The sequence below is a fragment of the Mucilaginibacter sp. UR6-1 genome, assembly GCF_020880975.1.
Classification (GTDB): Bacteria; Bacteroidota; Bacteroidia; order Sphingobacteriales; family Sphingobacteriaceae; genus Mucilaginibacter.
Genome location: NZ_JAJIWP010000007.1, coordinates 1 through 57,671, shown reverse-complemented (window position 1 = coordinate 57,671; position 57,671 = coordinate 1). Strand labels below are relative to the sequence as shown.

The 57,671-nt window shown below is 45.0% G+C and carries 46 protein-coding genes (1 of these 46 running past the window's edge); 15 read left to right on the top strand and 31 right to left on the bottom strand.

All coding sequences use genetic code 11. The features are described 5' to 3' along the window. The 3 genes in view from LJ707_RS19310 to LJ707_RS19300 are tightly spaced (at most 3 nt apart) and all read right to left on the bottom strand, a layout consistent with a single transcriptional unit that may run on beyond the window. Window positions 1-183, bottom strand: the beginning of a protein-coding gene (locus tag LJ707_RS19310) for a TerD family protein (protein WP_228954203.1). Its footprint begins 372 nt before the window's first position; the window shows 183 of its 555 coding nt (coding positions 1-183); it begins with the start codon at window positions 181-183; its stop codon lies beyond the left edge, outside the window. Between the two features lie 3 nt (window positions 184-186). Further along, window positions 187-1,020, bottom strand: a complete 834-nt coding sequence (locus LJ707_RS19305) for a phosphoribosyltransferase family protein (protein ID WP_228954201.1) — start codon at window positions 1,018-1,020, stop codon at window positions 187-189. Beyond that, on the bottom strand, window positions 995-1,711 hold the full coding sequence (locus tag LJ707_RS19300; protein WP_228954199.1) for an HAD family hydrolase: 717 nt from the start codon (window positions 1,709-1,711) through the stop codon (window positions 995-997). Before LJ707_RS19300 ends, LJ707_RS19305 begins: the two co-directional genes overlap by 26 nt. Window positions 1,712-2,006: 295 nt before the next feature. Between LJ707_RS19300 and LJ707_RS19295 the strand changes: the two genes are divergently transcribed. Together LJ707_RS19295 and LJ707_RS19290 are read left to right on the top strand one after the other, a co-directional pair. Next, complete coding sequence (locus LJ707_RS19295; protein WP_228954197.1) at window positions 2,007-2,282, top strand: hypothetical protein; 276 nt, start codon at window positions 2,007-2,009, stop codon at window positions 2,280-2,282. Window positions 2,283-2,369: 87 nt separating this feature from the next. Then, window positions 2,370-2,798: a tail fiber domain-containing protein gene (locus LJ707_RS19290; RefSeq protein ID WP_228954194.1), complete on the top strand. Its 429-nt coding sequence runs from the start codon at window positions 2,370-2,372 to the stop codon at window positions 2,796-2,798. A 66-nt stretch (window positions 2,799-2,864) separates the two neighbouring features. Here the strand turns inward: LJ707_RS19290 and LJ707_RS19285 are convergent, their stop codons facing one another. The 10 genes from LJ707_RS19285 to LJ707_RS19240 all read right to left on the bottom strand — a co-directional run bounded on the left by LJ707_RS19285 (window position 2,865) and on the right by LJ707_RS19240 (window position 22,709). Next, entirely contained in the window at window positions 2,865-3,995 is a 1,131-nt protein-coding gene (locus LJ707_RS19285; RefSeq protein ID WP_228954192.1) for a hypothetical protein, read from the bottom strand. A gap of 121 nt (window positions 3,996-4,116) precedes the next feature. Continuing rightward, window positions 4,117-5,997, bottom strand: a complete 1,881-nt coding sequence (locus LJ707_RS19280; RefSeq protein WP_228954190.1) for an alpha-amylase family glycosyl hydrolase — start codon at window positions 5,995-5,997, stop codon at window positions 4,117-4,119. 18 nt (window positions 5,998-6,015) lie between these two features. After that, the gene (locus tag LJ707_RS19275; protein WP_228954188.1) at window positions 6,016-8,469 is read right to left on the bottom strand and encodes a TIM-barrel domain-containing protein; all 2,454 of its coding nucleotides are present in this window, start codon (window positions 8,467-8,469) and stop codon (window positions 6,016-6,018) included. 91 nt (window positions 8,470-8,560) lie between these two features. Next, window positions 8,561-9,652: a SusE domain-containing protein gene (locus LJ707_RS19270; protein ID WP_228954186.1), complete on the bottom strand. Its 1,092-nt coding sequence runs from the start codon at window positions 9,650-9,652 to the stop codon at window positions 8,561-8,563. A 25-nt stretch (window positions 9,653-9,677) separates the two neighbouring features. Next, the gene (locus LJ707_RS19265; RefSeq protein WP_228954184.1) at window positions 9,678-11,252 is read right to left on the bottom strand and encodes a RagB/SusD family nutrient uptake outer membrane protein; all 1,575 of its coding nucleotides are present in this window, start codon (window positions 11,250-11,252) and stop codon (window positions 9,678-9,680) included. 22 nt (window positions 11,253-11,274) lie between these two features. Further along, window positions 11,275-14,241 carry a SusC/RagA family TonB-linked outer membrane protein gene (locus LJ707_RS19260; protein ID WP_228954181.1) on the bottom strand — a complete coding sequence of 989 codons (2,967 nt, stop codon included), beginning with the start codon at window positions 14,239-14,241 and terminating at the stop codon, window positions 11,275-11,277. Between the two features lie 151 nt (window positions 14,242-14,392). Beyond that, window positions 14,393-16,252 carry a glycoside hydrolase family 13 protein gene (locus tag LJ707_RS19255; protein WP_228954175.1) on the bottom strand — a complete coding sequence of 620 codons (1,860 nt, stop codon included), beginning with the start codon at window positions 16,250-16,252 and terminating at the stop codon, window positions 14,393-14,395. A gap of 308 nt (window positions 16,253-16,560) precedes the next feature. Continuing rightward, window positions 16,561-18,201 (bottom strand): DUF6377 domain-containing protein, encoded by a 1,641-nt coding sequence (locus tag LJ707_RS19250; RefSeq protein ID WP_228954173.1) that lies wholly within the window; start codon window positions 18,199-18,201, stop codon window positions 16,561-16,563. A gap of 166 nt (window positions 18,202-18,367) precedes the next feature. Continuing rightward, entirely contained in the window at window positions 18,368-19,906 is a 1,539-nt protein-coding gene (locus LJ707_RS19245) for a sugar MFS transporter (RefSeq protein WP_228954171.1), read from the bottom strand. Between the two features lie 292 nt (window positions 19,907-20,198). Further along, window positions 20,199-22,709 carry a M14 metallopeptidase family protein gene (locus tag LJ707_RS19240; protein ID WP_228954164.1) on the bottom strand — a complete coding sequence of 837 codons (2,511 nt, stop codon included), beginning with the start codon at window positions 22,707-22,709 and terminating at the stop codon, window positions 20,199-20,201. Between the two features lie 162 nt (window positions 22,710-22,871). Between LJ707_RS19240 and recQ the strand changes: the two genes are divergently transcribed. From recQ to LJ707_RS19220, 4 genes are all read left to right on the top strand, one after another. Next, the gene (recQ, locus tag LJ707_RS19235; RefSeq protein ID WP_228954161.1) at window positions 22,872-25,007 is read left to right on the top strand and encodes a DNA helicase RecQ; all 2,136 of its coding nucleotides are present in this window, start codon (window positions 22,872-22,874) and stop codon (window positions 25,005-25,007) included. 144 nt (window positions 25,008-25,151) lie between these two features. Then, window positions 25,152-26,576 (top strand): glycogen synthase, encoded by a 1,425-nt coding sequence (locus LJ707_RS19230; RefSeq protein ID WP_228954158.1) that lies wholly within the window; start codon window positions 25,152-25,154, stop codon window positions 26,574-26,576. Beyond that, on the top strand, window positions 26,573-27,838 hold the full coding sequence (locus LJ707_RS19225) for a glucose-1-phosphate adenylyltransferase (RefSeq protein ID WP_228954156.1): 1,266 nt from the start codon (window positions 26,573-26,575) through the stop codon (window positions 27,836-27,838). The genes LJ707_RS19230 and LJ707_RS19225 overlap by 4 nt, the downstream gene beginning before the upstream one ends. A gap of 166 nt (window positions 27,839-28,004) precedes the next feature. Then, the gene (locus tag LJ707_RS19220; RefSeq protein WP_228954154.1) at window positions 28,005-28,193 is read left to right on the top strand and encodes a hypothetical protein; all 189 of its coding nucleotides are present in this window, start codon (window positions 28,005-28,007) and stop codon (window positions 28,191-28,193) included. A gap of 60 nt (window positions 28,194-28,253) precedes the next feature. Here LJ707_RS19220 and LJ707_RS19215 read toward each other — a convergent pair whose 3' ends face one another. From LJ707_RS19215 to fumC, 4 genes are all read right to left on the bottom strand, one after another. Then, on the bottom strand, window positions 28,254-28,706 hold the full coding sequence (locus LJ707_RS19215) for a low molecular weight protein-tyrosine-phosphatase (protein ID WP_228954152.1): 453 nt from the start codon (window positions 28,704-28,706) through the stop codon (window positions 28,254-28,256). Between the two features lie 136 nt (window positions 28,707-28,842). Beyond that, the gene (locus LJ707_RS19210; protein ID WP_228954150.1) at window positions 28,843-29,637 is read right to left on the bottom strand and encodes a S1/P1 nuclease; all 795 of its coding nucleotides are present in this window, start codon (window positions 29,635-29,637) and stop codon (window positions 28,843-28,845) included. A gap of 69 nt (window positions 29,638-29,706) precedes the next feature. Further along, on the bottom strand, window positions 29,707-30,222 hold the full coding sequence (locus LJ707_RS19205) for a fumarate hydratase (RefSeq protein WP_228954148.1): 516 nt from the start codon (window positions 30,220-30,222) through the stop codon (window positions 29,707-29,709). Between the two features lie 66 nt (window positions 30,223-30,288). Then, window positions 30,289-31,686: a class II fumarate hydratase gene (gene fumC, locus LJ707_RS19200; protein WP_228954144.1), complete on the bottom strand. Its 1,398-nt coding sequence runs from the start codon at window positions 31,684-31,686 to the stop codon at window positions 30,289-30,291. A 164-nt stretch (window positions 31,687-31,850) separates the two neighbouring features. On the opposite strand from fumC, the gene LJ707_RS19195 reads away from it, so the two are divergent. Next, complete coding sequence (locus LJ707_RS19195) at window positions 31,851-32,450, top strand: hypothetical protein (RefSeq protein ID WP_228954142.1); 600 nt, start codon at window positions 31,851-31,853, stop codon at window positions 32,448-32,450. 2 nt (window positions 32,451-32,452) lie between these two features. Here LJ707_RS19195 and LJ707_RS19190 read toward each other — a convergent pair whose 3' ends face one another. Further along, on the bottom strand, window positions 32,453-33,388 hold the full coding sequence (locus LJ707_RS19190) for a hypothetical protein (protein WP_228954140.1): 936 nt from the start codon (window positions 33,386-33,388) through the stop codon (window positions 32,453-32,455). A gap of 191 nt (window positions 33,389-33,579) precedes the next feature. On the opposite strand from LJ707_RS19190, the gene LJ707_RS19185 reads away from it, so the two are divergent. From LJ707_RS19185 to LJ707_RS19175, 3 genes are all read left to right on the top strand, one after another. After that, window positions 33,580-34,788, top strand: coding sequence for a serine hydrolase (locus LJ707_RS19185; RefSeq protein ID WP_228954138.1), 1,209 nt, complete (start codon window positions 33,580-33,582; stop codon window positions 34,786-34,788). Window positions 34,789-35,194: 406 nt separating this feature from the next. Beyond that, window positions 35,195-35,500 carry a YbaB/EbfC family nucleoid-associated protein gene (locus LJ707_RS19180; RefSeq protein WP_228954136.1) on the top strand — a complete coding sequence of 102 codons (306 nt, stop codon included), beginning with the start codon at window positions 35,195-35,197 and terminating at the stop codon, window positions 35,498-35,500. Between the two features lie 35 nt (window positions 35,501-35,535). After that, entirely contained in the window at window positions 35,536-35,889 is a 354-nt protein-coding gene (locus LJ707_RS19175) for a DUF2200 domain-containing protein (RefSeq protein ID WP_228954133.1), read from the top strand. A 90-nt stretch (window positions 35,890-35,979) separates the two neighbouring features. On the opposite strand, the gene LJ707_RS19170 is transcribed toward LJ707_RS19175, so the two are convergent. The 6 genes from LJ707_RS19170 to LJ707_RS19145 all read right to left on the bottom strand — a co-directional run bounded on the left by LJ707_RS19170 (window position 35,980) and on the right by LJ707_RS19145 (window position 45,455). After that, a complete protein-coding gene (locus tag LJ707_RS19170) occupies window positions 35,980-36,894 on the bottom strand; it encodes a DUF6607 family protein (RefSeq protein WP_228954131.1) in 915 nt (304 codons plus the stop codon). A 46-nt stretch (window positions 36,895-36,940) separates the two neighbouring features. Further along, window positions 36,941-37,966 (bottom strand): phosphotransferase enzyme family protein, encoded by a 1,026-nt coding sequence (locus tag LJ707_RS19165; protein WP_228954128.1) that lies wholly within the window; start codon window positions 37,964-37,966, stop codon window positions 36,941-36,943. Between the two features lie 45 nt (window positions 37,967-38,011). Further along, window positions 38,012-40,240 (bottom strand): putative Ig domain-containing protein, encoded by a 2,229-nt coding sequence (locus LJ707_RS19160; RefSeq protein ID WP_228954126.1) that lies wholly within the window; start codon window positions 40,238-40,240, stop codon window positions 38,012-38,014. An 85-nt stretch (window positions 40,241-40,325) separates the two neighbouring features. After that, window positions 40,326-41,633, bottom strand: coding sequence for a UDP-N-acetylmuramoyl-tripeptide--D-alanyl-D-alanine ligase (gene murF, locus LJ707_RS19155; protein ID WP_228954124.1), 1,308 nt, complete (start codon window positions 41,631-41,633; stop codon window positions 40,326-40,328). 254 nt (window positions 41,634-41,887) lie between these two features. Continuing rightward, on the bottom strand, window positions 41,888-44,698 hold the full coding sequence (gene polA / locus LJ707_RS19150; RefSeq protein ID WP_228954121.1) for a DNA polymerase I: 2,811 nt from the start codon (window positions 44,696-44,698) through the stop codon (window positions 41,888-41,890). Between the two features lie 199 nt (window positions 44,699-44,897). Beyond that, complete coding sequence (locus LJ707_RS19145; RefSeq protein WP_228954118.1) at window positions 44,898-45,455, bottom strand: DNA-3-methyladenine glycosylase I; 558 nt, start codon at window positions 45,453-45,455, stop codon at window positions 44,898-44,900. Between the two features lie 101 nt (window positions 45,456-45,556). Between LJ707_RS19145 and LJ707_RS19140 the strand changes: the two genes are divergently transcribed. Continuing rightward, complete coding sequence (locus LJ707_RS19140; protein ID WP_228954116.1) at window positions 45,557-45,988, top strand: hypothetical protein; 432 nt, start codon at window positions 45,557-45,559, stop codon at window positions 45,986-45,988. A gap of 2 nt (window positions 45,989-45,990) precedes the next feature. Here the strand turns inward: LJ707_RS19140 and LJ707_RS19135 are convergent, their stop codons facing one another. From LJ707_RS19135 to LJ707_RS19120, 4 genes are all read right to left on the bottom strand, one after another. Beyond that, window positions 45,991-46,356: a glyoxalase gene (locus tag LJ707_RS19135; RefSeq protein ID WP_228954114.1), complete on the bottom strand. Its 366-nt coding sequence runs from the start codon at window positions 46,354-46,356 to the stop codon at window positions 45,991-45,993. A 21-nt stretch (window positions 46,357-46,377) separates the two neighbouring features. Continuing rightward, window positions 46,378-47,499 carry a glycosyltransferase gene (locus LJ707_RS19130; protein ID WP_228954112.1) on the bottom strand — a complete coding sequence of 374 codons (1,122 nt, stop codon included), beginning with the start codon at window positions 47,497-47,499 and terminating at the stop codon, window positions 46,378-46,380. Further along, window positions 47,492-48,475, bottom strand: a complete 984-nt coding sequence (locus LJ707_RS19125; RefSeq protein WP_228954110.1) for a lysylphosphatidylglycerol synthase domain-containing protein — start codon at window positions 48,473-48,475, stop codon at window positions 47,492-47,494. Before LJ707_RS19125 ends, LJ707_RS19130 begins: the two co-directional genes overlap by 8 nt. 216 nt (window positions 48,476-48,691) lie before the next feature. Next, the gene (locus LJ707_RS19120) at window positions 48,692-51,637 is read right to left on the bottom strand and encodes a TonB-dependent receptor (RefSeq protein ID WP_228954108.1); all 2,946 of its coding nucleotides are present in this window, start codon (window positions 51,635-51,637) and stop codon (window positions 48,692-48,694) included. Between the two features lie 292 nt (window positions 51,638-51,929). Here LJ707_RS19120 and lepB point away from each other — a divergent pair, with 292 nt between their 5' ends. Then, the gene (gene lepB, locus LJ707_RS19115; RefSeq protein ID WP_228954106.1) at window positions 51,930-53,027 is read left to right on the top strand and encodes a signal peptidase I; all 1,098 of its coding nucleotides are present in this window, start codon (window positions 51,930-51,932) and stop codon (window positions 53,025-53,027) included. Window positions 53,028-53,085: 58 nt separating this feature from the next. Here the strand turns inward: lepB and xth are convergent, their stop codons facing one another. After that, window positions 53,086-53,862, bottom strand: coding sequence for an exodeoxyribonuclease III (gene xth / locus LJ707_RS19110; RefSeq protein WP_228954104.1), 777 nt, complete (start codon window positions 53,860-53,862; stop codon window positions 53,086-53,088). A gap of 101 nt (window positions 53,863-53,963) precedes the next feature. Here xth and LJ707_RS19105 point away from each other — a divergent pair, with 101 nt between their 5' ends. From LJ707_RS19105 to LJ707_RS19095, 3 genes are all read left to right on the top strand, one after another. Next, window positions 53,964-54,617, top strand: coding sequence for a DUF1349 domain-containing protein (locus tag LJ707_RS19105; RefSeq protein ID WP_228954102.1), 654 nt, complete (start codon window positions 53,964-53,966; stop codon window positions 54,615-54,617). Beyond that, complete coding sequence (locus LJ707_RS19100) at window positions 54,618-55,001, top strand: hypothetical protein (protein WP_228954100.1); 384 nt, start codon at window positions 54,618-54,620, stop codon at window positions 54,999-55,001. A gap of 81 nt (window positions 55,002-55,082) precedes the next feature. Further along, window positions 55,083-55,970 (top strand): dienelactone hydrolase family protein, encoded by an 888-nt coding sequence (locus LJ707_RS19095; protein ID WP_228954098.1) that lies wholly within the window; start codon window positions 55,083-55,085, stop codon window positions 55,968-55,970. Here LJ707_RS19095 and LJ707_RS19090 read toward each other — a convergent pair whose 3' ends face one another. Both LJ707_RS19090 and LJ707_RS19085 read right to left on the bottom strand, forming a co-directional pair. Further along, window positions 55,971-57,134, bottom strand: a complete 1,164-nt coding sequence (locus tag LJ707_RS19090; protein WP_228954097.1) for an NAD(P)/FAD-dependent oxidoreductase — start codon at window positions 57,132-57,134, stop codon at window positions 55,971-55,973. It abuts the gene before it with no gap. Window positions 57,135-57,283: 149 nt separating this feature from the next. After that, on the bottom strand, window positions 57,284-57,671 hold a 388-nt coding region (locus LJ707_RS19085; protein ID WP_228953161.1), incomplete at its 5' end, for a glycosyl hydrolase family protein.

Genomic DNA, 57,671 nt, shown 5'->3' with positions numbered 1-57,671 from the left:
GTTGTTATAAAATACAAAGTACTCGTCGGCCAGCAGTTTTTTGTTATCGCCCATGATGAATACGGATGCATCAAGATCAAATGCCGAACCGGTTGATGAGGTGTTGGTATCCCATCCTAAGCCGATGGTGAACTTTGGGGCGGAGATAGCTTCGCGCTGCCCTTTTTGAAGATTAATAGCCATGTTTTATGCTAAGTTTTTGTTGAACGTTGATAATTGCTTTTTGATATGGTTAAGGTTAGGCTGATAACATTCCATGGTATGATAACCGTTACCCAGTGCCATATCGTATAAACTGTTTATAAAATCGTCGGGCTTGTTCTGCAAAAATATACAGAAGCTGTCATGATCGTAATTTAAGATATACTTCACGATGCGTGTATTGATGCTGAACTTACCACTCAGAATTATACTATCCAGATCAAAAATAGTTTGTACCTGATAATAATTCAAATAATTTTCGATGCTCGGATGTATGCTCCTGTTAATAAGCTCGGCAAAGTAGAGCATAAATATATTGTTATCCAACCCGTAAGCCTCAACCATTTTCATGATCATGTGTTCGTGGCTGCCGGTTATCTTAATATCATCCAAAAAAAGCAGCGTTTTGCCCTTGATGAAATCCTTATCAATATGGAACGAGTCGTTCCCGATCAGCCGCAGGCGCTGCTCGGCATCCAGCTCTCCGTAATCTTCTTTATAAGTTATGGTACGGTGTACCTTAGCTTCCTGCACTACAGGCAAATGGTTATTGGCCAGCCAGCGGTTTAGCGCCGATACAAAGTAATTTTTTAAGGTATACGTGGCCGTTGGGATAAATGAGTACGGGCTTGATATTACTACCAGTTGACTGGTTATCGGCTCGCCCTTGAGGTGCTCCTCAATAAAACCCTGTGCAAGCGCGGTACCAAAACTGCGTGCAACTTCGGCATCGCCATATTTAAAACGACTGTAATCGGCCGCGCTGAACCCGAACTGTTCAGGTTCAGTTATTTTATGTAATGAGTACGTTAGGTGCATTATCTGTAAGGTTTTTTATGGTTTGTTGGGTAGAATTAATTAATAAGCTATTAAACCCGCATGCCTGCGCGCCTGCAACATCGGCCAGTTTATTATCGCCAATGTGTATAATATCCGCCTGGGTAATGCCCGGATGCAGCTTTTGCGCCCCCTCAAACATCAGCTTAAAAAATTCGGGGTGCGGTTTTGAGTATCCGGCCTCGTCTGAATACAATTGGAAAGAGAAAAACTCATCAAGGCCTAATTGCCTGAGCACCTTGCGCAGGGTAACGCCTTTTATAAAACCTGTATTGCTGAGTATATTGGCTGTACTGTTACCGCCCGATGTTAGCTGCGCCAGCACATCCATAGTTTGCGGGCTGTACACTACCGGTAAATAATTAAACAGCAGCTCCTCCATCCGGTTATAAAGCTCCTCCACATCAATATCGGCAATGCACTCGTGGGTATCATTTATCATGCTGATCACCATCAGGTACATCTCATCGGCATCAATGTTTTTCCCGGTTTTTTCGTTGATGTGGTTTACCATCAGGTCAACCTGACGGAATATGCGCAGCACCTCATCCAACGGTTTATTGTTAAAATTAAGATGCTCAAAAAAATATTGGGAACGCCGGGCCTTAAACTCGGGGTTTGAGCGGATAAGGGTTAACCATAGGTCGAACGAATAATGCTGGTAAAGGGGCATTAAGGGTCTGTTTTGTTTTAAAAATACCTGTTAAAGTAAAGCATATTTATTAACGGCGCAAATTATACTTTTATAATAACATGTTATTAAGTTTCAGTTAAAGTATATAAATTCATCGGCCTTTATACTCCGCCTATCTGTTTAACTAATGTAATTTATTATAAACAAGATGCGATAACACCTGTTTATATTGCGTACATCATACAAAACTACTATGTTTGCATAGTAACTCCTTTTAAGAATGAGAGCGGGCTTTTTAAGATATCTATTGATTACGCTTCTTATTTTTTCCGTTATGGAAAAAACAGGTATCTCCATGCTTTCATTGATCAGCACACAAGGCAGAGAGCTTTCAGAAACGCTTTACAACGACGAGGAAGAAACTTCATCACGTACAGAAAGCAAAGAAAAAGTTGTAAGCGAGTTTTGGTTGAGCCACCCGGTATGGCTATTGCCTGACCCGGCCTTTAAAGCTGAGCCATTTACTTACGCCCGTACCGACAGCGATGAGCACCTGGCCTACTTCCCATCGGTGCCAACCCCGCCCCCCAATACCAATATACCTGCCTGAAAAATTTTTTTATTACTACCCCTTTAACTAAACGCCTTGTGGCAGCGCTTTGCCCAAACGTTTGTTTACTTTATATCTTTTTAAAAAATGACTATCAATAAAATTGGTGTTGCCTTAGCAACCATTGCCGGTGTATTTGCATTAAATACCGCATCAGCACAAACCGTGAGCGATAAACAATTGAAAAAAAACAGCGAGCCTGTTAAAAACTCGCTTACCTACATCAATCAGCTTGAACCTTTAAAATTTGAGTTTGATAAAGATAAATACAAGCAATTGAATTTGCCGTCAGGCACGCAATATGGCTTTTCGGCCGATGACGTGAAACTGGTATTGCCTGAGCTGGTAACCAAAGATTATAAATGGTATACCGCAGGCAAAAACAACCAGCGCACCGTAACTACAGGTGCTGTTGATTATGAAAAACTGATACCCCTGCTGGTAGGCGCCATTAAAGAGCAGCAAGCCGAAATAAACGAGCTGCGCGCCCACATACAGCAGCTAAAAAGCAAGTAACAGTTGAGTTTAATATATAGTGAGAGCGCCTTCGGCTAAAGCCGGGGCGCTTTTTTGTTATATAAACTATTCTTCTTCACCATTGTCCTCTTTTACATCATTAGATGACAATAGTTTAGTAATATCCAATCCTGTTCTACCAATTGATTTGACTAAATCCATCGATTTTTGAACAACTTCGATTTTCTTTAGCATCAAATTATATGGGACCTTTTTGATTGCATCGTTATCATCTGAGCCTTTACCATCATCATTTTTTTTGTATTCTTCCTCATCTATTTCAGGAGGGGTAACTTCGATAACAATTCCATTATCTATACATTTAATAATATATATAATGTGACCTTTCAAAGCGACTTTAAGTTCGTTCAATCGCCCTGACTCTATACCTTTTAGAGCATAATCTTTAATAATATCTGCTACGACTTTATCTATTTCCTTATTGTATAACTCTTTTTCTTGCTTCTCAATATTTTTTTGTTCAGAAGCAGCAATACCAAGCTCTTTCAACCTTTCCCTTGCCTCCCTGATTTCAATTATTGTCTTATATATTTTTACGACACGTTCAACTATAACAATTAAACATACCGCTACATGATGGCTATTTTCAATAAAGAATTGCAACGATCCATTACTAACCAACGTCAGTTCAGTATCTTCCACTGTTCCTTCCGTTATCTCTTTAATGGTTTTCAAAACTTTATCCCATTTATTTAGCTCTTTAGTTACATTTATAACTTTGTTTTCAGTTAAACTTTCTGGCAACAATAATCCTATTTCAAAAGTAGCATCTGAATAATAATGAGCATCTACATTTAAAGACTTTAAACTTTTATGAGCATCGTTAATATTATTCATAAATAAAGCACGATCCTCGCTGTATTTCTGTAAGTCAGAAATAGTTTTTTGCACATTGTAACTACTATTGTATAATATGTCCTGCAAATTATCAATAGCATTATTACCAACAAATCTGGCACCTCCTATTTCTTCGAGAATTTTTATATTACTTGGAGAATAGTTATTTACCACGCTTACCGATAATTTCTTTTTTAGTGATTCAAAACTGTCGGTGATTGCGGTATCATTTCCTACGCTTATGTTGGAAATTAACTCATTTAAAGCATCTGCAATATTTTTATTATTGCTATCAAAGTTTAAATCGCTAAGGATATTGAAGAGTTTAGAAGCATCCATGATGTTTAGGTTTTAAAAGCTAAAATAAGCTTATATTTCATAATAGCAAAAAAGCCGCTCCCTTTCGGAGCGGCTTTCCTAACTAAATTAAACCAGCAACATATAATACAAATGCTGTTATCTATTGTAATTGTGCTGAGCTGTATATGTGGTACTCGCCCGGTTGCAGGGTGAGGCTCATGGTGGTACCGGTTACGTTAAGGGTGCTGCCGGTAACATAATCATACCAGGTACCTGTTTTGGTGAACTGTATATTCGCGGTTTGGGCCGTTACATCATAGTTACCTACCACCTGTACATCAACCCCGCTGCTGCTAAGCGCCATATTTTTTACTGCGCCGGTAAGCGTATAGGTAGCGGTATTAGTGCCAAATACCGGGTTCTTCAACTTCATTTTGATGTATTTGGCGTAAGCGTTATATAAAGCCTTGCGCTCAGGCACGCTTTGGTAATTCCATAATATAGGTTTGTTGCCTGTACGGCCGTTTTGGTCAATGCTGATATCATAGCCCAGCTCGCCAAACTGCCATACCATTTTTGGCCCAGGCGCAGCCATCAGGAAGGCCGCCGTCATGGCACCACGTTTTAGTCCGTTGTTCAGCAGGCGGGCATTGTAGCCATCCTGGTTGCCATAAGTAATGTTTTTAAACATCACACGCTCTTCGTCATGGCTTTCGGCATAGCCCACCAACGCGTCAGACACGGTAAAGGTATGGGCGGCAGGCATCAACCATGAAAAGTCTGACGAGTTCATCCAACCCATATTAGCTTCCTGAAAGCCATAGGCCAGGTTATTCCAAAGCATCATGCCATCGGCAGCCAACTCTTTTTCTTCCTGCTGGGCGGCAAAATGCTCCAGTATTACGTAAGCATTCGGATCGACACTCTTAATAAAGCTGTTATAATCCTTCCAGATAGCTACCCGGCTGGCATCGTAAGCCGACCACGCGTTCACATCATTCGGGTTATTGGTTTGCGTAAAACCTTTTGAAAGATCAAAACGGTAACCATCTATCTTATACTCCTTCAGCCAGTGTTTCATCACATTTTTTGAGAAATATTTGGTTGCCGCGCTTTCATGGTTAAAATCAAACCCTACGTTAAAAGGGTGTTTGGCATCAACATTAAACCATGGGTTGCTTGCTGTTGGCTTGCCGGTTGATTGGTCAAAGTACATCCGCACCATAGGCGATGAGCCGAAGGCATGGTTCAACACAATATCCATAATAACGGCTATACCGCGTTGGTGGCAGGCATCAACCAATGCTTTCAGATCATTCTTGGTACCGTAATATTTATCGGGCGCGAAGAAGAATGAGTCGTTGTAACCCCATGATTCATTACCCTCGAATTCAGCAACCGGCATCAGCTCAATAGCGTTAACACCAAGCCTGCTGATGTAATCCAGCGTATCAATAATGGTTTTGTAGCTATGGTCAGCCACAAAATCGCGCACAAGTAATTCGTATACCACCAGATCCTTTTTAGCAGGGCGGGTAAAGTTGTTTACCTGCCAGGTGTATGATGGCTGGTTAGCCTGCATCACGCTTACTATTGATGTGGTTCTCCCGGTAGGGTAAGCTTTCAGATTCGGGTATACCGATGCCGGGATGTATTTATCATTATCCGGATCAAGGATCTTTTCGGTATAGGGATCAGCCACACGCAGGTTGCCGTTGATTAAATACTGATAAGCATACTCGGTATTGGCATCCAGGCCATCTACCTGTACCCACCAGCGGGTACCATCGGTAGTGGTTTTCATTTTGGTGGGTTGCCAATCGTTAAAATCGCCAATTACGGATACCGATATTTTGCCCGGCGCATACAAGTTAAATATAGCCGACTTGCCGTTGTTAATAAAGGTTACCCCGTCACCGGCATTATTGGGTATTTCGGTACTTGGGGCCGGTGGCTCAATGGTAGTTACCGGGTCGCTTTTTTTGCAGGCTACGTTAACCAGCAAAAACGCTATAAAGGATAGTTTATAAATAAGTTTCATAAAGATAATTGGTCGCTTTTAATAATTGATTATAAACTCGGTACTGTTATTAGGCAGGGTTATGGTACGGGTATCGCTGCCCTCGGCCTTATCTGCAACGCCCTGCGGGTCAAACTTTGATACCGGGTTGATGAATGATACAAATTCTGTTTTGGCCTGCATGTGCTTGCCACCCGCCTTAATATCAGCATTGCCAAACCCGTGCATATACAAGCGGATGTGTTTAAATTTTGAAGCCAATGCCCCCTCTGCCTTAGCAAAGGTGATAGCTTTTTTAGCGGCATTATAGCTTACAAGGCGTTTGTAAAAACTACCTTTTTCGTAGTCGTAGCTTTCGCCGTCATCCTCATAGTATACAAAGCTATTGTTAACATCACCTTTGTAAATGTGTACGTTAAGCGTATCGGTGGGTTTTTCGGCCGTGTTTTGTATAAGCGATTGCATCGGGATGATAGCGCTCTCTTTTACATAAACCGGCAGTTTATTATTAGCAAGCTTAACAATAGTTTCGGTACCGCCATTGCTCAACTCATCCGAATACAGATTGTACCATTTACCTTTAGGCAGATAAATTGTTCCATAAGCGTCGGCACCGGCAAATGGCGCAATTAAAAAGGCATTGCCAAAAAGGTATTCGTTTTGATACTGGTATACCTTAGCATCGTGCGTGTAGTTGATAGCCAGTGAGCGTACTACGGGCAAACCATCCTGCGTGGCCTCGTAAAAAGTAGCGTACAGGTATGGCAGCAGTTTGTAACGCAGATTAATGTAGTTGCGGGCTATCTCCAGGGTTTCCTCACCAAAAGCCCAAGGCTCGGCCGATTTGGTATTTACACCGGTATGGTTACGAAAGTATGGGTTGAAAGCGCCTATCTGCACCCAACGGGTGTATAGCGCCACGCTGGCATTACCGGTAAAACCGCCAATATCCATCCCGGTAAACGGTACGCCGCTTAAACCTAAACTGCTCAGCAAACGTACGCCTTGCAGCATGTGGTCATCCTCGGCACGGTTGTCGCCTGTCCACAAAGCCGAGTAACGCTGTAAGCCCGCGTAACCCGAACGGCTCAAAATAAACGGACGCTTATTCAAAGCCTTGCGGAAACCCTCGTAGCTTGCCCTCGCCATTTGCATACCATAGGCATTGCGTGCCTCGGGATGGGCGGCTTTACGGCCTTCCCAGTCAAAAATCACGTTATCAGGCATTTTTTGCCCCCAGGTAGCAATCTCGTTCATGTCATTCCATATACCGCTCACACCATCGGCGGCATACTGCTTTATTTCGCCCTGCCACCAATCACGACCTTTGACACTTGTAAAATCAGGGAAATGGCACCAGCCCGGCCATACTTCACCGGTGTAGTTGGTATTGTCGGCATATTTAATAAAAATATCATCCTTCAATCCACGCTCGTAAACGCCGTATCCGGGTTCTGCTTTCACCCCCGGATCAACTATCACGGTGGTTTTAAAACCCATTTCTTTCAGACGGCTGTTCATTTTCACAGGATCAGGAAAACGGTTCTTGTCCCAGGTGAAAACCTTGTATTTATCCATGTAATGGATATCGAGCGTAATGCCATCCGCCGGGATTTTCTTTTCGCGCAGGGTTTGCGCTATGCGGTACACCTCGGTATCAGGGTAATAACTATATCGGTTTTGCTGATAGCCCAGGCTCCACAGCGGCGGCAAATTCATGCGACCGGTAAGCGCTGTATACGAGGTGATAATATCTGCCAGGTTTTTATGGTAGATGAAGTAATAGTTCATCTCGCCACCACGTGCACCAAACGATGAAAAGCGGTTGTTGCTGGCGCCAAAGTTAAAATCACTTTGCCAGGTGTTATCTAAAAAAACACCATAGTTTAAGCCATGATGTATGCCAATATAAAAAGGAATGGTAGAATACAAGGGGTCCTGATCAACACGGTAGCCAAACACATCCGAGTTCCAGTGCGTATAGCCTGAACCTCGACGATCAAGCGCGCCTGTTTTTTCACCCAGGCCAACAAAACGCTCGCCATCCTGCATTTTTTTGTAGGTGGTTACGTTCTCGTTCACCCATGAGGTGGTCAGGCCCGCTTCGTCCTGGCTAATAACTTTACCATCCAATGTGTAAAAAGCAACATTAAAAGGCTTTTTGCCTATAACCAGCCTAACCGAATCGGTAACAATACTTATTTCGTTATCATTTTGGGTGATGGATGCCTTAACCTGCTGAGGTTTGGCAATCACCGCATACGAAAAATCGGGCGCAAGTTCTTTTTTATCAATACGCACCCGTACAACCGATGGGGTATATACCGTTACCTCGGCATGAGCGTTTTGGGTGGTGATGTTTACCTGTTGCCCGCTAACATCAGCCGCGGTAACATCGCCAATGTTTTTTACAGGCCCGTTTTGGCCGCGAGAGGCAAAGTTTAGCGCAAGGCATAGCCCTAAAGTACCAAGTACCTTATATCGCATCTTCATTATAACTGAATTATTTAGGTGATGCCCGAGAGCATTTGGGCTATTAACAGCGCGTGGCTTGTTAAGCCACGCGCTGTAATTATTGTGTCTTTTATTTTTTAACGAAAACGTATTCGGCAGTCATATCATTAAATATAATAGTGTATGAGCCTGCTTTAACCTTAAAGTTACCGCCGCCGTTACCGCCAACACCATAAACATCATTCGCGGTACCATCATTAGCCGGCCCCCAGTTTACGCTCCAACCTTCAGCAATCCTGAATTTCATTTCGGTATCGCTGGCAAAGGTATGGTCAATAGTCCAAATGTGAGGGTTAAGCGTAGTATTCGTCATTGGTATGATACTATTCCAATCAGTAAACGGACCAATAATACCTATTGAAGCGTAAGTAGTTTTTCCACTTGCATCGTAAGGTACATCGGTATAGGTATTGCTGCGCAGGTTTAGGGTTACTTTATGATAACCTGCTGTTATCGGGAAGTTTGCCGGATCAGGATCAGCATCCTTCTCTCGGAACATTACACCACCGCTGCCATTACTACCCCATGATGGATACCATTGCCCCAGTTTACCCAAAAACTTGATGTTTCCGTTTGAGAAATTGCCGGTAAAGGTAAACACGAACGCGTTAGCAGGGTCACGGAAAACCGGAGTAGCTTTGCCATTATCCCATTGGCCAAAAGTACCGTCGCCTACCAAGTAAAGTGTTTGATAAGCCGGTTTGTCCAGATAAGGAGTTACCACCAGGGGCATGCTCTTTGAATATACCGGTGCAACACCTCCGCCAATTTCTGCCTTAACACGCACCTCTACATCATTTTGGGCAAAGCCAACCAGGTTAAGCTGATTAAGCAAACTATTAAATGCTCCCACAGTTAAAACCAACTCAGAATTAGCACCCGCTGAAACACTTTTGGCATTAACAAAGCTGCTGTCTTTTTTACCCACTTCAACCGAGTAGCTAACTGCCGCGCTGTAACCATAATCGGCTTTGCTCCATTTAAACATAATGGCTTCGGCAGCCGCGTCCGCTTCATTCAGTACTAAGTTCTCGTAAGTAGCCGTAACTACCGGTGGCGTGGCATTGCTGTTCGCCACAATCCTCGTTTCGTCCTTTTTGCAAGCTGCAAGCATCAGCACAACTGAGCTTAACAACAATATATTTTTTACTAAATTTTTCATGATGAAAATCTATAATTGGTAATGATCAATAGCCTGGGTTCTGTTTCAGATTAGGATTAGCTATAACATCGGTTGATGGTATAGGATACAAATTGCGGTATGTTTCAACACCACGACCGGCTTTTACACCGCCTTTATATGGCCACACGTATGAGGCATCTGTAAACTTACCAAAGCGTACCAGATCAGTACGGCGATGGCCTTCCCAGTAAAACTCACGGCTATACTCATCTATCAGGTCATTTAACACTAATGAATTAACATTTCCTGATGTGTTTCCGTAAGCTCGTACACGCAGGTTATTTAAATATTGAATAGCTGTAGCCTCAACACCGCCACTGCCGCCACGCGCGGTAGCCTCAGCATAGATCATGTACATCTCAGCCAAACGGAACAACGGAATATCCATTGAGCAGAATGTACCACCAACAGATGGAGCCGTAGCGCCGGATTGTGTAATGTTTTTAAACTTAGTTACTGCCAGGCCATCAGTAAAAGTGGCAAGGTCATCCACCTCACGCTTTTCACCAAAAAACATGGCACGCTTATCATTAGCGTTAGTAAACTTATTAGGCAGGTTTTGGCGGGTACGGTTACCACCCCAGCCACCGTTTGGCACGCCAAATTCAGCCGGTTTCATATCCGCGTTTACAGCGGCATTGATCAGGTAAGTTGCACCACCATAATTCTGGGTTTTTACACCATCGTAGGCTATAGCGAAAATAGTTTCAGGGTTATTCAGGTCGTTATCGGCCAAAAACAGGTTTTTATACTGGCTGTGCAAGGTATAACCTGCACCTATTACTTTATTAGCATAGGTTATGGCATCGGCATTATGCTCGGTACCGGTGTAAACCTGCGCGTTAAGGTACAAGCGGGCAAGCAACGCCCAGGCAGCAGCTTTATCGGCACGGCCATACTCGTTGGTACGCGGGTCTTTCAGCAAGGTTTCAAGCGCCTTTAGTTCTGATTCTACATAGCTGAATAGGGCGGCCCTTGTAGTTTGCTTAGGCAGATCCTTACCGATGTTATCTGCTTCAGTAAGAAACGGCGGGTTACCATACAAATCCAACAATACCCAATATTGAAACGCACGTAAAAAACGCGCTTCGGCAACATAATATTTAATCTCAGTTGCATCATTACCGCTGATGTTGCGGCTTGCCAGTTTGGCATCTGTACTTTCGCGGATAAACTCGTTCGCCAGCGTGATCTGGTAAATAGAACGGGTGTAAAGCCCTTGCAGCATCAGGTTGGTTGACGACCAGTTCATCTGGTCAATTTCAGATACGCCCGGGTCGCCCAACCATGCGCATACGGCTTCGTCAGTTGACAGTTCCTGCGCGCCAAAGTACAGTCGGAAAAAGTCCGACGTACCGGCATCAATGCCACCCAGATCGCCGCTACCGGCACCACCATTACCGGTTTGCGCAAAACTGCCATAAACTTTTGCCAAAGCGCCTTTATAACCTGCCGGTGTAGCGTAAACCACATCAGCAGTTATATCATTGGTAGGTTTCAAGTTTAAGTCCTTACTGCACGATGTTACAGCCACAACAACTACCATCAGGGCTGCAAATATTTTAAATCTATTTCTCATAAAACAATCTCTTTATAATTGGTTAAAAACCTACGTTTAAGCCTAAAGTGTAAATACGCGGCCTTGGGTACAGGTTATAATCAATACCTGTAAACACTTCCGGATCAAGCCCTTTATATTTGCTTACCACAAACACATTTTGCACATTTGCTGATACATTAAGCGTAAAAGTATTGGCTATACGGCCAGCGTTATAACTCAAGCTCAGGTTATCCATTTTAAGGAACGAAGCATTTTTTACGTAGTAATCGCTGTTATACTGGTTTATTGCAAAACCGGTATTTAAAAAGTCAACCGGTGCATTATTTATGCTTCCGCCTGAGTTAAGGATGTTTGACCGGGTTGCCAGGTTTGATGATATGTTATCATACATATAGTTGCCTATACTTGCACGCAACACGGTAGCCACTGTCCACTTCTGATAATTTACTGAAGTAGTGAAACCCATCAGGAACTTTGGTGCCGGGTTTTTGTAGAAATATCTGTCGCTGGCTGTAATGCTTCCATCGCCATCCAAATCCTGGTAAACACCTTCAAGTGGCTTTCCATCGGCATTATAAACTTGTTTATAAACGTAGAAGCCGTAAGGTGCCCTGTCTATAGTGTGAAATTGTATATTATTACCCGTTGCCCCTGTTATAGAACGTGCCGGTTGCGTATAATTAGGGTTATCAACCAGGGTAAGGTTAGTTACCTTATTTTCCAGGTAAGTAAAGTTAAATCCTAAATCCCAGTTAAAGGTTTTTGATTTGATGGCGGCACCGTTAATGCTCAACTCTAAACCCCGGTTTTCCATGTTACCAACATTGGTAAGCAACTGGTTGCTGAAGTTTGAGCCCACCGGAATGTTAACTACCGCTAACAGATCCTTGGTTTTTTTATAGAAAACATCTACAGTACCTGATATACGCCCGTTCAGGAAGCCGTAATCAATACCAATGTTGCTTGTTGCGGTACTTTCCCATCTCAAATCCTTGTCATACGCAAACGGAGCATACATGTAATAAAACTGGTTACCAAACTGATACTGCGACTCGTTGGCACTTTGGCCGTACCTTGGGATGTATGAGTAGTTATCAATACCATCCTGCTGTCCGGTAACACCATAGCTCAAACGCAATTTAAGGTCTGACAGAACATTGCTGCTTTTAAGCATAGGCTCCTCGCTTACCCGCCAGGTAAAACCCGCTGAAGGGAAAACGCCCCAACGACGCCTGTCCTCCGGACTAAACCTTGATGATCCGTCGGTACGGACGGTACCTGAAAGAATATACTTACCTGCATAAGTATAAATTGCACGGCCGTAGTAAGACAGTAACCTGCTTTGCTGAATATCAAACGGAAATACAGGGCTTGATATAGCTGTGGTGCCATCAAACTGATAGCTTGGATAGTTATTGATGGTACGTTTGTTATCATAATAACCATAACCGGCAATCGCGTCAAGATTACTGTTTATTGATTTGAAATCCTTTTTGTATGCCAGGTAAAACTCAAGTACTTTGTTAGACACATCATTCATATAACGTGACCTTAAACCCTTGTTTGAATAGTTCTGTGCAGCAAAATCAGGTACAATGGTTGTACCCTGGCCACGTGAAACATCATAACCTACGTTTAAGTTAGCACGCATTTCGGGTAAAAAGTGGAAGGTATAATCTAACTGCAGGTTGCCAAAACTACGGGCGGCACGGCCTTTGTCATCTCTTAAATTAATTAAAGCCACCGGGTTACGCGGCGTATTCGGATTTGGGTTTGCACCGCTTTGCCACTCAAAATATTCGCCATACTTACTTGAAGTATCACGCACGGCTTGAGTTGGATCAAACATAATAGCAGAGCCAATAGCGCCCTGGTTGGCAAAGGTTGATTTTGAGTAAGTACCCTTTATATTAAGGTCAACTTTTAAGTGTTTATCAAAAAACTTAGGTGATAAGCCAATAGCTCCTGATACACGGTTCATGTTATCACGCATCAGTATACCATCCTGGTTCAGATAGCCTATGTTTACACGGTAAGGTGTATTTTTAGCTGAGCCTGCAACGCTGATATTGTTATCAGTAGTATAAGCATTACGGAAGATTTCGTTCTGCCAGTTGGTATTCGCATCACCCAGCAAAGCCTTTTGAGTTGCGTTGCCATTAGCGTTTACATAATCGCGTACCTGTGCAGCCGAAAGCACATTAACTTTGCGATTGGCTGTAGATATAGAATTATTAGTGCTGAAGTTGATCTGCGGCTTGCCGCTGCTGCCTTTTTTGGTTGTAATTAAAATTACGCCGTTTGATGCCCTTGAACCATATATAGCAGTTGCGTTAGCATCCTTTAAAACAGTAAAGGTTTCAATATCGTTCGGGTTAATGAGGGTTAGCGGATTAGCAACACCTGATATGGCATCATTATTTAAAGGCACATTATCAACCACAATTAATGGTGTGTTGCTGGCGTTTAGCGATGCACCCGCACGGATACGGATTTCGCTGCCTGCGCCCGGCTGGCCACCGCCAGATACGATCTGCACACCGGCCACTTTACCGTTGATCAATTGCTCCGGTGAGGTAATGGTACCTTTTTGGAAATCCTTGGAGCTAACGGTAGCAATTGAGCCGGTAAGCTCCTTTTTTTGCTGGGTACCGTAACCAATAACCACCACCTCGTTCAATGACTGCGACTCGGCCGTAAGCAAAAACTCAATGGTTGTTGCCTGCCCGGCGGTTACATTCACCGTTTTTGAAAGTGTGGTGTAGCCAATGTATTTGGCGGTAATGGTATGCGTACCGGCGCTGATGTTATTTAGTTTAAAAGCACCGTTTATATCAGTAGCTGTACCGGTTGTGGTACCATCAACAGTGACAGACACGCCCGGCAAACTCTCGCGCTTGGTATCAAGCACGGTACCGCTTATGCTGCCTGTTTGCGCAAATGCCATGCCTGATACAAGTATCATAGCCAGCAAAAGCACATAGTTTTTTAGATAAAATCTTCTCATAAAAATTGAATTTTTAATGCGTAAACCTTTAATTGGTTGTTTACTTAGTTATAATTGTATGGTTTAAAAGTTGCCTGAATAGTAGGCCCTTCAGGCGGGGGCGCCTTTTACTGTTATCCTTATCATGTTTATTTTTGGTTTATTTAGTTAATTAATTAAGCTCGAGTATATACTGCCCCCGGGCGGGTACAGTAAGGTTTTTGCTTATGGTTACGGCCTTGCCCGTTATTACATCGGTACCGGCAGTATGCTTTCCGGTAACATCGGTAAAACGTTCCATGTCCAGGGTTTGATCCTTGCCTGAGCCATTGAGCATTACCAGCACGGTTTTATCGCCATAAATGCGGGCGTATACATAAACATTATCGTACGGGGCATAATGTATAAGCTTGCCTGCGGTAACAGCCTTATTGGTTTTACGCCATTGCAGCAGTTTACGCAGGTAATTGAAGGCTTCGTTCTGCTTATCGGTACGGCCCTCGGCAGTAAAGGCATCAGTTTTATCACCTGGCCAACCGCCCGGAAAATCCTTGCGTATCTGCCCGTCGCCTTCGTTCTTGGTGCCCTCCATCAAAATTTCGGTACCATAATAAATTTGCGGAATGCCGCGGGTGGTCAGTAAAAAAGCGAAGGCCTGTTTAAAGCGGTCAAGATTTTTATCGTCCTTACGGGTAAAACGGCCAAGGTCATGGTTATCCAAAAAGGTTAGGATGTTGTTAGGGTCGGGGTATAAAAAGTCCTGCGCTATTACCTCAAATATCTGGTACATGCCCGATTGTTCGCCGCCGTTCTTGTTAGCATCCTCATTAAAGCCCCAGTCGGCAGTAAAGGTCAACGGAAAATCCATTACCGTTTTAAGGTAAGTATTATTGGGGTTGATGGCTGAGTTACGCTGCCACCAGGCAGTTTCGCCGGTTTTGCCATACCATGATTCGCCTACGATATTGAAGTTGGGATACTCCGCCATTACCTCTTTGCACCATCGGGCCATAAAGGCATAATCCGGGTAAGGGTATGTGTCCTGACGAATACCATCTATACGGGCATACTCTATCCACCAAATGCTGTTTTGAATAAGGTAAGTGGCCAGGTGGCGGTTACGCTGATTCAGATCGGGCATATCGGGCACAAACCAGCCGTCAAGCAAAATATCCTGCTCCTTTTTTGCCGCGTGCGGATCCATAGCGGTTAGCTTGGCATGGTTGGTTTGCACGTATTTTTTCGGGTTATTCACCCAGTCAGCCGCCGGCTTATCCTTTATCCATGGGTGTGCCAAACCGCAGTGGTTAAATATCATATCCATTACCACCTTCATGCCTTTGGCGTGCATATCGGCAGTAAGCGCCTTAAATTGAGTATTTGAGCCAAAACGCGGATCTATCTTATAAAAATCAGTAATGGCATAACCATGGTACGAGCCGTTTGGCATGCGGTTTTCCTGTACGGGGTTAAACCAAACTGTGGTAAAGCCCATATCCTTAATGTAGTTCAGGTGATCGGCCACTCCTTTTAAATCGCCGCCATGACGAACATCGGGGTTTTTACGATCAACCTGTACACCTTCAAGCACATCATTCTCAGTAGCCCCGTTTGCAAAACGGTCCGGTGTGAGCAGGTAAAGTACGTCACTGCTGTTAAAACCCTGAGCGCCGCTACGATCGGTACGCGCTTTAAGTTCATAGTTAATTGCCGCTGTAGCGCCTGCACCCGCAAACTTTATACGCATGGTACCGGGCCTGGCGGCAGCGGTAACGTTGAGGTAAATAAACAGGTAGTTTGGATTATCGGTTGTGGCTACCTCGGTAACCTTTACACCCGGATAGGTAATAACAGGTTTGGCCTTACCTATATTGGTGCCATGAAGCATAAGCTGTAATTGCTTATGCTTCATACCAGCCCACCAAAAAGCAGGTTCAACCCTATCTATGTTTAGCTGGGCAAATACATCGGCAATGCCTGTTAAACACAAAAAAACAACAAATACAAAACTTTTAGTATAGGTTTTATACATATAGCTGCTACAAAAAATTATTACTGGCTAATTGGGTTTATAATGGCTAATTACTACGGCCAAAGCGTTTCGAAGCTGTTTTAACTTATACGAAAGCGCCGGGCTTAGTGTTTTAACTAATACAAATTTGATGACGTTACAAACGGTTAGCTATTTGTTTAGCTAAAATTTAAGAAAAAATTGAAATATTTAAAAATAAACAATTGATAATCAGTTATTTATTTTTTCACATCTCTTAAAAAATTTAAACAAATTTGGGTATAAATAAGCCTTTTGTATACTGAAAACCGTTGCAATACGGGGATTAATTACACGTTTTCGGGGTGTTTTTTGCTGCTTCGCGTGTTATCAACCGCCTTGATGTCCATAATGCGTTTATCAAATTCATCGGCCGGGTAAAGTGATTTTGCTTTTAAACGCATTTTGTAAACGTAGATGGTTTTTTCGGAGTATTCCAAAATTTTGGAGATGGTTTCGGTGTCGTTAATGCCTAACCGTATCAATGCGAAGATGCGCAGGTCGGTACTCAGTACTTCATCACTCTTAGGCCAAATCTGATCCTCCTTTTTAAACAAACTGTTAAAGGAGGCTACAAAGTGAGGAAATATTTTGATGAACACATGATCAAACGTATGGAACAGTGCCTCCCGCTCCTTTTTGATCTGAATGTTATCAACGATCAACTGGATATGATCGTACCGCTTTTGCGATAGCTTGAGGTCCACAGAGCGCTTTAACTTTTCGAGCTTGAGTATATAGCCCGATATCACATTAAAGAAATAACCGATATACTCTTCCTTAATATGCGTATCCTCCTGTAGTTTGAGGTTGATGGCTTCAAGCTCGGCATTCGTTTCCTCAATAATTTTTTCTTTAGCCTTGAGGTTTTTCAACTGCCTGAAAAGCATTACAGAGATAACGATTACCAAAATTGCCAGGATAGATAACGATACGATAAAGATCAGGAAACGGGTTTTTTCGCGCTCGCTGTACTTCAACTTTTCGGCGGCGATGATAGGCAAAATGGAGCTGATCTGCGCGCGGCGCTGGCGGGCGCCATAAAAATCAGCATCGGCCATAGCCTGCTGAATATATTTATAAGCGTTTTTTATATCGCCCTGCTTGTAAAATACCTCGGCCAGCCAAAATATAGCCAGCGTTTCTTTGGTGGATGATCGTATATCGCTGGTAACCGCCTGTACCAGCAATTCAATACCCTTACTGCGCTGCTTACTGTTTAAATAAATATTGCCCAGCGTTGATGCTACAATGGCATGTTGATGCTCGGTAAGTTTTTTGGTGTTTAGCAGGGTTAAAAAATCGGCCTCGGCGGCCTTGGGATCACCCTGCTTTAACTTTTTATAACCTATAAGGTACAGGTTATTGTACGAACCGGGTGTACTGATAGCTATAGCCGAATCAATATATTTATTAGCCTGCTCCACATACTGCGGCGAGTACTGGTTATCGTTATCATAATTGGCCAGGTCAAAGTTGGCGCGCATCATCAGGCGGTAATACTCATAACGCATGGTATCGGTAAGCATTCGCGCGTCAATACCCGACAGGTTATCAAACGCCTCCTTAAACATACCCGATGACAGCAGGATAAAACCTACCTTAACCTTACTGGTATATTCGCGCCCAACATCATTTAAACGCCCGCTTAATTGCAGCAGTTTATGTGCATAAACGTAAGCCGAATCGTATTTATAGGATTTATATTCTTCATAAACCTGGCTGCATAGGTCAAAATTGCGTGCCGGATTATTACGCGCATTGTTAAGTTTTACCTTGAGCTGTTTTAACCGTTGCTCCTTTTGGCTGTCATATTCGCCTTTGCGGCTAAGCTCTGTATCAAGCTTGTCCAGCAGTTCACCTGTTTTAGGAGGTGCGGCAAAAACAACATTACCAATTATAAGCAGAAAGATGAGCAAGGCAGTGCGCATATGCAGGTTTAATTGTTTGCAAAGTAAGCAATAAAAAAGCAAAATGCCTTATTGCGGCTATCAGGTTAGTAACGCTGTAAACCCATTATATTTTAATGATGATTATTTTTTTACACAAAAAAAAGGCAGGGGTTACCTGCCTTTAAACCTTTAATTTTTAAGCGCACTAAACCGGTGTTGGCGCTGTAACCGTATCACTTAAGTGCACGGCCTTGTATCCTCCCTTTGAGCGGAAATAAAGTAATAAAGCCCCATAGCATACCATTAACCCTAACGGAAAGAGGGCAACTGTTTTCAATGCTTCTTTTTTAGCAATTTCCTGCACACCTGTAACGGTTGTCTTTTCATCAAGAGGTGCCGCTGCCAGTTTTTCGGCATCAATGGCCTGGTAAGTACCAAACATGCTTGAGCGCGGCGTAGTGGCGTAGGTGCTGTGAAGTTCGGTTTTGTTTTGCTGATCGTAGGCCTGCAATTTGTTATCGATAGATTTATCCTGCACAAAACCTAAAATTACCGCCCCAAGCACACCCGCCCCTATCATACCTACACCACCGGTTACATTCATGGTAAGTGCCCCGCCTTTAGGGAAACGCTCGGCCACTACACCCAGCATGGTAGGCCAAAAAAAGCTTTTGCCTATGCCAAAAATAGTAGCCGCAACCAGTATCATTATACCATCAGCTCCCGAAAGAAAGAACAGGCCCAGTGCCGCAATACCCGAACAAACGGCCAGCAAGCCCAATGGCGATATCCGGTGAATAATGTTGCCCGCACAAAAACGCAGTATCACCATAATGGCCGATGTATAAATAAGTATCCATCCACCCTGCAATCCTATTTTTGACATGGCCGGCCCCATCAAATCTGCTATCCAGCTATCAGTACCCAGCTCGGTTATGGCCATGGGTAGCATAATCAGCAGCATCAGTACAAACAATGGCTGGCCAAAAGTGCGCACAAATGCACCAAATAAGGCCACAATAACCAGCGTAACTATCACATTTACCGAGGTAGCCCAGCCAAACACCGAGCCTATCTGAAAAATAATAAGGCCCACGATGATCAGTGCGCCGCCAATACCTACCTGCTTTAGCATATCAAGGTAAGAAACACCAGCCTTTACACGCTCATTGAGCGGGAACTTGTGCGGCAGCATCAGCAAGCCGTAGCCTAATGCCGGTATCAGCACCAATAATATCTTTAATTTCCAGTTGGTTTCGGGCCCCATTAAAAGAGCCATTACACCGCCTAAAATTAAGCCGGTTGGCCAGCCTGCGTGTAAAAAGTTCAGCCACTTGGTTTTTTCTTTGGGGAACATGCTGGCTACAGCCGGATTAGTTACCGCCTCGACCGTGCCATTACCCAGGGCCATTATAAAAGTACCTACATACAACATGGTATACCCTGTAGCAAACCAGGTAATGGCGGCTGAAAGTATATGGCACACAAAAGCGAATATCATGGAGTTTTTATAGCCTACCTTGTCAATTATCAAACTAAACAATACAATGCTGATGGCAAACGGCCACAAGCCCACACCCGCAATTTCACCGGTTTGGGTATTGCTTAAATTGAATTCGGCGCTCCATTGGGGCAAGGTTAGCGCCCGTAAAATAAAGCCGAACGATGTGGTAACAATGGCCACAAAACAAGCCAGGAACAACATTCGGTTAGGTGTTTCGGTAGTTTGAGTTTCAGTGCTCATAAATTGGTTTTCAGGTTATACGTTGGTTACTGTAATTTACTATAAATGATAAAGGGAAAGCATCGCGCTTTACCGCCTGGTTATCATTAAAAAGAAGATCAGAATAAACAAAAAAATTATAATTGGTATATGCCGGTTATGTTCACCGGCCATGATTGTATTGCAAACAACAATCGATTGCATATTTAGTATAATTAATTTGTATTTGCAAGACTATCAACACATAACTAAAAAATTGCCATAAAAAAACCCGGTAGTTTAAGCTACCGGGTTTTTTTTATACGATTGTGATTTATTGCACCATGAACACTGCATTGCCGAACAGCAATTTGCCGTTCTCCCAAAAGCTGCGGAACAGCGGATCATCAGCCAGGTATACTACCGTACCTTTACCCGCCGATTGTACACCTATCAGCATACCATCAACCAGTTTAGCCTTGCTGTTTTGACCAATAAAACCCGAGGTGTAGCCATCCTTTTTAAGTACACCCACATTCCAGCCGGTATTGTTATCCAGGTAATCGTAAACCTCATCATTCATTTTAAGAGTGTAATAATCAGCAGGCATACCAAAACCTAACGGATGGGTATTATCCAGGTGAAGCCTGTAAATAGCCCCCGGCACATTGCTTTTTAGGGCCTCTTTATCCCGGTCGGCATATAATACCACCTTGCTCTTATCTTTATTTTTGTCGTCCTTTTTATCCTCCTTATCTTCCTTATCGCGTATGCTGAACAGTTTTTTATCCGCAAGCTGTGAAACGGCATTCTGCATGGCAATAAGCTTACCGCCATTGCTCACCCAGCTTTGTATCTTATCCGAAGGGAAATCGCCGCCATAATAACCATCAGCAACAATCATTACATCCACATCATTCCAGCGCATACGGCTAAGGTCGGTATAGTTAACCAGCGTTACCGGGTAATTTATCTGCTGCTCAAAGTAATGCCACACCTCTCCAACAGACTCGGATGAAGTTACGTTACCTGTTACCAGCACCACATTGAGCGGACGGATATATTTAATATAATCAGACCCCATATCAGCTCCCTTATCTACAAAACCCGAGTTAAGCTGTACCAGCGGGTGGTTGTTTTCAGTAGAGATTGCCCTAATGGTCTGATCAAAATCCTTGCTATCATTACCCGCCTTTGTAATAAGCAGCGACCCGGCTGTAAATTTTTTGCCTCCGGCCTCAAAAGGCTTTTCGGAGTAACGCACCTTAATGTTACGCTTTAACAATGCTGCTAAAAACTTAACATCATTTACCGATTGCCATGCCGATACATACGCATAAGCCGGTTCGCCTGAATATACCGGCACATCAACCGGTGGTGCAGACAGGCGCTGCGGTTTGTACGACTCCTTAACCGCCCATGCTTTTAAGCCATAGGCATAAGGCAGCGCCCAGCCCGTAATATCGTAGGTATTGCTATCGGCAATAAATGTTTTTGGCTCCAGCAAAACATTCAGCAATACCGCCTTGGGTTGATAGGCGTTTATCACCAGATCATTTGCAGCAGGTTTATAGCTTTCGGTTTTACCGGTGATGTAGTTGAGCCCGTTTACTGAACGGTCGAGCCCGTAGCCAAACTCGATACCGTTGCGTTTAAGCAGCGCGGCAAGAGCGGTTATTTTATCGTTATTGCTATTCTGTATTACAAAGGTTTTGTACTCCCCGGGCGGATTAGTGCGGCCGGCATCAAAATACTTTTTGTACTCTGTTAAGGCCTTGTGGGCGTTGGCTGATGCGGCCTCAATGGTGCTTAAACTGTTGGAGTGATGGTGCGCTATACGGTCGGCAAGGGTAAGGGTATCGCCGGTACGGGTTTGTATGGCAAGGCCTGCCGCTATACCACCCTGCTCATACGTCATGCCGATGGAACCGTTATATAATGGATAGGTATCGCCGTAGGACGGATACAGCAGATCGAAGATCTCCTTAGTAAAATACGCCCAACCGTTCTTATCAAAATATTTGGCGTTGTTTTTCCCGATGATGACCTGGAACTCCCGCTGCCATGGTGTAATATCCTTATGCACCGGCTCGGCGGCAGGCGCGAAGTAGTAAGGCGAATTGTAGTCCTGCTCATGAAAATCAACATGTATTTGCGGCAGCCACTGGTTATACAACGCTACCCTGCCCTGCGTTTCCTTTTGTACCTGCCATGCCCAATCGCGGTTCAAATCAAAAAAATAATGGTTGGTACGCCCGGAAGGCCATGGCTCAAAATGCTCACGCGCGGCGGGGTTGGCATCAGGCTTTTCGCCTTTGGCCGAATTATAAAAGTTAACATAACGCTCGCGCCCGTCAGGGTTAAGGCAGGGATCAATAACCACTACCGTATTTTTCAGCCAGGCTTTGGTACGGGTATTTGCAGGGTCCACCATATCATACAGCGTTTGCATAGATACCTCGCTCGAACTTGGCTCGTTACCGTGCACATTAAAGCTCAGCCATACAATAACCGGTGTGCTGCTGTTAATGCTGCCCGCCGCTTTTTCTATCCCGGCAAGGCTTAAATTATTTTTGCGGATCTCCTCCAACCTGCCAATATTTTCCGCCGATGCTACGAACATCGCCATCAGCGGCCGGCCTTCATTGGTAGTACCATAAGGCACCAGTTTTACATTGGGTGCCGTTTTAGCTATGTAATTAAAGTATTCGGCAATGCGGGCATGTGGCGTAAAGCGCGCGCCAAGGCTGTAACCCAAAAACTCATCGGGCGATTGTATTTTTTGCGCCAGGGCATTTACAAACAAACCGAGGCATACCAACAGGGTGGATAATCTTTTAAACATATAATGGTGCTGCAAGCGTTTGTATAATAACGCAGATGTTAAATGTCGATAAATTACAGGTAAAATAGCTAAAATTTTATGTAAATATCCTGAAAGGGGCATCGGCACACAAGCAATAATCCGCACATTTGCACATCAGCATATCTGCACATACATATACTTATGACCCCACTACAAGCCCTGCACAAATATTTTGGTTACAGCGAGTTCAGGCATCAGCAGGATGCCATTGTAACGCAGGTGCTAAACGGGCATGATGTAATGGCGCTTATGCCAACCGGCGGCGGTAAATCACTCTGCTACCAACTTCCCGCTGTATTATTACCCGGGCTTACCATTGTTATATCACCGCTCATAGCGCTGATGAAGGACCAGGTTGACAGCCTGAACGTAAACGGCATCCCGGCGGCATTTTTTAATTCGAGCCAAACGCCTGATGAGCAGCGCGACATTATCGGCCGGTTAAAAAATAACCGGATAAAGCTGCTTTACCTGGCACCGGAGCGTTTGTTCGGTACCGAAAATAAGCTGATCGATTTTTTGAGATCGCTGCCGGTATCACTGTTCGCCATTGATGAGGCGCATTGCATATCGCACTGGGGTCATGATTTCAGGCCCGAATACCTGATGCTGGCCCATCTCAAAGATCATTTTAAAAACATCCCCGTAATTGCCCTTACCGCTACCGCCGATAAGCTGACGCAAAAGGACATCCTCGAAAAGCTGAACCTGCACCAGCCGGCGGTGTATGTATCCTCATTTAACCGGGCGAACATCACCTACAGGGTATCGCCTAAAAACAAAAGCTTTAACCAGCTACTTAATTTTTTGGATAAAAGGCGCGATGATTCGGGCATTATCTATTGTTTGTCCCGTAAATCAACCGAGGCATTGGCCGCCGACCTGAAGGAAGAAGGCTACAGTGCCGAGGCCTACCATGCCGGGCTGGATCATGCCACCAAAGCCCGCAACCAGGAAGCTTTTTTGCGTGACGAGGTAAAGATAATGGTGGCTACCATAGCCTTTGGTATGGGCATCAATAAATCAAACGTGCGCTACGTGGTGCACATGGATCTGCCCAAGAACATTGAGGGCTATTACCAGGAAACCGGACGTGCCGGGCGCGATGGCCTGCCATCAGATGCCATGCTGTATTACTCGCCGGGTGATGCCATTAAGCTAAAGGGCTTTGTAAGCCTGGAAAATAACGAGGAGCAAAGCCGAATAATGCTGGATAAGTTGAACGATATGTCGGCCTATTGCGAGTTGCATACCTGCCGCCGCAAATACCTGCTCAACTATTTTGATGAAGATGCGCCGGACAATTGCGGATCATGCGATATATGCCTCAGCGAGTTTAAAAAGTTTGATGGTACGCTTATCGCGCAAAAGGCGCTCTCGGCAGTTTACAGGCTTAACCAGCGTTTCGGCCTGGGCTATGTGATCGATTTTTTACGCGGATCAAAAAGCGAAAAGATCCGCGACGAGCATAAACAACTTAAAACTTATGGTGTGGGTGCCGATATCAGCAAAGCACAATGGCAGCGCTACCTGCGCGAACTGAACGCCCACGGCTACCTGCAAATAACCAACGATGAATACCCGATTGTTAAGCTGACCGATAAAAGTGAAGTGGTACTGAAAGGACTGCAAAAAGTTGAACTGACCGAGGCTCAGATCATCGAAGAAAAAGCAGAAGAAGTATTACCATATGAAGCCGCTTTGCTTGACCAGCTTAAAACCGTACGCCTTAATTTTGCTACTTATGAAAACCTGCCCGCGTACATTATCCTGTCTGACGCTACACTGTTAGAGATGGCCACCTACCTGCCACAAAGCATGGATGAATTGCGCCACATTTCCGGCTTTGGCGATGTTAAGCTTGCCCGCTATGGCCGCGAGTTTCTGGAGATAATAAAAACCTACTCCGCCGCAAATAGTCTGGCCTCAAAAATGAAACCCCGCCCTGCAAAACGCCAGGCCAAGCCACGCGAAGCAAAAACAAGCAACACCCAAAAGGAAAGCCTCAACCTGTTTAATGCAGGTAAAAGCATACCCCAAATAGCTGCTGAACGCGGCCTCTCGCCCATGACGGTTGAGGGGCATCTCACCCAATTTGTGCAAACAGGCGGGCTTGAGGTTACCCGCTTTGTTGATGAGAACAAAATACCCGCCATACAGGATGCTATTGACAGCTACGGTACAGATAGGCTGGCACCCTTAAAGGAGGTGCTGGGCGATAATTACTCGTACACAGAAATTAAGGCCGTAATAAGCTGGCTCAAGCGTGGGGAGTAGTAAACACGTGCACTGCCCGGAATTGATTTTCAGCACACCGTCAGAAAAGCACATTTTTTTTATCATTTCAACACATTTTAATAACTATTGGGTTTGTTTGTTACGGCTTAATGTTAGTAACTTGAAGCCCATTTATAACCTGCGATGAGAATATACCATTTAAGTGCCGAGTGCTTCCCGGTTGCCAAGGTTGGCGGCCTTGCCGATGTTGTGGGCGCGCTGCCTAAATACCAGGTAGCGGCAGGCTTACAGGCTGCAGTTGTACTGCCTTATTACGACCGTAAGTTTACCCGTGAGCACGAATTTGAAACCGTATTTCAGGGGTTAACGTTGCTGGGCACACGTCGCTTGTATTTTGAGATACTTAAAGAAAAAACCAACGCCCTGGGCTTTGAGCTATTTTTAGTAAAGATACCCGGGCTGATAGACCGCCAGGAAGTTTATTGCTATCCTGATGAAACAGATCAGTTTATTGCCTACCAGATAGCTTTTTTAGACTGGATAAACTGGAGCGGGCAAACGCCTGATATTATTCACTGCCATGACCACCACTCGGGTTTGGTGCCGTTTCTGCTTAAATTTTCCAATGCCTATAAACGGTTGGCTAACATACCCACCGTATTCACCATCCATAACGGGCAGTATCACGGTGCTACAGGTTGGGAAAAATTAAGTTACCTGCCGGATGTGGACCTTACCAAAACCGGTTTGCTTGATTGGGCCGGGGCGCTTAATCCATTGGCTACCGCGGTTAAATGCTGCTCGGCGTATACCACCGTATCCCCAAGCTATTTAAACGAGCTCACCATTAACTCAAACGGGTTGGAGTATCTTTTTTATGTTGAAGGCTATAAAGGTCAGGGTATATTAAATGGTATTGATACCGATGTTTGGAACCCGGCGACAGATAAACTGATCGCATCAAAATACTCGGCAACACGTATTACCCAGGGTAAGAACAAAAATAAGGCTGCCCTTTGCCAAAGGTTTGGCCTGAGCACCGAGCTGCCGCTTGTTGTATTTATCGGCCGTTTAGTGGGCGAAAAAGGTGCCGACCTGCTGGCCCCCGCTATTGAGCGCAGCTTGCAGGAGCATTATGGCCGTGTAAACTTTTTGATGCTTGGCGCGGGCGATAAAAATACTGAGGCGCAATTACTGGCCCTTAAAGAAAAATACCCTGAACATTACAATGTATTTATTGGGTATGACGAGGCCCTGGCGCATTTGTTTTATGCCGGTGCCGACTTTTTGCTGATGCCATCGCGGGTGGAGCCATGTGGCCTTAACCAAATGTACTCGCTGCGTTATGGTACCCTGCCTATTGTGCGCAGCACAGGCGGCCTTAAAGATACCGTGAAAGACTTTGGCGATAAGGGCGGTTACGGCATCAGGTTTAACCAGGCCAATGTTGATGATATATGCTACTCAATAAGCCGCGCTATTGTTTTATATGACGATATGCCGCGCTTACAAAAATTACGAAAAACAATGATGGCGCTCGATCACTCCTGGGATCGTTCGGCCGCTGAATATGTAACCCTTTATAACCGAATAATAACAGCATCATGAGTTCAAATGTAATAGCTATTGTGCTTGGAGGCGGCCAGGGCAGCCGTTTATCGCCGCTTACAGCTACGCGCTCAAAACCGGCAGTACCTATAGCCGGCAAGTATCGCCTGGTTGATATACCTATCTCCAACTGCCTGCACTCGGGCATTGAACGTATGTATGTACTCACACAATTCAACTCGGCATCGCTTAACAAGCACATTAAAAACACCTACCATTTCAGCAGTTTCAGCGAGGCTTTTGTTGACATACTGGCTGCCGAGCAAACCCCATCAAGCGTATCATGGTTTCAGGGTACGGCTGACGCGGTGAGGCAAAGCCTGCACCACCTGATGGTACATGAGTTTGAATATGTACTTATCCTCTCGGGCGATCAGCTATACCAGATGGATTTTGAGGACATGATCAATAAGCACATTGAGCAGAATGCCGAAATATCCATAGCTACCATACCTGTACATGCTAATGATGTACCCGGCTTCGGCATCTTAAAAACCGATGAGAACAGCCTGATCACGTCATTTATCGAGAAACCGAAAAAGGATTTTGAAAGCTGGGCATCAGAGGTAAGCGAGGAGATGGCCGCCCAGGGCCGTGTTTACCTGGCCTCAATGGGTATATACCTGTTTAACCGTAAGCGCCTGTTCGAGATACTGCAATCAAATGATCATCCGGACTTTGGTAAAGAGATCATCCCGCAGGCTATTACCGAGCACCGTGTGGCCAGTTACCAGTACGAAGGTTACTGGACCGACATCGGTACCATACCATCATTTTTTGATGCCAACCTGGGCCTAACAGATGATATACCACAATTCAACCTGTTTGATAAGAACCACATATTTACACGCGCGCGCATGTTGCCGCCATCAAAAATATCAGGCACGCTGATGGAAAAAGCCATTGTTGCCGATGGCTGCATCATTAATGCCAAGCATATTAAACGTTCAATAATTGGTATACGTACCCGCATAGGCTTTGATACTACTATTGAAAATTGCTATGTAATGGGTAGCGATATGTATCAAACCCTTGAACAAATAGAGGATTCACGCGTACATGACCGCCCGATAATGGGTATTGGTGACCGCTGCTGTATCAAAAATGCCATTATTGATAAGAACTGTTACATTGGTAATGACGTTACCATAAATTGCGAAGCCAGCAAACCCGATGGGGATTATGGCACATATACCGTTCAGGATGGTATTGTGGTAGTTAAAAAACTATCGGTAATACCTAATGGCACTGTAATACAGTAACATATAAATATAATTTTATATTAAAAATGCCGGAGTAATTAACACTTCGGCATTTTTATTTCACCTGGATCTATCAAAATTATCAAATTAATAATTTTAACTTATTGTAAAACTTATTTCATCGCAGATTGCTTTTTTGTATAGCAGTATTTAAACAACTACCACCATGAAAAAAGTAATTTCAATGTTAGCCTTAGCGGCTATCTCTTTCGGGAGCGTTTACGCGGCCGATGTTAATGTTAAACCTGCCACCATGCAGCAAGACAGCACTAAAAAGAGCAAAAAGAAAATGAAGAAAATGAAAATGCAAAAGGACAGCACCAAAGCTGCCCAAGACACGATGAAAATGAGATAACTGCTTTTTTAGCAAAACAAAACGGCCGCCTGATAATCCAGGCGGCCGTTTTTGGTTTGATTATTTCTTTAGTTCGATGCCGGTAAACTCCCGGATCACATCCCGGCAACCTTGTTCAACCATATCGTAAACGGTTTCAAACTTTGAATCATCGTAATAGGGGTCGGGTACTTCGGCGTTGCCCAACAATAAGCGCACCTTTTCACGGTCGGCCTGGTTGCGGGCTTTAGCAAGCACATCGCGCAGGTTAAATTTATCCATCACCAATATCAGGTCAAACTCATCAAAATCATTCACAGAAAACTGCTTACACACCTGTTTGCTAATATCAACGCCGCGGTTAAGTGCAGTGCGTATCGAACGGTGGTCGGGCGCTTCGCCTACATGCCAGTTGCCTGTACCTGCCGAGTCGATTGTCCAGTTTAGTCCGTTCTTATCTGCCAGGTGCTGCATCACACCCTCCGCCAATGGCGAACGGCATATATTGCCCAGGCATACCATGAGTATCTTCATATTTCTTTATTGCGGATGGATTTTTTATTTCGAATATCGAATGTTCAATTTCGGATTTAATATTGTACTAAGTTTAAGAACTTAATTCTACAGGATAAATTCGAAATTGAAAATCCGAAATCCGTAATTCCTTTACCTATCCAAATATCTCGTTCAGCAAACCGGCCAGGCGAACGCCGCCTTTTACAAGTTGCTGGTTAACTGTTTCAATATATTTAAAATTATAGCGGTAACTCAGCTTCTCATCCGGCTTAACATCGGCATAAAGCTTTTGCGCTAACTGGTTCGATTCATATAGCCAGTGCGTAAGCGGCGTTTTTTGCCATGCGGCACGCTGGGCGGCAGTAGTATGGTTTATGGCCGCGGTATATTCGGTATAGCTTAGTTGCTGAAAATCTATCAACTGCGAATCCCATACCGAGTGCAGATTGCTTGGGTTATTCATCCAAAGCACTTTAATATCATTACCGCCTTTATCGCTCAAATGGCCGGTATGCAGGGGCTGGTGTATATCCTCAACAATATGGATCAGCATACGCAGGTAAAGCAATTTATTTTTTGCGCTCAGCGTTTTCTTTTTCAGTTCGGCAGTTAAAAAGGTAACCTTGGTATAAGCATCGGCAATAGTATCAACCTTTAGGTAAGCCTCCATTTCCTGCTCGGTCATCACCTTATCAAAATTAACAAAGTGCCAGTTATACAAATAATTGTAGGTTGAGTCGGATTTAATAAAATCAGCCCAGTTGCTGGCCATGGCAATGCTTTCGTTGCCTAAAATACCTTGTATAGCTTTGCGGGCCTTGACATTAAGATAGCTGTCGGCAATTTGTCCGCTAATACGGTGGCCTTGCTGCCCCCATGCCATGGTTTGTACCGGGATATATACGATCGCCAACAAGGCGAAAAGCATCTTGATTACTTTATTTTTCATGCACGTTAATTTTACTGCAAAGATAGCAGCCACACCAGCTACCTGATTGTTAATTTTTTGTTACGATGTTTAATAAGCCAGCGGCTTTGGCGAACAGGTGACACGCCTGATAAGCTTTGCCTGTATAGGTATAACCGTTGACGAATTATTAAGTATGATAAGCGAATCGCCCTGGGTTTTTATGTTGTAAAAGCTCTCATAAGGCCCGAAGCGGAAACAACCTTTATTATCTTTAAGCGAACCATCGGCATTGGTGAACACACCGCGCAGGTGCAAAGTATCGCCGGTTTGTTCATAACGGCCTTTAATGTACTCTATCCACCGGCCCTTGTTCATGCAGCTATCGGCCCCGCTGTTAACACGGCTTAGGGTATTTATTGCGATGTAAAACGAATCGCAGGTAAACTTAAAGTTTGACAGCGAATAGGTAAGCAATTTTTTTTCGCCGGGTATGCTGTCCTGCCGCCACTCGCCCTGCAGGTGCTCCTGTCCGCTGCCCTGAACGGGCGGGTTCATGGTGCAACCGGCCATCAGCAGCAAGGCAATAACCGGGTAAACAGCTAAAAGCGTTATCTTATTAAACATCTCAACAAACAATATAAACAAAAATCCTCCCCTGCAATAACAGGAGAGGATTTGAATTAAGCAGCATTATTTTATACTGCCTATCATATTTTCGGGGCGAACCCATTGGTCAAACTGTTCGTTGGTTAACAGTTCAAGCTCAACAGCCGCTTCACGTAACGATTTATTTTCTTTCAGCGCTTTCTTGGCAATTTTGGCCGCGTTCTCGTAACCAATATGCGGGTTAAGCGCGGTTACCAGCATAAGCGAGTTTTCGAGGTGTTTTTTGATACCATCATAGTTAGGCTCTATACCTACCGCGCAATGATCGTTAAATGACACGCAGGCATCACCAATTAAACGGGCTGATTGCAAAAAGTTGGCAGCCATAACCGGCTTAAACACATTCAACTCATAATGGCCATTTGATCCGCCTACTGATATCGCTACATCATTACCCATCACTTGTGCCGCAACCATGGTTACTGCCTCGTTTTGGGTTGGGTTAACCTTACCCGGCATAATTGATGAACCCGGCTCGTTATCCGGAATGTGGATTTCGCCAATACCTGAACGCGGACCGGAAGCCAGCATACGGATGTCATTCGCAATCTTCATCAACGCTACGGCAATTTGTTTTAACGCGCCGTGGCTTTCTACAATGGCATCATGCGCTGCCAGGGCCTCAAACTTATTTTCGGCGGTGACAAATGGCAGATTGGTGAACTGAGCGATATACTCAGCTACCTTAACATCATAACCTTGCGGGGTGTTAATGCCGGTACCTACGGCGGTGCCGCCCAAAGCAAGCTCGCTCAGGTGAGCCAGGGTGTTACGCAAAGCGCGCAAACCATGATCCAACTGTGAAACATAGCCCGAAAACTCCTGACCCAGGGTAAGCGGCGTGGCATCCATCAGGTGGGTACGGCCAATCTTAACCACGTTCATAAAATCGGCTGATTTTGCTTTAAGTGTATCGCGCAGTTTTTCGATGCCCGGAATGGTAACGTCCATCAGTATTTTGTATGCAGCGATGTGCATAGCGGTTGGGTAAGTATCGTTTGATGATTGCGATTTGTTTACGTCATCATTCGGGTGAATAAAGGTTTTGCCCTCGCCCAGCTTATTGCCTTGCAGCACGTGCGCACGGTTGGCCACCACCTCGTTCACGTTCATGTTTGATTGCGTGCCCGAACCGGTTTGCCAGATAACCAGCGGAAACTCGCTATCCAGTTTGCCTTCCAGTATCTCATCGCATACCTGCGCTATCAGGTCGCGTTTTTCGGCTGGCAGTACGTTTAGGTCGGTATTAGTGTAGGCAGCGGCCTTTTTAAGGTAAGCGAATGCTTCAATAATTTCCTTCGGCATTGATGCTTCCGGCCCAATTTTAAAATTATTACGTGAGCGTTCGGTTTGCGCTCCCCAGTATTTATCGGCAGGCACCTTTACCTCGCCCATGGTATCATGTTCAATTCTGAAACTCATACGGATGTATTTTTTGCTGGGCAAAGTTAACCCTTATACAAACTACGCGGCAATATATTTTAATAATTTTGATAGCACCCGGGTAGAAATTTCACATATTGATGCAACGATATTTACATATCGCTCGTCTTTAAAGCAAACACAATACATTTGTATACCTCATCATGAAAAAGCCGGTAATATTAATAGCCCTCTTAACACTCATCGTCCTGTGCGCTTTTACACCGCAGGATGGAATCAAACAATGCTACTTATCATTTAAAAAAACCGGAAATTTAAAGGCGCAGCCCGCCGAAAAGCTCCCTGCCGATGCTGAAAAAACGCGCGCACTTGCAACTGGCACCGGCGAAACAACCATCACTATTACCGATGGGTACCGCATCCTTTACAACAACAAAAAGAAAGCGCCTTTTGTAAATATGAAGGTTGAACTTAGCCAACCCGAAAACTACGAGCAGGACAAAAAGAATGTACTGGCCAACCTGAACTATCTTAACGCGCAATCAACCGGTATGGAAACCACCGGCAAGCTGCTTGAGATTGATTATAATGGCTACAAGGTTTTTGGCCTGAGCCGTGCCGGGATAAATGAGGCCCAAACATTGGGCATATTCGTTATTTTTCCCGGTGACAACACCATTATCTATCTATACTTTAATAATATTGAAGCGGATAAAAGCCACTTCAAAACCGTTGCCGAATACCAGGGCTACCGTAATGAATTTATAGGTGAATATACCGCCCACCTGGCAAACTGCAAATAAGCTTAGCCTTTTATACCTTTTACACGCAGCGTTACCCGGCTGGTATGCGGTATACCCAACGTGGTGCCGGGCAGGGTTGTGAGGTACAGTTTAAGGTAGCCATCCATTACACCCTTCATTACCTTTACCTTTTGCTCGTAATCATCGGGCATAATGGCAATCAGGGGTTTATCAAAATGCAAGCCGCCGCTGCCATCAACAAAGGCGGCAAAGGTAAACTTAAAATCGCTGTAAGCCTTTTTTATGGTGATATTGTATTCCGGATACATATAGGCGTCCTGCGGGTCAACATTATCAAAACGAATGGCCTCCGCATGTACTTCAACCTTTTCTACCTTTACATTAGGGCTTTTGCTGATGAACTGTGCCGGCTCGCGCGCGGCAAAGGCCGTATCCGGATGGGTATTCACATATTCAGACCGCGCCCTGATGAATGCCGTATCCGCCTTTGAGGGGCGCATCAGTGTTTTGGCATCCGTTTTCAGCACGTTTTTAATGTAATCGTCGGCATACAAGGTCATGTAAAACTTTGAATCCTCCAAATAAATGGTGGTACCCTCTACTTTCAGGATCTGGAATACCAGGCTATCCTTGCTTACCTTTTTAACGCGCAGCCAGCTACGTGCCATGTTCACTATCGAATCATGATCGTACGTTACCGGGAAGTTGTAGAATACCTTACGCTCCGGGCTGTATATATTGGCCGAATCATCCGAAGGGAATGACATGAGCCACTCCGGCTCGAGTTGGTAACCGCCCTTATCAAATGTAAGCCCATTGGCAAGCCAGCGCTTTATCTCGGTATATTTTATACCCCATACTTTTTTAAATGATGGCTTAACATCTACCTTTTTCTTCGGTTTTTCATAGCAACCGCTAAGTACTACAAATAAGGCAAGTATGGTAATAAGGCCATGCGGGGCTTTGGTGAACTTCATATTACAATTGTACAAAAAACGTGTTTAAGTTACCTTGCAGGCATTTATTTAATAAACAAATATTTACACTGCGCAACTGTAATAAACTGCCGGTTACTATAATGTTAATAATATTTAAAAACATTTATTATTTAGCTGCTGTATAATTTCTATTTTTCTCCCTCGTTTTATCGACTGGATATATATTGTATATGAGATTTGTGATTAAGTGCGTTTTTACCCCCGCATTGTGCCTGCTGTTGTTTGCTTCGTGCTCTTCCGACAAAAAGAAAGCCACCACCCGCGACGGCGAAAAGGTAAACTTTGATACCGTAGCCCTTTTAAAATACGACCCCAAAAAGGAAGATAAAAAGATAGATGAGTTTATGCAGGCCCTGCATAAAAAGCGTGGCTTTAACGGCAACGTACTGGTTGCTAAAAAAGGCAAGATCATCTATGAAAAATCATTCGGCTGGGCCAATTACCTGATACGCGACAGCCTTGAGCTCGGCTCAAAGTTCGAGTTGGCATCCATCACCAAAACCATGACGGGCACCGCCATTATGATGCTGATAGAGCAGGGTAAAATTAAGCTCGATCAGGATGTAAAGGCCTTTTTTTCGAATTTTCCATATGACGGTGTTACCATACGCCTGCTGCTTACTCACCGCTCGGGCATGATGAACTATGTTTACTTTATTGATGACCTGTACCGTAAGGAACACCGCGATCAACGCAAAGGGCTTACCAATAAGGATGCCATGGACTTGATAGCCCAATATAAACCCGCGCCATTTAATACGCCAAACAAGCGCTTTTTATACAACAACTCCAACTACATGGTACTGGGTGCCATTATTGAAAAAGTTAGCGGTAAAAGCTATGCCGAGTTTATGAAAGAAAACATATTCGATCCGGCAGGCATGCACCATACGGCGGTGTATTCAAAAGCAGTGTATGAAAAAATTCCGGTTGATGTGGTAGGGCATGATCGCGGGCAGTGGCGCTACTCGGTAGTGCAAAATTTTTTGGATGGCCCTGTAGGCGATAAGGGCATTTACAGCACCGTAGCTGATCTGTTTTTGTTTGACCGTGCTTTGCGCGCGGGCATCCTGCTGAAAAAAGAAACACAGGATTCGGCATATACTGCGCATAACCCCTTGCTGCGCGGTCACTTTAGCTACGGCTACGGCTGGCGTACGTTTGACGGCCCCGGCCAAAAAGTGGCTTACCATACCGGTTGGTGGCATGGTTTCAGGCACATTTATTTACGTGATCTTAAAAACGATGTCACCATTGTGTTGTTATCTAACTTAGCTAACGGTAGTTTGCTGCAGCTTGATGACCTGTTTAAAATAACAGGCATGCCTATTGTACGTAAAAACGCGTATACCGGGCAAGGCGACGCGGCAGAGGATTAGGAGCCCCCAGCCCCTAAAGGGGGTTTTTGAATAATAACTTGTTGCATAGACGAAGGGGGAAAGATTTTACAAAAACGCGTCATTGCCAGGTACGAAGCAATCCCCAAGCAGCCTGTCCACAGGAATATGCTGAAGAGATTGCTTCGCTGTCGCTCGCAATGACATGAATTATACATACACTGAAAAAACTTGTCATTTCGAACGAGGTACGAGGAGAAATCTGTTGCCGGGCTAAGAACACGAGCAGATTTCTCGCTATCGCTCGAAATGACAGGATAACAAAATATAGATAAAACACAAACACGTCATTGCGAGGTACGAAGCAATCCCAAAGCAGCCTGTCCACGGGAGTATCCTGAAGATTGCTTCGCTGCCGCTCGCAATGACCTGATAAAATTCAGAACTTATGTTTGATAAATTATTTGAGGCCCAGCAAAAGGCTGGCGAAGTAAAAAAGAGATTAGACGGCATCACCGTAACCGGCACTGCCGAGGGCGGAAAGATAACCGTAACAGCCAATGGCAACAAAGTAATTCAATCGGTTACTATTGACGAAGCGTTTTACGCCGATGCCGATAAGGAAGAAGTGGAAGAACTATTAGTGGTTGCCCTTAACAAGGCCATTGAGCAAGCCGACAACGTTAGCCAGGCCGAAACCGCTGCCATAGCCAAAGACATGTTCGGCGGGCTGGGTGGCATGTTCGGGCAATAGTTTATAATAATGCTAACTTTCTTGAACGTGCTAATATGACAAACAACGAAAGGGTTTACAGAATGTCGTTCGCCAGTGTTTACCCGCATTATATTAACAAGGCGGAGAAAAAGGGGCGCACCAAGGCCGAGGTAGACGAGATCATCTTCTGGCTTACGGGGTATAACGAACAAATACTGCAATCAGTGATTGATGACAAAACCGATTTTGAAACTTTTTTTACGCAGGCACCAAAACTCAACCCTAATGTTGCAAAAATAACCGGTATAATTTGCGGCTATAGGGTTGAAGATATTGAAGACCCGCTGATGCAAAAGGTTCGTTACCTGGATAAACTGATCGATGAGCTGGCCAAGGGCAAAGCCATGGAAAAAATACTGCGTAAGTAAATTATCAAGCTGAATACAGTTACCCTATTGGCGGTTGCAGCGAGCAATACTCCATTAAACTACTACTGCAACCGCCACTGCTACTTCTTACTAAGATGCTAAGTGCGCCTTAATAGCTTTCTCGGCTTCCTGTTTGTTTTTGGCTGAATCCCATTTTTCTTTTACGGACTGATCGCCCAGCTCAAAAAGCTTTTCAAACAATATTTTGCCGTCAACCTTTTGGTTTATTTTAACGGTGGCATTCTTAGCGTACAGATCATCCCATACTTTGCGCACATCGGCCCAGTAACCTTTTTGCCCGGCCCACCATTGTTTAGCATAGGCAAATTCCTTTTCGTCGGCCCTGGTAAATTCTTCATAGCCTTTTTCCTGTGCCAACAGCTTATCGCCGGTTGCCGAGCGGATGATCTTCTTATTATCCTGCTCAAACATCCAGCCCTCCGGTGTCAGGTACACACGGTTGGTACGGCGTAGTACATTATAATCGCTACGTTTAGTGAATTCACGGCGTGGCAGCGGCGAATCGGTTTCGCTTTGCCATTGGTGGCGGCCATCAACATGCACCCAGGTACCTATACTCTCATACCGCGGACTATCATCAACCTGAAATACCTTTTGTACCCAGCGGCCTTTTACCTCGGCTGGTTTAAGCGTTACCTTTTTCCAGGTATTACCCTGATCGAAGGATAACATAGTCGGCTCCTCATATTGCCAATCCTCGCGCCAGTGTTTGATCACCATGCTATCGCCCACTACCAGCAGGTGCTGTATCACAATTTTTTTAGGCGAATCCTCCTCAATAACCGCCCATTCGTACCCCCATGAATGATAACGCGGATGGAACTTGTAAGCGGTATCGGGCGCAAAGGTTTCGGCATAATTAAAGGTAACTTTATAATAGCCTGCCAGCGCACGGATTGCCTGCCTGTCCTGCTCCAGCTTTGATTGGGCCATAGCACCCACACATATCAACTGAACCAGTAAAAGGATGTATAATTTTTTCATGAATGTTTATTTAGATCGAATAAACAAATTAAGCAAGAAAATGCCATTAATCAAACCGGCCAACTTTAGCCTTAAAAATTAAGTGCCGATCAGCCCAAAGCTTTAGTATACGTATGCGTTCGCGCAAAAAGCGGTCGTTAAAAAAGGAGTTCGACCAATCATCGTAGTTCTCAAACTGAAAACGCAGGTAAAACACCCAAAAGGCAAAACCCAGGTAGGGCACAGCCTCCAGTTCTTCCTCAGTAAAAGGGCGCACTTCGCGGTAGGCATCAATAAATAACTGAAAGTCAGCCTCGCCTCTTTCTTTCGTGATCTTATTGAGGGTTGTTTCCATGAAATAATGCACGTAAAATGAGGCTATGTCATTGGCCAGCATCCCCCATCCGCAAAAATCAAAATCGAAAAAGGTAAGGGTGTGGGCATTCTCAAAATGGAAGTTCTTGGGTAAAAAATCGTAATGGCAATAACCGTAGCTGAATTTCGAGGTATCAAAGCTCTTAATCTTGTCGGCTACTTTGGCTGATAACTCTTTGAGCAGCGCGTATTCATCAGGCAGATTCTTAAAAGCCGGGGCAACTACTTTAACCGGTTGCAGCAACATCGTATCAACCGTAAACTCAGGCCGTGGGTATTGCAGTTTGGTTTTACTGCTGATGTTATGAAAATGCGCCATCTCATGCCCAAGTGTCTTCAGGTGTTCCGACGAAAGGTCATATACCGGCTCTCCCTTCGCGAAGCTGAACAATACGCCATAGCGTATACCCTCGGCTGCGTTAAACTCCTGTAGCTGATGCCCGCTTTTATCTGTTAGCGGATAGGATACTTTTACCCCTGCGGATTTCAGGATGTTGAGCAGTTCTACCTCGGCTTTGATCTCATCCCGTTTACGGTGAAAGTCGCGGTATATTTTAAAGATGTATTTATTGGCAGCGCTCTCCAGTAAATAGGTATCACTCACATTGCGAATAAGCAGGCGGCAGGTGGTGCCCGGTAAGCCATAACTCTCCTGCAGGGCACTGTTTAAGGCAACGGCCGATAAAGTGGAGTATTGGGTGGGAAAAACAGGCATCATACACAAATATAGCTATTTGCATATGATGCCTGTTGTGCATATTGATTAACTTTTTACTTTGATCATCATTACCCCGTGCGGCGCAAGTTTATAGCTAAAACCGCTTGCGGCTTTACCTAAATCCTTTTGCCGCCATACATCACGCACCTGCGCTGCAGGGCTTAAACCAATGTCAGATGGGTTTACAGAAATGCTGCGGTACTTATCACTCAGATTAAAGAAACCTACCGCTTTGCTGCCATCGGCAAGCTCCTTAACATAAACCTCGTAATTATCCTTGGCCAATACGCGGCGGGCTTGTTTACCCAGTACATCCTGGTTAACGGCAATTACCTCATCGTTGGTGAGCAGGTTGAGGGTAAAGTCGTCCATCTGGACAATATCGCAACCTATTAGCAAGGGTGAGGCCAGCAAGCTCCACAGGCTGATGTGGGTGTATTGCTCATCGGGTGTTAAACGGGTATTGCGTAAACTACCGCTCCAGCCTACCTTGCCTACAATCAGCATATCCGGGTCGTTCCAGCGGCCTGGTTTGGCGTATTCAGATATTTTATACTGACGGAAGCCTATCTCGTGCAGGCTTTCCCAGGTGTCGGTAATATCGCCTGTGGTACGCCAGCTATTGGCATCAACCTGCGGGCCCCATTTCCAAACATCTTTCATGCCGTACTGGCAAAGGCTATAGTAAATATCACGAGGCTGCGCGCGTAAGGCTTTTTGCATAACACGGTAAGGCTTCATAAAGGTTTCGAGCGAGGTATCGCTGCCGGCCACTTCACTGTACGAGCACCAGTCGTGTTTCAGGTAATCAACGCCCCATTTGTTATACGTTTCGGCATCCTGCAACTCATGGCCCAGCGAACCTAAGTAACCACCGCAAGTAAGCCTGCCCGGTGATGAATAGATACCAAATTTTAGTCCGTGACTATGCAGCCAATCGCCCAAAGCTTTCATATCCGGGAATTTTTCATTGGTCACTATTGTACCATCGGCAGCACGGGCAGGTGCTTCCCAGGCATCATCAACGTTAATGTAGGTCCAGCCGTGGTCAATCAAACCCTTATCAATAAGCGCCTGTGCCGAGCTTTTTACCTTATCAGCCGTTACCGACAGGCCCCAGCAGTTCCAGCTATTCCAGCCCATGGCAGGCGTAAGTGCCAGCAAATCTCCTACCTTAATGGTGAGTGTACGGCTGGTGGTACCCAATGTGTTTTTTACGCTAATTTTTACCGGATAATCTCCTGCCTTAGCTACTGCCCCTGTGATGATCCCGGTAGCGGCATCAAGTTTCAAACCTTCGGGCAACTGCACTGCGGAGTATGTTAGTGGCTTTTTTCCTGTCGCGGCTACCTTGTATATCAGCGGAGAATTTGGCCTTACACCGGTTACCTGTGCCCCGTTTATACGTGGTGTTTCGGGTGCTTTAGGGGTTAATATATACGGAGGCTGCTCGGTAGCGATGATGCTTTTACCGGTTTTTTGCTCGGTAAATTTATAAGTGAGGGTAATGCCCGGCTTCCCTGCAATCTCAACGGGCATATCAACGTATTCTTTAGGCGATTCGCTTTTATCTAAAAAGCCAATGCCATACTCTTTAGAGAATATTATTTTCCCGGTTTCCTCATCTTTAGCACTCACCGTGAATAAACCTTTAACAGCCTCTTTATTTTTGTTAATTACCTTCACTACCTTTTTCACATTACCATCAGCAAACGTAAAGTTGTTGTTGGTGTTAATGACTATGTTATCAATATAATCAAGTATGGTAATGTAAGGCGTGCCATTGCCTATACCGCCGTCGCCATCACCGTCATATACCTTAACGGCAATTACGTTCTCTTTATCCCAGTTTATTGTCAGATCCTTTAAAGCCAGGCGATAGGCACGCTCCTTTGAATAAGCGGTAGAGTAGCCGCCTTGCTCTTCGGGGAAACGACCGGTTTGACCTACCTTTTTGCCGTTAAAGAACACCTCATCGCAATCATCAATATAGGCCAGGTTAAGCAGCAGCGTATCTTTAAGTGCCGATTTGGTTTTTAATGATGAAGGGATGTTTACATGAATACGGTACCAGGCATAGCCATTGTAATCAATGCCTTGTTTCTCCCAAAAGCTACTGGTTTTGAGGCTTTGCCACGATGCATCGTTAAAGCCGGGATCACGCCAGGCGGCCTCGTTGCCTTTGCTGAATTTGGCTTGCGGCATTTGTACACGCTGAGCCGTTGCTGTATAGCCACATGCCGCTATACAGGTCATAATTAATAGTTTACGCATTGGTTATGGTTTAGAAATGTCTAAACTACATGATTAAACATAACAATGCAAACCAAAAAGAATCGATTATTTGTGATACCGAGTACTAAAATAAAGCCACCAAGCGTTCCAGCGCCATTCCGCGTGAGCCTTTGATGAGTATAGTTGCATTAGAAATAGGATAAGCCTGCAAAGCAGCAATAGCATCCTCGGCAGTTTTAAAGTATTGCCCTGCATGTGATGCCCTGGCAGTGTAAAACTCGTTGCCAATAAAAATACGTTCGTGCACGTTCGCCGCTTCAGCCTTTTCAATAATAGCTAAATGCTCGGCGGGGGCATCGTCGCCCATCTCAAACATATCACCCAATATGAGTACCTTTTTTTCGGCAGCTATTTTGTCTACATTTTCAATGGCCACCGCCATGCTGCTGGGGTTGGCATTGTAATAATCGCAAATAAGGGTATTGGTAGCGGTTTTCACAATTTGCGAGCGGTTGTTTTTAGGCTGATAACCTTCCAAACCTTTGTTGATCTCGGTTGGGTTGAGCCCTAAATAAGTACCAATGCAAATGGCAGCCAAAATATTATCAAGATTGTAAACACCCGTCAGGTTTGATTTTACGGTATGCGTTTTTGACGAACCCTTTTCGTGCCACTCCAGCACCAGGTGCGGTGAGTTTTCGATCAGCTTACCGGTAATCAGGCTATCATCACTCTGCGTACCATAAAATAACTGCTTTTTAAACGTGCGTTTAGCAGCCATTTGCTGCAATGTAGCATCATCAGCGTTGATGAATACATTAGCGCCGTGCGAGGCCAGGTAATCATACAGTTCGCCTTTGGCAATTTTTACGCCTTCAACACCGCCAAAACCTTCCAGGTGCGCTTTGCCCACATTGGTTATGAGGCCATGTGTAGGCTGCGAAATGGTGCAGAGCATTTCTATCTCCTTTTGGTGATTGGCGCCCATCTCAATTACGGCGGCCTCATGCTCTGCGGTAATGCTTAAAATGGTTAGCGGCACACCGATATGGTTATTCAGGTTACCCTGCGTGGCCAGTGTGTTAAAATGCTGCAACAGCACGGCGTTAATCAGCTCCTTAGTAGTGGTTTTACCATTAGTGCCCGTTAAACCAACTACCGGAATATTCAGTTGCTTACGATGGTAGCGGGCCAGATCCTGCAAGGTATCCAGCACATCATCAACCAGTATATATTGTTCGCTAACGCGATAATGCGCATTATCAATCACCGCGTAAGCCGCCCCGGCCTCAATGGCTTGTGCCGCAAAGGTATTTGCATCAAACTTATCGCCTTTTAAGGCAAAAAACAGGCTACCCGGCGCAATACGGCGGGTATCGGTACTAATAACAGGGTGCTTGGTATATAGCTGGTATAGATGATCGATGGTCATGGCTTCAAAGTAAATAAAAATTAATAATCAATGAACCGGTGTCGATTAAATTTGTGTTGATGTCATGCTGAGCTTGTCGAAGCATTAACGTACTATGCCCACCACACGTAACCCTTCGACAAGCTCAGGGTGACAAGGCCCGACTGTAAGTTTAACCATCCTGTCATGCTGAGCTTGTCGAAGCACTAACTACTTACCCTCCGCGCGCGCAAACCTTCGACAAGCTCAGGGTGACAAGTACCCCTCTCAATTCATCAATGCGCCTCCAGCCAGTTGCTGCCGCTGCCTATTTCTACAATAATGGGCACTTCGGTTTTTATGGCGTTCTTCATGTTTTCCATAATGATGGGCTTAATCAGCTCTACCTCGTGGTGGGGCACGTCAAACACCAACTCATCATGCACCTGCATGGTCATTTTGCCTTGCAGATTTTGCGCTTTTATTTCGCGGTGTATATTGATCATGGCTATCTTGATCATATCCGCAGCCGAGCCCTGTATCGGGGCATTGATCGCATTTCGCTCCGCGAAACCACGTACGGTTGCATTGGCCGAATTAATATCGCGCAGGTAACGGCGGCGACCCATCAGCGTGTTTACATACCCATTTTCACGGGCAAAGTTCATGGTATCGGCCATGTAGCGCTTAATGCCGGGGAACTGGATAAAATATTGCTCAATGATCTCAGCAGCCTCCTTACGCGGTATACCCAGATTTTGTGATAACCCAAAAGCCGACTGACCATAGATAATACCAAAGTTTACCGCCTTGGCATTACGGCGCTGGGTACTATCAACCTCGGCAACCGGCACACCATAAACGTTGGCCGCTGTAGCCGTGTGAATATCGATGTTATCTAAAAAGGCCTGCATCATGTTCTCATCTTTGCTGATCTCGGCGATGATACGCAGTTCAATCTGCGAGTAATCGGCAGAGATGATGGTATGCCCGCTATCGCGCGGTATAAAGGCCTTACGCACCTCCCGGCCACGCTCGGTACGGATAGGTATATTTTGCAGGTTAGGGTTTTGCGAGCTTAAACGCCCCGTTGCCGCCACTGCCTGATTGTATGAGGTATGCACACGGCCTGTCTTAGGGTTGATCATGAGCGGCAGGGCATCAACATAAGTTGATTTTAGCTTAAGCAACTGCCTGAAATCCAGAATATCCTTAACAATATCGCTCTTCGCAGCTAAAGCTAACAGCACATCCTCGCCGGTTTGATACTGGCCGGTTTTGGTTTTTTTGGCTTTCGGGTCGAGCTGTAATTTTTCAAACAACACTTCGCCTAATTGCTTTGGCGATGATATGTTGAAACGCACACCCGCCTTTTCGTAAACCACGGCCTCGAGCTTAGCTAAGTCTGTGGTCAGGTCTTTTGAAAATTCTTTTAATGTATCCTGATCGATCTTCACACCTTCACACTCCATATCAGCCAGCACATATACCAGCGGGTGCTCAATCTCGTTGATCAGCTTCTCAGCCTCAGCCTGTATAATTTGCGGCTCAAATACCTGTTTTAACTGCAGGGTGATGTCGGCATCTTCGGCAGCATAATCCTTTATCTTTTCAATCTCTACATCGCGCATATTGCCCTGGTTTTTCCCTTTAGGGCCAATAAGCGATGTAATGGAAACCGGGGTGTAGCTCAGGTAGTTTTCAGCCAGTATATCCATACTATGCCTGGTATCCGGGTCGAGCACGTAGTGCGCCAGCATGGTATCAAACAGGTTACCCCTAACGTTGATGTTATACCATTTGAGAACCATCACGTCAAACTTGATGTTTTGCCCTGTTTTGCCGATGCTTTCGTCCTCAAACACTTCCTTAAACTCATTTACGATAGCCTGCGTTTCCGCCTGATCGGCCGGGACAGGAATATACCATGCCTCACCTGCCTTAACGGCGAACGACAAGCCTACCAGCTCGCAATTGTTAGCATCGGTACCGGTAGTTTCGGTATCAAAGCAAATATCTTTCTGCTTTTTAAGCAGGGCGATCAGCTCGGCACGTTTTTCATAAGTATCAGCCAAGTGGTACTGGTGATCCGTATTATCTATATTTTTAGCGATGGCCGGGGTCTCGGGCTCTTTAATATCGGTAATATTAACGGTAAGGCTGGTATAGCCGCCATTAACCGGGTTGCCAAACAGATCGGTTTGTACCGACGCGGCTTTCATTTCGGTAATGCTGTACTCCTCGCCAAACACGCGCCTGCCTAAGGTGCGAAACTCCAGTTCAGCAAATATAGGCTCCAGCAGGTCGCGGCTTGGCGCGCATATCTCCAAACCCTCCTCATCCAGTTCAACCGGGGCGTTCAGCATAATGGTTGCCAGCTTTTTTGAGAGCAGCCCCTGTTCGGCATAGGTTTCAACGTTTTCCCTGAGTTTACCTTTCAGCTCATGGCTATGGGCGATGATGTTCTCCATCGAGCCATATTGTTTAATCAGTGTTTTTGATGTTTTTTCGCCAATTCCGGGGATGCCGGGAATATTATCAACGGCATCGCCCCAAAGGCCAAGTATGTCAATCACCTGCTCAACACGCTCTATCTCCCATTTGGCCAGTACTTCCTTCACGCCTAATATCTCCATATCATTACCCATACGGGCAGGTTTGTATATGAAGATGTTTTCGCTTACCAGTTGTGCAAAGTCTTTATCGGGCGTCATGCAATATACCTGGTAGCCTTTTTGTTCGGCTTTTTTGGCGAGGGTGCCTATAATATCATCAGCCTCATACCCATCCGACGTAATTACCGGGATGTTAAAGCCCAATATTACTTTGATAACGTAAGGGAGTGCCTTTGAAAGATCCTCCGGCATGGCCTCGCGGTGAGCCTTGTAGGCTTCAAATTCGGTGTGGCGTTCGGTGGGCGCATCGGTATCAAATACCACGGCCATGTGGGTTGGCTTTTCTTTACGCAATACATCAAGCAGGGTATTGGTAAAACCCATCACCGCCGATGTGTTCATTCCGCCCGAAGTAAACCTCGGGTTTTTACTTAACGCAAAGTGGGCGCGGTAAATAAGCGCCATGCCATCCAATAAAAAAAGTTTTTTCATAAATATGATTTCACTGATTCAGGGTGATTTCACCGATCAGTTCAAAAGTACAATATTTTACTCACCCTGTCATCGCTGCGCTCAGTAATGACTCACCCCGACTGCGCTGCGCTGGTCACCCCTCTCTGCTGCGCAAAGAGGGTGGCTTATTATTTTATTACTTGATACTACTCTCTGAACACTACCAATCACTAAACACCTACCTGAAATCACAGCTCAGCACATGATCATTCACCATGCCGGTGGCCTGCATAAAGGCGTAGCAAATGGTGGTGCCGAAGAATTTAAAGCCGCGCTTTTTCATATCCTTGCTTATCGCGTCACTTTCGGCTGTACTAACCGGGATGCCGCCCTGCGGTGGTTTGTTGATGGCCTTGCTACCGGGCATAAAGCTGTACAGATACTTATCAAACGAGCCGAACTCCTTTTGTATGTTCATAAACAGTTGGGCATTGGTAATTGACGTTGTAATTTTTAAACGGTTACGGATAATGCCTTCATCAGCCAATAAGCGTGACACATCATCATCTGTAAATGCGGCTACCTTTTTTACATCAAAATTAGCGAAGGCCTTGCGGTAATTTTCGCGGCGGCGAAGTATGGTTATCCAGCTCAGGCCTGCCTGCGCGGATTCCAATAGCAAAAACTCGAAGAAGATCTTATCATCATGTACCTCCTTACCCCATTCTTCATCATGATATTTTATATATAATTCATCAGTGCCAGGCCAGGCGCAGCGGTGGGGTTGTTTGCTCATTGTACAAAGGTTTTTTGAGTTGTAAATATATTTATTTTGCTAAATTAATTAGCTAAATTAGTCGATCTATTTAATTATAATTGTTTGACATAAACTTTATCATGATAGAAGCTATAACTCTTTTTTGTACTGTGTTAGCGACTGTAATAGCAGTCTCAACTTATCGGAAACAAATTTTAGTACCTGTTAATGAAATTAATCAAATTCTGCTTGAAAAGTTTGAATTTGGCCGCCGACTTAATTTAGATCTCATAACAAAGCTTGAGACCTATGCTATTAATAATAATTCTTTCAATGATATATTCATGCAAGGCTTGACATACCAGCAATGCATAAAATTACTACATGAAGTTAGAGACAAAGTGTTTAACGATTATAACGAAGAGACTATCAAATTAGCAATTAAAACCCCAAAAACTAACTCAAGAAGGATTGCAGAAATGCTGTCAAACATTGAAATACAAATAACTCACCATTCCGAAGTTAATACGCATTTTAATCTATACGTCGATCCTAATAGATTTTTATCTTAGACCTATCGATAAAAATTACCGAAGTGTACGAGCACCCCCGCAGGGTCTAACACCATACACTCCTGTCCCCAATGCTCGTGGCGCAGGGGTACCAGCTTTACGCCGGGGTATTTATTTTCCAGATTGAGGCTTTGCAGATGTTCAAACCATTCGGCGGCACTTTTTACCTCGAAAAACACCATGGTGTTTTCCACCCATTCTTTGGCGTAATAATCCTGCAGGTAAAAGGCAAGGCCGTTCAGTTGCAGTAATGACATTTTTGCGTCGATGCTGTGCTCCTCAAAACCCAGTTCGCGGTAAAATGCTTTTGATTGCTCAAAATCCTTTGCGCCAATAAAAGGCCTTATTGATACAGTTACGGGTGCCATAGTTTATATTTAGATTACAAATTAACGTACTAAACGCCCTTTCCAGGCGTATTTGCGGGTATTGCCCATCAATCCCACGTAAACAAAGTATAATATATGTATTGGCGATAGCAATATCAACAGGCCAACCAATCCCGGCCTTTTCCAAAATGAGGTGATCGGTAGCAGGAATATGGTTTCGAACAAATACTTCAAGGCAAACTGCACACAGAACAATTTAAAAAAGAAAATATCATAAAAGCCCAGCAGTGCATTAGCCAGCAGCGATACATTGAACAGCCAGATACACACAGCCATGGCTACTATCTTTTTATCCTTATACCGGGTTGATTTTGATGCCCAGCGGCGGCGTTGCTGTAAAAAATCCTCCAATGTTGGTTTGGCATGGGTATAAACAATAGCCTCGCGGTTTTTTAAAAAACCTATCCTGCCGGGATAAACTTCGGCCACTTTTTGCAGCAGTAATTCATCATCGCCTGATGCCAGATCATCAATGCCTTTAAAGCCATCTACCTCATAAAATACATCCTTACGGTAGGCAAAATTGGCGCCGTTACAAGTTGAGGCGCGCCCGTTACCAATGAATGCCGCGCCGATACCGATCAGGTACGAGAACTCCAACGTTTGCAGCAGCTCGAACAATGATTTTTCCTGGAAATAGGTAACCGGCGACGAGATCATGACCGGGTTCTCCGTTTCATAGTAAGAGACTACTGATGATAACCATTTGCTGCCCATGCGGCAATCAGCATCCGTAGCTACCATCAGCTCGCCGGTAGATAGGGCAATGGCTTCGGCAATGGCGGCTTTTTTATAGGAGTTGAGCGCCTCACCGGCACGCATTTGGTAAAGCTTTACACCTTGACCGGCATAACTGCGGATGATATCGGCAGTACGGTCGGTGGAGTGATCGTCAACAATAATTATTTCGGTAAGATGCTTTGGGTAATCCTGCGCCAGTAAATCCTCAATGGTAAGGTGGATGCCTGCTTCTTCATTACGGGCGGCTATCAGTATGGTTACCTTTGTTTTAAAGGATTTTAATGATGGTTTAGCCCGTTTAAGCATAGCCCAGCCTTTTATAAGGTAGATAAGCACACACAGGTAAATACCGGTGAGCAGCATGGATATGATACTATGCATAACGGTCAAAGAATTTTAATTTAAGTACAAAAAAACAACCTATCACCGCGGGGATGATCAGGTTGATAAGCCATATAATAGATACACAGGCAACCACGGCCAATTGTTCGTTTGTTACGTAAGCAAACAGGCTGGTAGCGGTAAAACTGCGTACGCCAATATCAAAAATATCCAGCGATGGCAATGCCGACTGGATGATAAGGAAGGTAAACACCATCATCACAATAGTAAATAACCCCAGTTGCGGCAGCAGCAAATGTATCAGTAAATAGTACTGCATGGTAAATACTATAAATCGCGCTACCGAGTACCACAGGATGTTCAGCAATTCGTCAGTATTGTACCTGGCCATAATGTTAAAAAAGCGCTCGTACTTTTTGATGAACTTTATTTTGCTCAGCAGGGTTACCATCCACTCAATGTTAAAATAGAACAATATCAGCAAAAACAAAAAAGCTATAACCAACACCGCAATGCACCAAAAAAACGGCTCGCCAATGTGCATCTTCTCCTTATATGTATAAATAAACCACAAGGTTCCGGCAAGGCCTAAAATATTGGTAATTAAATTTTGGCCCAGGCTGCCCACTACCATGGCAAACAAGCCATGTATCCGTTTACGGTTAGGTAAAAACATAATGCGCCCGCCATATTCGCCCACCCTATTGGGTGTAAATATAGCCCAGGTTAGTCCGCAGAATACAGATTCGAGCGCTTTCCATATGGATATATTGATGAGCTTGCGGCTAACGTACTGCCATTTAAGTGCCTCAAGCGTCCAGTTAAGCAGCATCAATATGGATACCGACGTTAGCGTACCGATAACCTGCCCGTTGGTTAGTTTTGAAATTTTGATACCGAATTCCTCCAGATCACTATTCTTGGTGAGGAATTTATGATAAATGAACCACGCGGCAAGCCCGAGGATAGCAGCCTTGATTAGCCACGAGAACAATTTTTTAGCAATTACGGTCAACAGGTAAAATTTTTCAAAAGTACGAAAAAGAAGGGCAAGTGCTGATGGCCACCTCTTGCAGCCTGCACCTGCCCGATCCTAAATCAACGGCACGAACATTACAAGCGTTACACCAATTTGTTTTAACCGAACTTTATTTTTAGTATAAACCTTTAGCTACCAAAAACAAAAAAGGCGGCACTTTGCAGCACCGCCCCTGTTATTTAGTTGTTTAGTTTACAGATCAAGCCCATCAAAAGTTACCGCTATGTAATACAGGCCGCCAATGGTTGGCCCTGCCGCGTACTGGTAATATTTACGGTTAAATATGTTCGATCCGCCCAGTTTAATGGTTGCCTTAGCCGTAGGCACTTTGTATGATACCTGCGCATCAAACGTATTGATGGCCGGCACGGTACCATTGGCCAGCGGGCTCTCCCACAAAAACGAATTTTGGTAACGGTAAACTACGTTAAAGCCCAGGTTTTTTACCACCTCGCGGTTAGCTAATGATACGTTGGTTACCCATTTTGGCGTATTAAAGCCTGTTACGAAGATATCGGCACTTTCATTGCCTTTAATATTGTTGTAAGCCAGGTTACCGCTCACGGTGTAGCGTTTGTAAAAGTTATAGGTTAACCCTAATGACGAGCCGTAATTGGTATAGGTATTTTTAGCATTGGTGTACACGCGATAACGGGTTTGCTGCGCGGTACGGTTTTCGGCAAGTGCGGCAATAACCGCCTGATCGCTGCCTACCTGTGCCTGTGTAGCTAAAGTACCGCCGCCATCGGCAGCATTTTGGTATGGCACGGCAACTTCAACCTGGCCTAAAAAGCCGGTGTATTTATTTAAGTAGCCATCAATATCAATTACTACTTTATTATCAAACAACAAAGCCTTGTAACCTGCCTCGAACGAGTTGATCTGCTCGGGCTGGGTTGTACCCAGGTTGGTTACCTGTAATAAGTTGCGGTTATTTAGCGCGGCCTGGTTACGGGTAACGGTACCATTGCTGTTGGCTACTTCGGTATTAACAGCAGCATTAAAATTGTTGATAGAGGCCAGTGTGTACGAATTATCCAGGTAGTTCAAGCCCTCATTAATATAAGGCAGGCCACCTATGCGGCGCACGTTGCCATTATTAACAAATGATAGTGCCTCAAACAAGGCCGGGAAACGGAAACCATTTTGGTATGACACCCGGAAATTATGCTTTTCGGCAAGGGTATACACCGCCGCTATACGGGGGTTAAGCTTTGGGTCGAACTCCTTGTTATAATCCAAACGCAGTGAGCCGAATATTTTTAACTTTTCCTCGAAAAAGGTTTTTGTGATCTGCGCGAAGGCACCCACTTTGGTATAATGTACATTGCTGCCATAGCTGCCATCGGGCAATGGCTGGTTACGTTCGGCAATAGGGCGCGAAAAATCAACAAAGTTATTACCATCCGGAATGATGGAGTACTCCCTGAAATCGGCACCCACCAGCAGGTTGAACCATTTTATCTTATCAGTAAAATCATACTGCGCATCGGCATGGTAGGTGCGGCTTTTTTGGATCAGCGCGGCACCACCAATTTTTGTAGTGGCATTATAATCCCAGTTATTAACACTGCGTATGCGGCTTTTCAGCGCGTCAAATTCAGGCGTACCGGGTATTACACGGCCAGCATCGGCAGCGGTACGGGCAACAACCATGGCATCCGCAAGCGGGGTATTGGCATCAAGCGCGGTTTGTAAAGCGGTTTTAAATTTAGCCCCCCACGCGGCATTGGTGCCGCCGCTAACAATATCAAGGTTATCGGCCATCGGTTTTACATTGTACGAGTCGCCCGAGTTTTCAACCGACATATAGGTGCGCACAAAATAATCGGCTCCCTTTAACTCCAGTTTGTGGTTTTGCACCACCACGTTATCCAGTTGAATTTTGTTGCCCCGTTGAAAAACACCATCCATTTTACCATAACGGTAACCGTATGATAGTTCGGCATTATTAGCCACCTTGTAATGCAGTGATCCGTCCAGTTTAAGGTTGTCAACTATCGGGCTCACAATGTCACGCTCGTTATAACCGGTACGGCGAACGATGAATGATTGACCAGCATTACCATTATAGTTGATGCCACTTACCGTTACGGCATTGTTGCTTTCATCGCCATACTTGTTCCAGCCGTCATAAGCCGGGTTGTTGGCGGCAAGCTCCGGATAGTTGGGGTTGGCGGTAACCAGGTTGTTCGGGTTTTGATCGCGGCGCGTGTCCGACACCCAATCTGTACCACGCAGGTAACTCACGTTAACCTTAAAAGCGAATTTATTGTTGAATGCCTTGGCATAACGTACGGCAGTTTCGGTCAGGTTACTCAGATCGCGACCGGTGCCACCCACATGGTTTATACCGTTTTTAACATATACACTTAAACCCTGATAGTAAAACGGGTTTTTAGTTTGCAGCGAAGCCATACCGTTAATGGCGTTCATGCCATACAGTGCCGATGCCGCGCCCGGGATAACTTCCAGGCTGGCAATATCCAGTTCGGTAGGGCCAATGGCATTACCAAGCGGAACGCCCAATGTTGCGGCTTCCATATCAATACCATCAACCAGTTGTTTAAACCTGAAGTTGTTGGGGATGTTAAAGCCGCGGGTATTGGGCACCTTAAAAGTTAAGCTTGATGTGGTTAGCTGTACGCCTTTTACGTTCTCCAAAGCATCATAAAAACTTGGCGCGGGCGACTCTTTCAAGGCCCTTACATCCAGCTTTTCAATGGCTACCGGCGATTTCAGGATACTCTCCTCCACCCTTGAGGCGGATACCACTACCTCGTTACCTAATATGGATTGTGTAGTGAGCGATATATCCAAACTTGTGCCGGGTGAGCTCACCGCGAATTCCTGCGTTTTGAAGCCCACACTTGAGAAGACCAGTGTAAACGGAAATCTTAATCTTCCGCGTAGCGAGAAACGCCCCTGCGAATTGGTGGTAGTGCCTGATACGGTACCTTTAATAGATACGCTTACACCGGGCAACGCCTCCTTGGTGGTATTGTCGGTAACCTTGCCTGATATTTCAACCAATTGATTCTCCTGCGCTACGGCGTACTGCGCAAGCGCAAAAAAGAGTGCAAAATTTATTAAAGCCGTTTTTAAAACGACGTTAAACACATTACGAGAAAATTTCATTATAAATTATGGTGGTTATAGTATGTGATAGTGATTATTAATTAACGCAAAGAGGAGCGGGCATCAACAACAACACATATAGCCTTTAGGCGAGGCTGCAGGAAATTTTACAGGGTGGCTGGTGTGTAAAAAGAGTTTCATTTAGTGATTGTTGCGTGATATTTCTGCAATGATAATAAATAATTGTAATAATATCTATAGATTTAGTAGATAATAATTAAATATTTGGTCTTTTTGTAACATCCTGTGTGTCAAATTATCTAAATGCATATCATTTAATAAACTGATAATAATGAAGCTCAACCCATTTTCGCGCAAAAAACAAGCTCCCGCTAAAAAGAAAAGCGCCACCCGCGAGTGGCTCGATGCCGGGGTGTTCGCCCTGGTGGTATCAACCGTGGTACGTGGCCTGCTGTTTTCGGCCTACGCTATCCCCTCCGGCTCCATGGAGGGTACCGAAATGACGGGCGATTACCTTTTTGTAAGCAAGCTGAGCTATGGCGCGCGTATGCCGAACACACCACTGTCAATTCCCTTTCTGGAATCGCACGTAACCAGCGCGGATATTAAAACTTATTGGGATGCCATCAAGCTCCCTTACTTCCGCCTGCCGGGTTTTTCGGAAGTAAAGCGCGGTGATATTGTAGTGTTCAACTACCCCGGCGGCACACCGAAAGACCCGGTTGATATGCGTGTGCATTATATTAAACGTTGTGTAGGAACACCCGGCGATGTATTAAGTATTGTTGATACTAAAGTGGTAGTGAACGGCCATGAATTAAAGAATGCCCCCAAAGCGCAAACCTCATGGCTGGTGAGTACCGATGGCAATGCCATTAACCCCGAACTATTGCAAGACCTGAACGTGGAAGTTCGCGGACAGCTTAACGCTAATGATTATGTGATGATAATCCCGACAGATAGCTTTAACCAATTGAAGGGCTTATCCAACATCAAATCTATCACCCCGGTTATTGAGCCAAAAGGCCAGCAGGATCTGAGCGTTTATCCGCAAAGCGAACTATATAACTGGAACCAGGATAACTATGGCCCCATCACGGTACCAAAACGCGGCATGACCATCACGCTTAATGATTCAACCGTTGCCCTGTACGGTCGCAACATCACCCTGTTTGAGCATAATACCATTAAGAAAGATAATGGCAGCTATTACATCAACAACAAAAAGGCCGACAGCTACACCTTTAAAATGAATTACTACTGGATGATGGGCGATAACCGCCACAATTCCGAAGATTCGCGTTACTGGGGTTTTGTACCCGAGGATCATGTGGTGGGCAAGGCCGTACTCACCTTTATGAGTATTGACAGCACCAAAGGCCCATTGGATAAAATACGCTGGAGCCGTGTAATGCGCACTATTGAATAAATACACCATAATAATATAAAACACGAAAGCCCTTATTAATCGTAAGGGCTTTCGTGTTTTATTTATCTTTTAGTTCTATCCAAACCGGGGCATGGTCGCTGGTTTTTTCCCAGCCGCGCACCTGCTTATCAACACCGGCGGCCGCCAACCTGCCCTCTATTTGCGGACTCAGCAAAAAATGGTCGATACGCAGCCCGGCATTGCGGCCATACGCGTTGCGAAAATAATCCCAAAAGGTATAGATCACCTCATCGGGGTACAGTTTGCGCAGCGCATCCGTCCAACCCTGATCAACAAGTTGTTTAAAAGCCGCGCGTGTTTCCGGCCTAAACAGCGCATCCTCTACCCAGCGTTCGGGTTTGTAAACATCCAGTTCGGTAGGCATCACGTTGTAGTCGCCCGTTAATATTACAGGCTTTTTTGATGCCAGTAGTCCGGCAGCGTGCAGGGTAAAACGCTCAAACCATTTTAATTTATAGTCGAACTTTGGCCCCGGTGCCGGATTACCGTTGGGCAGGTACAGGCAGCCAACGGTCAGTCCGTTTACTTCGGCTTCAATATAGCGGCTGTGGGTATCTTCCGGGTCGCCGGGCAGTCCGCGGGTGGTTTCATTTATATCAATACCTTTTGCAAGTATGGCTACGCCATTCCAGCTTTTTTGCCCGTGCCATATGGCGTTGTAACCGGCATCAATTATAGCCTGCTCCGGGAATTTCTCCTGCGGGGCTTTCAGCTCCTGCAGGCAAACTACATCGGGCGCGCTTTCGTTGAGCCAGCGCAGCAGCACAGGCAGGCGGCCGTTTACACCATTTACATTATAGGTTGCTATCTTCATCAGGCACTCAGTTTAAAACAATAATACAGCTAAAATAACTTCGATAGTGAAACAATAGTTTTAACTACCCATATTTGCGGCAAACCAGTTACCTCACAACTATGAAAAAATTACTCCTGAGCCTGCTTGCCGCGGGTTTTATTTACAACGCACAGGCGCAAACCCTCGAAAAAATGCAGTGGTTTAACGAGCCCGAAAAATGGGAAATAAAAAATAACAGCCTTATAATGCAGGTAACGCCGCAAAGCGATTACTGGCGCATATCGCACTATGGCTTTACCGTTGATGATGCCCCCTACCTGTACACCACCTACGGCGGCGAATTTGAGGCTAAGGTAAAACTGGTTGGCGCCTACAAAGCCCGGTTTGACCAAATGGGCATGATGATACGTACCGACCACGAAAACTATATTAAAACCGGCGTTGAGTTTGTTGATGGCAAACTGAATGTAAGCAGCGTAGTTACCCACCACACCAGCGACTGGAGCGTTACCCCGCTTGACAAGGTGCCGCCATTCATCTGGATAAAAGTAGTGCGCCGGTTAGATGCCCTGGAGATATTCTATTCGTTTGATGATAAAACGTACATCATGTCGCGCAACGCGCATTTGCAGGATAATCACCCCGTAACTATTGGCCTGATGGCTGCCAGTCCGGATGGCAATGGCTTTGAGGCCCGTTTCGAGAATTTTAAAGTGAAACACCTGCCCGATCAGCGTAGGTTGGAGTGGTTAAAGAAGAATAAGGGGGAGTAAATGCACACCCCTTATCAGGAAAGGTTAAGCCGCCTCCCAAACATCCGTGTAAAATATCGTTTTAAAAGCGAGGCAGAGGGCGGGCGCAAGTCTTTACCCTATCAGGGTATCCGTTTTGATTTCTCTTACGATGAAAGTAATAATCTTTACATTATTTATCCTGAATTTGAAGACGAAAATGGGTATATCATATTAAAAGATAATATACCTGTCCCCTGCGTAGGAACAGCCTTAATGTGGATCATCAACCCGGAATCTATTCCTTTTCATCAAGAGAAAATACAAATCGGTACAAAAGGCTTTTTTCGGGAAGGCGACAATATTATTGCTGAATGCGAAGTTATTGAGGTGATAGATCTTCATAATAATCTGGCTGATAAATAGCTCCGATAAACATTCTCGTCATCAAAACTGTTACATTTTCACATTACAGATAAAGCTACATTTGAGTAAAACCTATTAAACATGAGCCAAATCAACAAAGAGGATATTAAGCAGGAAGTTTTTGACCTGTATGATGATTATGCCCACAACCGGCTGGACAGGCGCGCGTTTATGCAAAAGCTGTCGTTGTACGCGGTGGGCGGTTTAACGGTAACCTCATTAATGAGTTTTTTGATGCCCGATTATAAAGGTAACGTGCAGATCAAAGCTGATGACCCGAGGCTGAAATCAGAATATATTAATTATCCCTCGCCAAAAGGTGGCGGTACCATTAAAGGCCTGCTATCAAAACCTGTCGACGCTAAAAAGAAGCTGGGCGGCATCATAGTAGTGCACGAAAACCGTGGTCTTAACCCCTATATTGAGGATGTGGCACGCCGCGCCGCGCTGTCCGGTTTTGTATCCTTAGCGCCCGATGCTCTTACCCCGCTGGGTGGCTATCCCGGTAATGACGATGACGGCCGTGCACTGCAAAGCAAGCGCGACAAAGGCGAAATGGAAGAAGATTTTATAGCCGCGTACGAATACCTCAAAAACCATAAGGATTGCAACGGCAAGGTAGGCGTTGTGGGCTTTTGCTTTGGCGGCGGCATTGCCAACATGATGGCCGTGCGGGTACCTGCCCTCGCGGCGGCGGTACCCTTTTACGGCGCCCAGCCTAACGCCGCGGATGTACCTAATATAAAAGCGCCCTTGATGCTGCACTATGCCTCGCTTGATACCCGCATAACCGAAGGCTGGCCCGCTTATGAGGCTGCCCTAAAAGCCAACCATAAAAAGTACCAGGCATTTATTTACGAGAATGTGAACCACGGTTTTCATAATGATACCACACCACGTTACGATAAAGCCGCAGCGGAACTGGCCTGGAAACGTACCATCGAATTTTTTACACAGAATTTGGCCTGATCATTCCCCGCCATTCCACAAGTTGAGCACGTGCTCCAACGCGCCCGGGCTGTGCATGGATTCGGTTTGTTCGAGGGTCAGGGCGGTAACCTCGGCGGCACGGGCCAGCATTTGCTTTTCGTATGCAGCTATAGCCTGTTGCACACTTACATAAGCCGGATCAGTAAGCGCTTCGGCCAGTTCAAGAGCATCCAGCATAGCCATGTTAACCCCCTCACCGGCATAGGGCGGCATACGGTGCGCGGCATCTCCTAAAAGGGTGATATCAGGCTGTGTTTCCCAATGCTGATCGATTGGGTAATGATACATTGGCCTCGGCACTACATACATATCATCCGTAGCGAAAAGTTCATGCCATTGTGTGCTCCAGTCAGCAAAGCGGGTTTTAAACCAGGCGAAAACACTATTCTTATCCTTAAAATCAATACCGCTTGTGGTTAACCAATCTTCCGCTTCCCGGGTACCTGTATAAAATGATAGCGCCCCATCGCCCTTGGCACTAAGCACAATGGTTTTTTCGGCACCAAGAGCGAATATTTTACCGCCGTTTACCCTTTCATTCAACACCGGTACATTTACCGCGGCATTATAAATATTGCCCTCAATAACGGTAACGTTTGAGTAAACCGGCTTAATATCACTTACCAAATGCCGCAATGCCGAGTTAGCCCCATCGGCGGCAATAATTATATCGGCATTTGCGGTTTTTCCGTTTTTAAAATTGATTTGCCAGCCACTATTTACCCTTTGTGCCGATGCATATTGGCTGTCCCACTCAATAGTACCATCAGCAAGGCTGTTTATCAATATATCGCGCAGCGGCCCGCGATCTATCTCCGGCCTGAAATGCTCCTGGCCAAATTCACCTTCAGGTCTGCCATCATGATCGGTATAGCGGGTATTCAGATCCTTATCCGTTACTATCAGTTTATCAGCCCCCGGTCGATAATGTTTTTTGAACGCTTCTATCAACCCGGCATGGCGCAATGCTTTCAAACCCGATTCATCATGCAGATCAAGCGTTGCGCCTTGCTGCCGTGCGTGTCTGTCGGCATCGCGCTCATAAATTTTTATAGCGGCACCTTTTAGTTGCAAAAGTTTTGCCAGGGTAAGGCCACCCGGCCCGCCGCCAACTATGGCTACCTTTCTATCTTTTATTAGCATGATGATATAAACACCGGTTTGTGTTGTTATAGTAATGACGAACGAGGACGAGAAATATTTTAATAGCCCCTGTAAAGCGCTCCGGGCCACTCTTAGGGAAGAGCGGCCCGTGGCGCAGGGATCAAAAGTTAATAAGGGGTATTTATATTTTAGTTGATGGTAACAACAGCGGCGCTGTAAGCAGGCACCTGAATGGTGAAAGACTTTTGGTTAACGCTGAAGGTTTCGGTACCGGTGATGCTGAAGTTACCTTTAGCGTCCACGCTTGCCCCGCCGAAGGCGATGTTATCGGTAGCGGTAACAGAGGCGGCGATCAGCCTGGCCACGGTAACTTTTGAGGCGTTCCCGGTCAGCTTCACAGTGTACAGGATGTCTTTATCATCCTTGTTGATCAGGGTAAGAGAGGTAACACCATTCTTTACGGCAGCATGCGCGGCCTGGTTAACCGTAGTAGCGGCAGTTTTAACCGGCACCACACGGCCACCCACAGCACCGTATTTAAAGGCCAGCATGCCATAGTATACCGGCCTTGCGCTG

Excerpts from the sequence above, each read along its gene's own strand:
- LJ707_RS19305 (WP_228954201.1), bottom strand. The coding sequence starts at position 1,020 with ATGCACCTAACGTACTCATTACATAAAATAACTGAACCTGAACAGTTC.
- LJ707_RS19300 (WP_228954199.1), bottom strand. The coding sequence starts at position 1,711 with ATGCCCCTTTACCAGCATTATTCGTTCGACCTATGGTTAACCCTTATC.
- LJ707_RS19295 (WP_228954197.1), top strand. The coding sequence starts at position 2,007 with ATGGAAAAAACAGGTATCTCCATGCTTTCATTGATCAGCACACAAGGC.
- LJ707_RS19290 (WP_228954194.1), top strand. The coding sequence starts at position 2,370 with ATGACTATCAATAAAATTGGTGTTGCCTTAGCAACCATTGCCGGTGTA.
- LJ707_RS19285 (WP_228954192.1), bottom strand. The coding sequence starts at position 3,995 with ATGGATGCTTCTAAACTCTTCAATATCCTTAGCGATTTAAACTTTGAT.
- LJ707_RS19280 (WP_228954190.1), bottom strand. The coding sequence starts at position 5,997 with ATGAAACTTATTTATAAACTATCCTTTATAGCGTTTTTGCTGGTTAAC.
- LJ707_RS19275 (WP_228954188.1), bottom strand. The coding sequence starts at position 8,469 with ATGAAGATGCGATATAAGGTACTTGGTACTTTAGGGCTATGCCTTGCG.
- LJ707_RS19270 (WP_228954186.1), bottom strand. The coding sequence starts at position 9,652 with ATGAAAAATTTAGTAAAAAATATATTGTTGTTAAGCTCAGTTGTGCTG.
- LJ707_RS19265 (WP_228954184.1), bottom strand. The coding sequence starts at position 11,252 with ATGAGAAATAGATTTAAAATATTTGCAGCCCTGATGGTAGTTGTTGTG.
- LJ707_RS19260 (WP_228954181.1), bottom strand. The coding sequence starts at position 14,241 with ATGAGAAGATTTTATCTAAAAAACTATGTGCTTTTGCTGGCTATGATA.
- LJ707_RS19255 (WP_228954175.1), bottom strand. The coding sequence starts at position 16,252 with ATGTATAAAACCTATACTAAAAGTTTTGTATTTGTTGTTTTTTTGTGT.
- LJ707_RS19250 (WP_228954173.1), bottom strand. The coding sequence starts at position 18,201 with ATGCGCACTGCCTTGCTCATCTTTCTGCTTATAATTGGTAATGTTGTT.
- LJ707_RS19245 (WP_228954171.1), bottom strand. The coding sequence starts at position 19,906 with ATGAGCACTGAAACTCAAACTACCGAAACACCTAACCGAATGTTGTTC.
- LJ707_RS19240 (WP_228954164.1), bottom strand. The coding sequence starts at position 22,709 with ATGTTTAAAAGATTATCCACCCTGTTGGTATGCCTCGGTTTGTTTGTA.
- recQ (WP_228954161.1), top strand. The coding sequence starts at position 22,872 with ATGACCCCACTACAAGCCCTGCACAAATATTTTGGTTACAGCGAGTTC.
- LJ707_RS19230 (WP_228954158.1), top strand. The coding sequence starts at position 25,152 with ATGAGAATATACCATTTAAGTGCCGAGTGCTTCCCGGTTGCCAAGGTT.
- LJ707_RS19225 (WP_228954156.1), top strand. The coding sequence starts at position 26,573 with ATGAGTTCAAATGTAATAGCTATTGTGCTTGGAGGCGGCCAGGGCAGC.
- LJ707_RS19220 (WP_228954154.1), top strand. The coding sequence starts at position 28,005 with ATGAAAAAAGTAATTTCAATGTTAGCCTTAGCGGCTATCTCTTTCGGG.
- LJ707_RS19215 (WP_228954152.1), bottom strand. The coding sequence starts at position 28,706 with ATGAAGATACTCATGGTATGCCTGGGCAATATATGCCGTTCGCCATTG.
- LJ707_RS19210 (WP_228954150.1), bottom strand. The coding sequence starts at position 29,637 with ATGAAAAATAAAGTAATCAAGATGCTTTTCGCCTTGTTGGCGATCGTA.
- LJ707_RS19205 (WP_228954148.1), bottom strand. The coding sequence starts at position 30,222 with ATGTTTAATAAGATAACGCTTTTAGCTGTTTACCCGGTTATTGCCTTG.
- fumC (WP_228954144.1), bottom strand. The coding sequence starts at position 31,686 with ATGAGTTTCAGAATTGAACATGATACCATGGGCGAGGTAAAGGTGCCT.
- LJ707_RS19195 (WP_228954142.1), top strand. The coding sequence starts at position 31,851 with ATGAAAAAGCCGGTAATATTAATAGCCCTCTTAACACTCATCGTCCTG.
- LJ707_RS19190 (WP_228954140.1), bottom strand. The coding sequence starts at position 33,388 with ATGAAGTTCACCAAAGCCCCGCATGGCCTTATTACCATACTTGCCTTA.
- LJ707_RS19185 (WP_228954138.1), top strand. The coding sequence starts at position 33,580 with ATGAGATTTGTGATTAAGTGCGTTTTTACCCCCGCATTGTGCCTGCTG.
- LJ707_RS19180 (WP_228954136.1), top strand. The coding sequence starts at position 35,195 with ATGTTTGATAAATTATTTGAGGCCCAGCAAAAGGCTGGCGAAGTAAAA.
- LJ707_RS19175 (WP_228954133.1), top strand. The coding sequence starts at position 35,536 with ATGACAAACAACGAAAGGGTTTACAGAATGTCGTTCGCCAGTGTTTAC.
- LJ707_RS19170 (WP_228954131.1), bottom strand. The coding sequence starts at position 36,894 with ATGAAAAAATTATACATCCTTTTACTGGTTCAGTTGATATGTGTGGGT.
- LJ707_RS19165 (WP_228954128.1), bottom strand. The coding sequence starts at position 37,966 with ATGATGCCTGTTTTTCCCACCCAATACTCCACTTTATCGGCCGTTGCC.
- LJ707_RS19160 (WP_228954126.1), bottom strand. The coding sequence starts at position 40,240 with ATGCGTAAACTATTAATTATGACCTGTATAGCGGCATGTGGCTATACA.
- murF (WP_228954124.1), bottom strand. The coding sequence starts at position 41,633 with ATGACCATCGATCATCTATACCAGCTATATACCAAGCACCCTGTTATT.
- polA (WP_228954121.1), bottom strand. The coding sequence starts at position 44,698 with ATGAAAAAACTTTTTTTATTGGATGGCATGGCGCTTATTTACCGCGCC.
- LJ707_RS19145 (WP_228954118.1), bottom strand. The coding sequence starts at position 45,455 with ATGAGCAAACAACCCCACCGCTGCGCCTGGCCTGGCACTGATGAATTA.
- LJ707_RS19140 (WP_228954116.1), top strand. The coding sequence starts at position 45,557 with ATGATAGAAGCTATAACTCTTTTTTGTACTGTGTTAGCGACTGTAATA.
- LJ707_RS19135 (WP_228954114.1), bottom strand. The coding sequence starts at position 46,356 with ATGGCACCCGTAACTGTATCAATAAGGCCTTTTATTGGCGCAAAGGAT.
- LJ707_RS19130 (WP_228954112.1), bottom strand. The coding sequence starts at position 47,499 with ATGCATAGTATCATATCCATGCTGCTCACCGGTATTTACCTGTGTGTG.
- LJ707_RS19120 (WP_228954108.1), bottom strand. The coding sequence starts at position 51,637 with ATGAAATTTTCTCGTAATGTGTTTAACGTCGTTTTAAAAACGGCTTTA.
- lepB (WP_228954106.1), top strand. The coding sequence starts at position 51,930 with ATGAAGCTCAACCCATTTTCGCGCAAAAAACAAGCTCCCGCTAAAAAG.
- xth (WP_228954104.1), bottom strand. The coding sequence starts at position 53,862 with ATGAAGATAGCAACCTATAATGTAAATGGTGTAAACGGCCGCCTGCCT.
- LJ707_RS19105 (WP_228954102.1), top strand. The coding sequence starts at position 53,964 with ATGAAAAAATTACTCCTGAGCCTGCTTGCCGCGGGTTTTATTTACAAC.
- LJ707_RS19100 (WP_228954100.1), top strand. The coding sequence starts at position 54,618 with ATGCACACCCCTTATCAGGAAAGGTTAAGCCGCCTCCCAAACATCCGT.
- LJ707_RS19095 (WP_228954098.1), top strand. The coding sequence starts at position 55,083 with ATGAGCCAAATCAACAAAGAGGATATTAAGCAGGAAGTTTTTGACCTG.
- LJ707_RS19090 (WP_228954097.1), bottom strand. The coding sequence starts at position 57,134 with ATGCTAATAAAAGATAGAAAGGTAGCCATAGTTGGCGGCGGGCCGGGT.